Below are 57,671 nucleotides of genomic sequence, written 5' to 3' on the forward strand. Positions count from 1 at the left end.
CCTTGTGGCCCCTTTTGTTCGTTCTCCATGCATCGTTCATTTCCACTCAGGGGTGTACTGTGGGTGTCCTGGCCAAATAGCAATGCAGATGTAATGAACAGTTTTGGCAGGCATCCATCACCATCCCGCTGTCCATATCCTCACAAAAACGAACGCAAGCTGTTCTTAGCTTGAAAAATGAGTCTATCTTTCTAATCTTTCCGGTTGCATGGGAATATACATATTAAAAGGCACCGTCTTTTGAAAAGGGCTTTGATGGATCAATGTGACCGGAATGGATATTAATTGTTTTTTCCATTCGTGAATTTGTCTTAGTGGGCATGGGTTACCATTCGTGTGGCCGATTTTCCTCTCGTCTTTTCACACAGAGGTGAGGGTGTGTATTGCATGTGGCTTGTGTCTGGCTGATCCCCTGAGGTGGATGGTATGATTGGAGCCTACATCCATTTTTTTTGGAGAGGACGGTCATAGCATGGATATTGACATATTTCGCCAAATGGTGGCCAAAAAACCCGATGGGTTTCTAGGACGATATGGGCTTGGAGACAAGCTACTGAAGGAAGGGGAGCATCTTGAAGAAGCCGTGGAGCACTTGCGTGTTGCGGTCACATTAGATCCCATTCATGTCGCCTCCCATTTGGCTTTAGGACGGGCATTGGCTGGACTGAAGCGTCATGAGGAGGCCAAGACTGTGCTGGCGGCGGGTATCGATGCGGCTTTGTCAGGCCGTTCCAGCGGGGGTGGGGATCTCGTTCCGGAGATGCGTGCTCTTATTCAGGAATTGGGATAAGGGGCTCTTTCTATTAACGTGCCTGAAGATTGGTTGTCATATTTACCCAAATTTTTTTTGTGCAATGCCTTCGGTGAATTTTCACGACGATGGTGAGATGAACATGCTGATTTCTACGACCACGGTCGGGATATAGCTCCTAATAGCCTCAATAGTCTCGTCACAGTTATGAGGGCTTCCACACCGATTCTGGAGAGACTTCGAAACATTCGAATGTAACTTGGTCCTTCGATTCCAGGGGATTCTCGGAGGGCCTCGATTCCAATCGGCGTGGATCCATTGGAGAGTCCAAATTCACCTACATAGTCATCTTTACTAGACATCCAACTTTCTATCAGCCTGGAAGCACTTAGTTCAATCCGATTGGCCGCGTTATCAATAATGGTCTGGACGCATGGAGCGACGAGGGGAATGCATTCGCTTGTGCCGAAGAAAAATTCGGCTGGGTAGGTATTTGAATCTGAGATAGTTCAACGGGTTGGGAAGCACAAAAAATTGTTCCGATAGAAATTTTTGAGTTTTCGGAGTATCCTGAGGCTGCCCAATCGTTTCCAATGAGAGATGTGATTGACGATGGGGTGGTCAAAGGAATCTAATAAGAAAAATACGATCGATGAATTGGTCCATTGTTGCCTTATCTGATGAGGGCAAAGGGACACTTTTCTAACCCTTTAACTTGTGAGGTTTCCCATGTTGGTGAGGATTTCCTACCTATTTGGACCTCTTGTTTTTTTAGGATTTGGCCTGATCGGGGTGTCTGGTTCCTGGGGGCAGGGAGTACCTGGTCAATCTGTGGAAGAGTCGGGTGGTTTTGTGATTCCGGAATCGATTAAGGGGTTTGATGAGCAAAAGGTCAAAAATGATCCCATCTGTGATTCCAGCGTCCGTCCTCAAATTGATCATGTAAAACCGGACGAAATGAAAACCGGTGATAGTGTTGTGGTAGAGGGAAAGTATTTCGGAAAGAAAAAAGAGTGTTTGCACGGTGTGACTTTTGGTTCAGTCCCGGCCAAAGTATTTTCGTTTGTGGATGATGAACGCGTGGAAGTCGTCGTGCCAGAGGGATTACGATCCGGCGTCACATTTTTAAATGTTGAGACGGGTGGTGGAACGGCACGAAAGGGAATTTTGATTCGATCAAAAGACTGAGTGCATTTCGCAAGTAATGGAACCCATTTTTGAAGATCTCACTCCTGGTTTTCGGTTTTGAATCATTCATGGATTGTTCCCCTTTTTTTCTGTCCAATATAAAGGTTGTGTCAATCGGCATCTCCTCTCATCAGCAATTGGCTTGATTGGATCGGAAAGGTTTCAAATGGCCTGAGAACGTTTTCACCCGCTTTCCTATCTCGGGTCCGTGTTCTTGTTTCTCCCACTTAGCGAATCCTTAAACGGCTTTGGCAGGGGTGAGTATCGAAGGGTTTCTCGGACCGCCGCGCAGGACATCCCTTTTGTCCTGTCCTGTCCCCATCTTCTTTCTCAACAAGATTGGAAACATTATTGAACTAATTGTTCGCGTTTAAACTTCGCCATGGCTTGTTTCTCACATTCCGGGCAAATGCCATGGGTAAAGGTCATATTGGAGTGAGCGGTAAAATAGGTTTCCAGTTGGTGCCAGGTCTCCCTCTCATCACGAATTTTTTTGCAATCCGCGCAGATAGGTAAAAGGCCTTCGAGCAATTGGATTCGTGTGAGGGTTTCTTCTCTTCGGGCGATGAGCGCATTGCGATGATACAACAGTATGGCAATGATCCACATTGCAAAAAGCGCTAATCCACGATTCGTGAAAACTTTCCAAATTGGGACAACCAAGGGTTCGGGTGAGTAAAAAATCCCGACAATGGTCAAGATAGAACAGGTAAGGACTATTGCGGGCATAGCCCATGCGGGATGCAGAAAAGACCCGATCAAGACGGCTAAGATATACGGGATGGCACAGGCAACTCCCAAGGGTATGTGAAGGTCTACATAGAATGTCGCGACAATTAGGAGAAGGGACAAGGCCCAAATCCTCGATTGTGGATGTTGGAGGCTGCGGTTTCTTTTCTTTCCGTTCTGCAAGGATATTCTCCAAGTGGTCGAACGTGAGAATCGAAGTGCTTTTCCGAAATCCGGCCTTATGCGCCAAACAAATTTTGCGGCATTATAAATGAGTGGAGGACGGTATGATAGTTTCTGTTAGTGGGCAGTCTTAGCGGAGACTTTGGTAATTTTGTCTTGAAAGGGCAACAAGAGATTGAAAATCGTGAGATGGAGTCGGAAGTCGTTCCCTGTGACAAACAATCGCCAACCAGTTATCCCCATTATCCATGATGCCAGATGGTTAACACCGGGTCTGCTGTTCGCGGACTGAGGGAAGCTTGATGAAGATAGTTGCCGACACAGATGAGGCCGACATCTTCCGCGATGCCTCGCGCCACCTCTGCTTCGTCGGTACTATGATTGATCATGACGAAGGTTCCGCCAATGACGAGATTATTGGCAACCTGGGCGAATACAGCGGCCGGATTAAATAAGCTAAGCGGTAATCGCCAGGCCAGTAAGGGTTTGGGAGTGACGAATGGATACCAGGCCGTAATAATATCGGCCTGTCTGGTGAACCGGCGAAAGTCGGCAACCACATACTCGGTTTGCGACAAATCTTGAATGTGCCCCCTGGCATAATCGATGCGGCTTCGCCTGTTACAATACAGACGATGCCCATCTACCTCGACGCCTGTCAGCCGGTTTGGATGGAAGAACGTGTGTAGGGCCGCAGCATAAGCGAAATTGGCACTCCCAAGATCACAGACCCGTTGGTTGAGCGGAACAGGCCAACCAAGAGCATGTCTGGCACGATCCAGTATGTCCAGATAGGAATAATTCAGAAGAGCAGTTTCGGGAGTAAGCGATGTTTCGAAGTGCGAGCGATATGACTTCGCCAGCTCTTCGGTTCTGTGTTGTTGGGTCGGTGTAAGATTGGTCAGTGGCCCCTTGGGATATTCGCGGAATGGTCCACGAGACCATCGCAGAGCTTGCGAGGCTTCATACCAGAATCGATGATAGCTCGATCGGAGCCGGTCGGTCAGGGACATCCCTTTTGGCCGTTGGCCATTGAGCCAACCGGAGTCGTGTCCCGTATTTCTCATTTCTGGAATGACCTGTTCAAGAGGGACTGTTATCTTGATCGCTCTTTTATGTATTTCGGTAGGGGTGAGAGTGGTCTTAAATGATCATGCGAGAATGGTCGGCATGAATCGCCTGAGCGCCTTGTGCTATGGTTATTTTTCTTTTACCAGATAAAGGGATTATGATACGTGACAAGGAGGAAAGCGCATGATTTATGAAGTGGAAGGTGACATTTTATTAAGTGAGGCCGTGGCTGTCGCCCATGGTGTAGCCCCCAATGACAATTTTGCGAATGGATTGGCGCTTGCGTTACGGGAGCGGTGGCCCGCGATGTACAAAGACTTTCGGCATTATTGCCAGGTTTCCACTCCGAAGTCCGGTGAGTTATGGAGTTGGGCCGGTGCCGGGAACGTGCGGATTATCAATCTCTTAACACAGGAAGCTCCACCGAGTCATGGGGCCAATCCGGGAAAAGCATCGGTTGAAAATATCAATCATTGTTTGAAAGCGCTTCGGAAAACTATTGAATCCGAAAAGTTCAGCAGTGTGGCGTTGCCACGGCTTGCGACCGGAGTGGGTGGCTTGGATTGGAAGGATGTGAAACCATTAATTGAAAAGCATCTTGGAGATTTATCCATTCCCGTGTATGTGTATTCCACCTATCATCCAGGAGTAAAAGCCAAAGAACGCTAACGCCGAGCGTAGCCCGTCCTGTTTACCGAATTACGAGAATGGATCGCGTTGCCTGGTGGAGCACGGTATGGGACACGGTGCCCAACACAAACCGAGTGATCGTTGAAGGGTGGTGCATTCCCATCACCAGGAGATCTGGTTCCGTGATTGAGGCCTGTTCCAATATCGTATTCGCCGGGGCTCCTAATCCCACATATCCCTTTACTGAATCGTAACAGCCCTTGAGTTGACTGACGGCCTGCTCAAGAAAGGTTTCGGTGCTCTCTAAAGCCTGTTCGATTTTGTCCTCCGGTGCAGAGACCCCTCCGCGAAAGAGGGAACGTGGAAGTGGAACCACCGACAGGAGCGTGATCTCTGTCTGTGGTTGAAAGGGGTGTTTCGTCAAAAACTGTTGCACCTTTTGAATGTCAGCGGGGCTTTGGATGGCAATCAGAATTTTCTGGATTTCCATTAATGGCCCGTTGATGATCAGGACTGGACAGACTGCGTGGGTCAGAACCCGTTGCGAAACACTCCCCAGAAAAAGCTCCTCTACCTGCCCTCTACCACGAGCGCCCATCACAATGAGCTCGGTGTGTTCTTCCTGGGCCACCGATAGTATGAGCTCGGCCGGTGAGCCTTCTTCCAATCGGGTTTCCAGCGATTTCACCTTGTCTGAAAGGAGAGTCTTGCTGCGTGTTAAAGCCTGCTCACCGTCTTTGCGAAGTGCTTCTTCAGCGACTTTCGACAGGTCATAGGCAATTTCAGGCCCGAGCATAGAAAATGTTAACCGAGGGAGATCAATAACGTGCAGAATGGTCAGGGTGCTGACTGAGGTTAAACTCATAACAGCCTTTGTGGCGTGGGAGGATTGTTCCGATCCATCAGTGCCCAGGAGTACTCGCATTGTTCATTTCTCCTCTTTCATCTTTTCATGGTGATCGTGCATGGTCCTGCCTTTTTAGACGGCCTGTGTCTGGGGCTTGGGTCTTTGGTCAGCGCTGCATGTTTTTTATCTTGAGTCAGGCATTCAAGTCGAGATGTCACCAAAAGGCTCAAAGAATTGTTGAGCTTCCATGTTTTGGGGAAGCCTGTTTCGGGCGGAGCATGGTCTTGAGGGCCCCCGTAATTCGTGATTGGGGATCCTGGCGAAAGATCTGTTTCAACATTGCATAGAGTGCAGGATGTTTCTGTTTCATCTTCATCGGTTCTTCAAAAAAATATTCCGAGACCACCGCGAAAAATTCCGCCTCGTTCGTAAGCCCATAGGGATTGATGTCTGAATGCCCCTTTCGGATTTTGTTCATTTCATTCTGAACCAGGTTGAGCCAGGGTTTAATGGCTCGGCCGGGCAAGGCAATCTCAGGAACCCCGTCTACGGTGCCATCCGATTTATCCAATAAATGGGTAAACTCATGGATACCCACATTATGTCCGTGTGAGGGTTGGAGAAATCCTTGTAATAAATCCGGTTTGGACAAAATCATCATGCGGTTCATCGCCCCTGTTCCAACCATGCCTGATATAGGGTGCTCTTGAGCTGATCCCATTTGATACCCCTCATCGAAGGAGCTCGGGTAAATCAGGATTTCCCTGATATGTTCCCATTCCCAGCCTGGAAATCCAAAAATGGGAATGATGGCACTTGTTGCAACCAATACCCGGTCGGTGTCATCAACCGACGTATTGATGCCGGTGATTCGCTTCTCACGAAGAAAAATATGGACTACTTCTCGAAATCGGTTTTGGTCGCGGAGAGAAAGCGCCTGATAGAATGGGACATGCTGTGCCAGAATTTTTTCCCATTCGGTAGGAAACGGGGCTTGACGAATCATCGCCCGGTGCCGAATATGACGAGTCAGGAAGCGGTACAACCAGGCGCCGCCCAGCGCGATGCCCAGAAATCGTATGACGATGTCGAGTGGAGACGGTTGATTTGGCCAAAGGATGGCGAAGACGAGAAAACACACAATGCTGGTAAAGATGATGGCTAGGACATGTGTGAGATGTTCCTGGGGGTGAGGTTTTTCCCTCTGATGTATTCCAGGCTTATTAGTCAATGGTGCCATGTTGAGTAAACCCTAAATTTTCTTTACGTTACCAATTTTCGTGGCACTCTCGATGTTTACAAAAGGACCTGTGAGGGGCAATGAAATGACCTTGCAAGCTTGGCACAGCATTTCATTTTTCCCCCTGGACCTACCTATTTTAGTACATTGATATGGCCAAGGACTCTTTCAAGATGTCCGGAATTTGCCAGATAAGGGGGACTCTACCATGAAGTCAAAAGGCAAAGGGCGTGGGGTTGTCTGGTGGGGGGCAGGGACCTGCCTAGCGATTGCCGTGTGCGTGGTCGGTGGCGGGATAGCGGGGTCTCAAGAGCCATCTTTTTCCACACCTCGCCAGGTGGTGGAACAGTGGGTTGAAGTCTACCCGGGTAATATGGAACGGGCCGCTGAGCTGACGACAACGGCCTTTAGAGAAGGTGTATCCAAAGAAGAATGGATTGCCATCCGAGGTCCGTATCTTCGGGACCTCCAGTTGAAATATGTGCGTGCCAAGATAGCCCATGAAAAAATGGTGGGAAAAGAAGCCCACGTGATTGTCCATGCTCACATTATCACGCTGATGGGTGATCAGCCGCAGGATGAATTGTATGTCCTGCTGAAGAATCCTGAGGGCAGGTGGGTGATCGATCAAGTTGAAGTATATACGGAATCGTTTAATACGGGTCCTTGAACCGGGAGGAGTCAGGAGCTGAACAAAGGATGATGCAGCCATGTCCTGCCTTGCCTTCTACCCCGCGATTTCCTTAATGACGTCCCAAGCAGAAATAACTCCCACCAGTTGACGATCTCCTTCCACCACGGGCAGTAAATAGACGGTTTTAGGAATTTTCATGATCAAGGCTGCGCAGGCCAGTACGGAGTCATCCGGCCGGGCACATGGAGGATGGGGGTTCATCACCTGCGTGACCGGGTTGGGTTTAAGTTCTCCAAGCCGTTCGTGGAACTGGGCAAGGTCCGGAGCAAAACGAACATCGGGAAGATCCCCTTGAGAAATGTAGGAAGGCATGGCCCGTTCAAGAATCTGCCAGAAATTCAGTGTTCCCAGTAACATCTTTTTCTCATCCACGACCGGTAAGTCTTGGTGGCGCAGATCCGCCATTTGGCGAAGGGCTTCCCCGATCGTACATTGTGGATGGATGGTATGTGGCTGGCGGATCATGATGTCCTGAGCCTTCATAAATACCTCATCCAAATGTAAAGGGTGCTGATCAGTATTTGTAAGATCATGAGCGGAAATGCCATTTTCAAAAAGGGCAGAAATCGAAATGGCACGCCATTGCGTTCCGCAATCCCCGCCACAATCAAATTGGCGGAGGCTCCCACCAGTGTCCCATTTCCTCCTAAGCACGAACCCAACGACAATGCCCACCAGAGGGTTTCGGCCTGTTCAAGTGGAATCCCGGCCTGCTGAAAGACCGGGAGCATGCTTTTGATCATAGGAATCATGGTGGCCACAAAGGGTATATTATCCACAATAGCGGAAAGAATAGCCGAAACCCAAAGAATAGCCAGGGTCGTAACCATGAAATTTCCTGCGGTGAGACTTAAGGTCCAATCGGCAATGGACTGTAAAAGGCCGGTATGTTCCACACCGGTGACGATAATGAACAAGCCGCAGAAAAAGAAAATGGTAATCCACTCCACTTGTCCGAATAATGCATGAACTTTATGCCCTGCCTGTTCGTTGTCTAAGGAAAATGTGACCAGTAACAGGAGCAGGGCGGCGCCACCCAGTGCAATGGTGGCGGGTTCCATGCCTATTGAATGGGCTAAGATAAATCCGAGAATAACCAGGCTAAAGACCAGGAGGCAGTGTTTCAATAGACCGACATCCCGAATGGCTTCATATTCGTTAAAAGCCATAATGCGGGCTCGAGCTTCCGGTGATGCGAACATGGTTTTTCCAAACATAAACCAAAGTGGAATGAGTGTGGCACTAAAGGCCACAATGGCGACGGGAGCCAGGTGAATCACAAAATCATTAAATGTCAAACTGGTGGCAGAGCCGATCATAATGTTGGGGGGATCACCAATCAACGTAGCGGTGCCACCTGTATTGGAGGCATTAATCTCTGCAAAGAGCAGAGGGTACGGATTGATTTTCAGCTCGTCAGCAATAAGCAAGGTAACGGGAGCGACCAACAGCACCGTCGTGACATTATCCAAAAATGCCGAGAGCACAGCGGTCACAATTGAAAGCATAACCAGGATGCCCCACGGACTGCCCTTGGCCGCCTTCGCGGCTTTGATCGCCAGAAATTGAAAGATTCCGCATTCTTTGGTAATTCCGACCAGGATCATCATGCCGGTGAGTAGGCCGATGGTATTGAAATCAATGCCTTGAATCGCTTGGTCCTGTGTGAGGACTCCTGTTCCAATAACGGCAGCGGCTCCAAGAAGCGCTACAATCGCCCGGTTAAACCGTTCAGCGATAATGACGGCATAGGTCAATATTAAAATTGATGTAGCCACCCAAAGTGGGGAGAACCCAAAGATGGTCTGGATAGGTGTCTCGTGCATATTTCTAAAAACCCAATTTTCAGGGTCAAAAAAGCGGGCCTGTTCAGGGAGTCGCAGGAAGATTTTTGTTTGGTGCTGAAGGTTGTGATGGGTCCTGAGAGGGGGCTCCTTCTACCAAGGAGGCTTTCTGCAGAGCATCCAAACGGCTGGCAAAGCGATGGCCAGGCCGAATCTGCACCAGCACTCCCAAGCCATCCAATGCCTTGGTCACGTGAGGCTGCATGCCCACGAAGAAGAGATGTTGGTGGTGGGCCTTGACGATATTCAACATATCTTCCACCGCCAACGCTGCTGTCCCGTCAATGGCCGGGACTTTGGATAAATCCAAAACTACGCTAGAAAACGTATTAAAGCCCGGGACGGTTTCCAAGCGGCGGACCATGGTTTTGGCCGATCCAAAGCTCATGGGGCCATCCACATGAATCAAGAGAATTTTCCCATTGGCTTGTTCCAGAATTGTGGCTTCTTCCGGTAAAAGAGGGGTGCTGGGAGTTGGATTCGTCACGATGTGGAGATTAGCCAGCTCCAAATCCGCCATGCGTTTGACAAAGAACAGACTGGCAAAGACCATTCCCACCGCCACGGCGGTAATGAGATCCACGAGAACGGTGGTCAGTAACACTACTGTCATGATGACGACATCGATACGGGGGGCTTGCAGGATGTGTCGTAAGAACCGCCAATCAATAATATCAAGGCCAACTTTGAAAAGGATGCCGCCGAGAACGGCTAGGGGAATTTTCTCGGCCAAAGGACCAAGTCCCAAAAGAACTGCCAATAAAATTATGGAGTGAAGTACGCCGGAGATCGGTGTCCGTCCTCCGGTTCGGATATTGGCTACCGACCGCATGGTGGCTCCGGCGCCTGGGAGACCTCCAAATACCCCGGCGACCATGTTCCCTATGCCCTGGCCGATAAGCTCACGGTCCGGGTCATGTTGGGTCCGGGTCATGTTATCGCAGACCAGGCTGGTTAATAGGCTGTCGATTGCTCCCAATACAGCCAGGATGGCCGCTGATTCCAGTACGATTTGCAAGGTGTCCCAGGTGAATGTTGGCATGAGAGGGGTGGGGAATCCCCGTGGAACCTCTCCGATGGTAGGAGCATCAGGAAGAAAAGCATAGGCGAGTGGGGTAACCACGAGGAGGGCCAATAAAGAAGGAGGAGTCACCTTTGCAATCCTACCGGGAGTCAAATACATAATGGCCAAAACAAGGACTCCGGAAATGGCGGCATCCCACACCGGATTTCCATAAAATCCCGGAATTGCCTTGAGTGTCATGACTACACCTTCGGGGCTGGCAGCATGGCCAACCAGGGGGCCCAATTGCAAAATGAGAATGATACAGCCGATGCCGCTCATGAACCCGGAGACCACCGGATATGGGACCAACGCGATGTACTGTCCCACCTTGGAAAGTCCCAACAGGATTTGAAAGACACCGCCAAGAATTACGCCCATCAGGGCCAAACCAGGATTGCCTGCGAAGATTGTGACGATTCCAGCCATCACCACAGTCATGGGGCCCGTGGGGCCGGAAACCTGAGCGGGGGTACCTCCGAAAAGTGCAGCAAAAAATCCGACGAATATCGCCCCGTATAAACCGGCAATGGCTCCTAATCCAGAGGCGACGCCAAAAGCGAGCGCCAACGGTAGGGCCACGACAGCGGCAACCATCCCTCCGTAGATATCACCGCGAAGGTTGTTGAAATGTAACCCGTGAACAAGCCCCATAGGGCATATCCTAGGATAAAAGATGAAGACAAACTGGGCGAGGATTTCACTCTATCCCACTGTTCTTCGTCAAGTGGGAAGCGAAAAAGGTTTTCCAAAGGACAACATGGAAAAAATGAATAAGATTTGGGAGAGGGAGGTGACCGAAAAGGGCTGAATTTTTTATACAGTAAAGGTTACTTAAGGGGAATTAAAATTTCCAGTCCTCCCATGACATCATTTAATTTAAAGTCCCGTTTGGGACTTTCCTTGTGCGCATTATGGCAGTTGACGCAGGCTCGGCTCACCGCTCGATCAGGAAAAATAGCTTGATAATAAGACTGGTTGTCTATCTGGATTTCTTGTTCAGTCACTTCTCCATATTCCACAACTTGTTCCAGGGCTTTACGTTCACGGTCATTGTGAGGCGCATTCTCCGGGTTCAATGGCCAAAGACCCATCAATCGGTATCGAAACGGTTTGCCGGCAACCTGTAATCCACGGGAGGCTTCTTTGAAAAATTGTGCGGGCAAAGGCAATGTCCGTTCTTCCCGCCAATTTTCCGTTGCGGTCACAATTAGCATGTCTTCCATCCGTTCCACGACATGTTGGGTGTAAAAGGTCCGGTCTGCTTGAAGAACGGCATGTAAATAGTTTGCAACCACACGAATAGGCATGCCCTCCTGTGGTACAAGTCGCCCTCCGATACCCACACCAATTCCCAAGGAAATGAGAATGGAGAAAAGAAGTATGAAATAGAACTGACGGGTCATAAATTTACCTAACTTGTGGACCTACATACCATTTTTTTGTACAAGTTTACTCTTTGCTTGAGTGGGAGTTATACAAAACTATAGCAGGAGATCAACAAGACCTCATACTTTTTAAAAATTTAAATTGTGTTTAGGGCAATCAGACGTTGGGCCAAGAGCAGACGAAGAGCAGCAACCAACAGAGTTAGGAAAAACCAAAGGGGTACGGAAATTAATCCAATCCCAATCGATTCATCAATGCAATGACTATGATTGTCAAAATTGCGATGAGAGGGACATGTTCCATGTTAAAACCTCGAAAGTACCGCCCAGGTGATAAGTAAAATAAGGGTAAAGCCTTCCATTTTATCGTCCTCCTAATACCTTTTAATCTCGTATGACTGCTAAAAGAAGCAAGGCAAATGCCAAATGTGTTTATTGGGATGATTGATAAATTAATTAATTATTTCAATATGTTATGTGTCAAAAAAAAAGTGCATTCATTCCTACCCATGAAAACGAGCGGATTTATCAAGTAAGGACTGTGCGATATCGCTCTAAATCGGAAGGTAATGGATAGATGAAAAGAACTCCAAACAGGGGTGGGTAGAATTGGAAAGCCGCTGCGGTTAAGAAGATGAAACCTTTGAGAAATCACCGAGTATTTTCAAAATTTACCATGTCTAAGGGTAGCCAGAAATAGGATATGTCAGGTGTGAAGATATGGGGGCTCGGATGTCCTAGGTCTAATTAGGGCTTGCTGAAAAAAGCATGTTCCATGATTCGCTCAAAATCCCGCGAGAAATTGTGGATCCCTTGGCCCTTTGCCCTCGACACCATAGACACGAGAGTCCCGGAAGTTTGCTTGCATCTGGAGCCACCAGGTATCCAGCAGGCCGTTCCACATACTCCTCCAGTCCCGCCACCAAGAACACAGCCAAGAAAAAATAGCTCGGGTGAGGAGATGCTCCAAATTCATCACCAAAAATGACACGTGAATCATCGTTTCGGAGGTCCGCGCCAGCTTGGCCATCAGACGTCCGAGCCCATACCGGCGTTTGCCTTCTCCCAACTTGCCTTCAATGGCCATCCGAGCGGTCGCATCGTTACGAGTCTGTTGGCGATCCTGTTTTACCTGCTCGGCGGTGGCCTCGGTGATCGTTCGTGGGCGGCCCAACGGCGGCCCGGAAAGGCGAATGCCTCGACTGGCACAGACACGACGGTTCTCACGCGTGCGATAGATTTGGTCCACGTGTACCGAAGCGGTATCATGTCCAAACCGTCGACGATACGCATCGATCTGTGGCACGAGATCCACGGATTCGTTGTAGGCGTCCCAGCTGATGCGATCCACAAAGCTGACCCCGTCCACCAGGCTCACCGAGATTTTCGCGCCAAACTCCACGGGAGTGCCCGCTTTGCCACGCACGATGGGACGGACATGAGGCTGACCAAGGCTAACGAGGCGATCCGCAATGCGATGACAGCGGTGTGTGTACATCCAACGCTGTTGCCGATAGAGTTCGTGAATGACCAGCAGCTGCCGGTAGTGTGTCCGGGGTAAGGACATAAGTCGCCCTTCTTGCGCCAGGACGGCAATGGCGCCCAGATTGCGCCGGAGATAGCGGAGTTGCGCTCCAAGGCCTTTCCTGAGTTTCTGCTTCCCTGGGTTCTTCGCTTTGGCGACGCGCAAATAGGCTTGCCGTGCCTTCTGCCGATAGGTGCGCGGCTTCTGCTTCGGAGTGGCTCGACACGCCTGCAGATGATCGATGATGGCTTCCGTTTTCTCTAGCGCGTCGTTCAGCAGCTTGAGGTCTGTCGGATAAGTGATATCCGCGGGCACACAGGTGGCATCAACGAGCAACTGGCCGTTCGGGGAAGCGGGCTCGTCCTTGTCTTTTGCGTCGACCAGGTCCGGGTTGGGCGGGACATCCGGTGTCGGTTGGGCGTCCGCAATCAGCTGGGCAATGGCCTCATTGATGGCTCCTAAGCTGTCATGAGTGAATCGTTTGCGAAAGGTGGTGAGCAAGGAGTGATGGAAGGGGGCCTCATGGAGTACCAACACGAGGCCCAAGAAGTATTGCAGATAGGGGTTTTCGGCAATCTGCTCCACCAGTTCACGATCCGTCACCCCCAGCCGTTCTTTTACGATGAGGGCACCCAGCGCGAGGCGGGACGGCTTCGCCGGCGAGCCCAGGTCCTCTTGGGAAAACTGTTAGGCATAGGCCGTCTCAACGGCGGCCCAGGGAATCTGTTTGGCCAACATCACCTAACGATTATCATGGCGGAGCTTCCCACCAAAGGGCAGAATGAAATCTTCAAAGGCCAACTGATTGACAGCGGGTTGTCGATACATGAAGTCTCCTGGTGCAAGCTTTTAGGGGGTGGGAAGACGATATCTGTGCACGGCACCCCTGGTTGTACAAGCAAAAGCCCGCTCGAATCACCTCATTAGGCTTTTATCAGCAAGCCCTAATTAGTAAAAAAGATTTTAAATTTTTACAGTAATGGATTTCTTTCCCCATCAACGAAAACATAAGAAGTCTCGATCCAAATCCAGTCTTTATGGGTTGGACCGTGAATTTGCACACCGGTAAATACCGCATAGTCCGTTTTGTTGGGATCGACGGTTAGTTGGATCATCCGTTCAAGATCTTCTCTGATGATATGTTGGGTGGCTTTGGTCAAAGTGACCAAACCGGGAATTTCTCCGAATCAAAATTTTCTAAACAGGCGTCGCGTTAGGAGGCTCTGCTCCACGTCGTCTGGATTCAGGTCCAGGCTGGCTTCTCCTCGAGAACGGTCTTGGAGAATCCTAATCAATGCGCCACAAGCTTGGGACAGGGCTTGGCGCCCTGTGCGGCGACAATTTCCGAAAGTGCCATTTTCATCAATGGCGATATGGGGAAAGGCAAAATATACGTATCTTTCTCTGCCATCAGTATTGGGTGCATGATGATGGGCCGCTTGAAATCCCATAACACCCAGATACAACATTCCGACCAGACTTGAAAAGTTAAATGCTCCATTCCAGGCATTATGGAGTCTGTTCATGAATGGGGTAGCAATTTCGTCTCGACACACGCTCACTCAGGCGATTGAGTTTGTCTGATTCATGCCAAAAGGATGTAACCGGAATTGGGAATATTCCACGAAGGCATCGGAGGGGTAGGCACCTGGAAAATTCCCTTCCAAGGTTTTCTTGAAATCGAGGGACCCTGGAGGAGTTTTTGGTGAAGGAGAAACGGGTGCTGACAGAGTCGGCATGGGCGCATTTTCCTTTTTCGATGAGTTTTCGGAATGTAAATATTCTCAATAAAGAATTGGTCGAAGCAAAAGGAGTGCCAGCCCTGGACTCTGCTTTTCCCTGAAAAATACAAGAATTTACTTGGGTTTATTGGTATTTGCTTTTCCTTTGACAACGCAGCGGTAGGGAATGGGTGCGGGATCGCACCATGTGAACAGTGCTAAAAGTTCTTGAATAATAATTGTTCGGGTTCAGGTAAGGACAATAGTTGGTTGCAATGCATAGCTCTATTGAACTGGTAAAAAATCTTTCCCAGGCGGAAAATTCGGCGGCGTTTGGAAAGGAAGGCTCTTTCTTCAGAACCTCTTACGCCCTTTTCAGTGGAGAATTATTGAGGATGATAATATGTGGAAGGAAAGTTCCGGCGAATGTGTTTAAACCAATCGGTGGGCCATAACAACTGCCTGTCAAAGGCTTGAAGTTCTGCCCTTGAGCTCAGTGAGTATAGAGGAATCTTACCCCGTATCAATAGAAGAAGAATGTGTCAAAAGGGAAAGGCGAATGAATGGAGGAACTACCGCCTACTTTCTCAGGATCCCTCTGTCTCGTGGGAGAAGTTTTTCCGTAATTGAATATGTTCATCCAGTGTCCGTGTAGAAATGTGAAGATAGCCAGCCGCCTGTTCTTTGTCCTGCTTGGTGAATCTCAAGACCTCATTAATCACCATGACTTGAATATCTTGTAGACTGTGTTGGCCGATTTCAAAGAGCACCCGACCAGTATTTGGAGGGAGACCTTCTCCGCTGCCAGGATGTTGAGAGTAAAAATCCAGAGAAGTAAGGACAGGTCCTTGCGAGCACAACACCGCTCTGCGAATCATAGCCTCTAATTCTCGAATATTCCCAGGGAATTGGTACGTATCCAATAGCGGAGGTACCGAAGAATCAATGTCGAGTTTTGGACGGCCGATCTCTTCACCATAGGCGTGAATGGTTTTGATCACCAAAGGGATGATATCTTCTTTCCGTTCCCGGAGGGGAGGAATGAAGAGTTGCTGTTTTTCGAGTAGCGAACGTAACTCTGGATGAAATATTTCCTGGTAGCCCGGTTGATCCAGTGGAATCGAACTGGTCACCACAAGTCGATTGTTGATGGGGAGTCGGTCAAATCCTCCCATTCGACAAAATGCACGTGTACGAATGGCCTCGGCCAATGATCCCTGAATGGGAATTGGCAGATGTTCAATCTCATCAACAAATAGGGTACCCCCATCGGAATGTTCAAATGCTCCTGGCATGCTTTGGCTTGCACCACTAAATGCTCCGCGTTCATATCCAAATATTTGAGGTTCAAGGAGTGATCCCCTCTGTTCGTTGCAACTGACGGTGACAAACGGGCCGAGCTGTTTGTGGCTGTTATAATGAAGAATGCGTGCCAAGAATTCTTTTCCCGTCCCAACCTCCCCTTGAAGAAACACTAAGGGGACGTCTTGGGTGTCGAAAAATTTGAGTTGTTCAATGACCTTGGTCATGGCTGGACTCCTGGCGATCACATGTTCCCAGGAATATTGACGTTGTTTCTCAGAAGCAGAAAACTCAATTCGACGCCGTAGCTCCAGGAAGGTGATGGCTCGATGTAAGGCTGGATCAACCGTTGAAAAATCAATGGATTTTATCAAAAAATCATAAGCTCCGAGCCGCATCGCCTCCACCGCATCTTCCACGCTTCCATAAGCAGTCAACATGACAACCAGGGTTTTCGGGATCTTTTGTCGAATTTGGCGTAAGGTTTCGAGTCCATCCATTTCCGGCATTTTAAGATCCAGGAATAGCAAATCAGGCAGTTCATGCTCCAAAGCCTCAATGAGCGTGGGTCCTGAATGGAAACTTCTTACAAGGTGCCCTTTTTTCACCAACCGGCGACTTAACGCAGAACATACGTTTTGATCATCGTCGGTCACATAAATTGTTGCACGCATAGCAGTCCTTGTTTAGGAAATCAATAAAGAAAATTGTACCGCCATCTTATTGTACTTTCCCATCTTTGGTCATCGATATCAACCGCAGAGGAGTTCTGGAAACAGTGATTTTTTCGGTTTGGGTCTTTTGTAATAATTGGAAAGAGAGCCTCAGCCATCGTCCTGAATTCATGGGTAATGGATAACTGTCAGGACTGACTTTCGGAAGATCTGGGCCTCATGAACCATGAATGAGGTAAAGGCAATGTGTTTGGATGTCGCATATCCTTTTTGGTTGCCACACTCACCATGGCTCCCCCGCATAGCGCAGAGGTTCAACCATTTCAAAGTAGTTGTACGTTTCGGCCAGGTAGATGCCGATCGCCAACCCGAGAATAACAATAAACAATCATGCTTTAGTTATTGTGTTCATTATCGCGTCCTCTTTTCAAACGCTATTACGCAAAGTCTATACCCATAGGGCACCTCTGGAATTTTTGTGTTCAACAGTTGAGCCCCACCAATGGTATTCGTTGGTTCCACACAATTATCAGTCATGTCCGTATCAATAAATTTTGCGCCTTATTGCCGAACACGATCAGCCGGCGTGCGATGATGCACAGGGGGTTATGTGTGAAATGGCACCATTTTTCAGATTTTGGTCACTGTGCATGAAGGCAGAAGCCAGGGCAAAATAATAGGAACATAAGGCAAATTTTGCAAATCAATCGCAATCAACTGCACCACCCTTAACCTGACGGTTAAGGCGCAGGAATGCATCCTATATTGTTTGTGCTTCTCCAATGCCGTTCTTAGATTCCTTGATGTCTAGAAATTGGTACTGGTTTTGCGTAGCAAAAGAGGAATAGGAAAATTTTGAAAATGAAAATTATTATGATCGGCTTCTGTCTTGTAGTATGGAGATTCGATGAAAAATATTGGAGTGGTTTGTTTAGGCCTCCTTTTCCTGCTTGGAGGTCTGTTAGAGGAAAATCCTGCACATGGGGCTGAAAATGGAACTCATACCAAAGAATTCTCGAGTGATTTTGATCGCCTGAAAACTGTTTTGCAACAGCCTAATACTCTTTCTGCTCTGACACCGGAATGGCTGGATTTGGGAGTTGAACATCGAACACGCTATGAAACGTTTAATCAAAGTTTTACGAAAGGCACAGCAGGAAGTAATCAGATGGTTGCGCAGCGGACGAGGATTTTGTTGGGAATTAAGGATATTTGGGATCCTATTCGATTCACACTGGAACTCGCAGATTTTCGAGCCCCCGTGGCGGATCGGGGGCAGGATCACGATCCCAATTTTGTGGATCATCTGGATATTTTTCAACTCCATCTTGACTTGGTGTCACAGAATTTTTTGGGAACAGGGACCTCAGGCAAGCTTGAAGTCGGCCGTTTAGTCATGGATTTTGGAAAAGGGCGTCTCATAGCAGGGCATCGTTTTGGAAGCTTTACTCCATCATTTGATGGTGTGCAATTAACCTTTGGGGGAGATATACGCTCTGATTGGGGTCTCCGGGCCTTTGTCACGCAACCGGTCCAACGTCATACGGTTAGCCCGGATTGGACTAGCCCCATTAGCTACTTTTCCGGTGCGGCGATTTCCAGCCGCCATGTCCCCTGGGCTAATGGGGAGTTATATATTTTTCAATTAAATGAGGGGAGTAATCTTCAAAAACGTAATCTTTCCACTATGGGATTTCGAGTATTTTCCAAGCCTGCAAAAGAGCAATTTGATTACGAGATAGAATCAATGTACCAGGTTGGAGAGGTCGATCATACGAATCACTTTGCACATCGACATCATGGTGAGGTGGGCTATAGTTTTGCGACTGAATGGCCCTTGAGATTTGTCTATCTGTTCGACTACTCGTCCGGAGACAAGAACCCGAAAAAGAATTTTGATTTCTTGTTCGCAAAACGCCGGGCAGAATATGGACCAAGCGGAATTTTGGGAATCATCTTTCCATCCAATATTTTTTCACCTCTTGGGTTTCGCTCGACTCTCCAACCGATCTCCACGGTCAGAATGATGGTATCTTATCGCACCTTCTGGCTGGCAGATGGCCGCGGCCCTTTTGTGGGTAGCGGTCTGCAGGATCCGACCGGTCGAGCAGGCACTTTCCTTGGTAATATGTTGGATAGCTCAATAACGTGGGCCCCTCAGGCCGGTTATTTCCGACATACAACTTTTGAGGTGGGATATACGCGATTTTTCAAAGGCTCCTATTTCGATCGAGTGCCACAAAGTCCTGGGACGGCCGATGTCAATTATGTCTATACCATGGCGACATTGACATTTTAATTCCTCGGTTAATCCTGATAGGTTTTCACCTGCCCCTCTCTTCATCCTTCCTACTAAGGGAAATTTCCTCTTTTTTTGTTCATGTCGTATTGGGAGTTATTTCGCACAGTTCACACCGTACGAATTCGCACAGGAGGCCTTAGCGAAAAAATTTTGTCTTTAATTTGGAGGGGATCTGGGCACAGATATTATTGAAAATATAAAGAAAAAATCAAAGGAATTTCTATGAACCCTCATGGTTCGATTATTGGCATGTAAGTTGCGCGTGAAGCTTGTTGTAAATTTTAAAGGAAAATTTTGTCTTTTTGTTTAGGTGATGACGAATTAGGCGAATGAGTCGGAGGAAATTAGGAATGGAGCACCTGATTGCGGGTATTCGTGTATATCTTAAAGATTTTAATTTTAAAGATAATTTTAAAGGGATTGCCAGCAATGTGAGAGGGGATGTGTTGGCGGGGATCACGGTAGCCATGGTGGTGCTCCCCATGGCACTGGCCTTTGGCGTGGCTTCCGGGCTGGGAGCGATTGCGGGCATGTGGTCGGCAGTGGCCGCCGGCCTTATTGCGGGTCCCTTAAGTGGCTCAGCGTGGTCGGTGGGTGGGCCCACGGGGCCGCTAACGATCCAAATCCTTTCCATGACCCAAACCAATCAATTGGCCAATGGGAGTCCCGATCTGGTTTTCGTGTTTACCACCGTTGCCTTAGCTGGCTTTCTTTTAATTGTGATGGGCCTGTTGAAGCTCGGGCAATTTATCAAGTTTACTCCCTATTCAGTTATTTCGGGATTTATGACGGGTTTGGGTGTGTTGTACATGCTGTTGCAACTCAACCCATTTTTGGGACTTCCCGGCGTCAAAAGTATTACTTCAGCCATCACGGAATTACCCTCCAGTTTAGCCCATGCGTCGCCTGTGGCAGTGGGAGTCGGGGTGTTGACCTTACTCATCGTCGTGTATTGGCCGAAAATTTCTCCAGTGACCTGGCTGCCAGGTCCATTAATCGGATTATTGGCCGGCACGGTAACTACGGTTGCCCTCGGGTTAGACATTCCGAAAATAGAAGATATTCCCACGGGCTTACCTGACCTGTACCTTCCCGATCTTACGCTTCTGGAAAAAGCCTTTGTCCCGGCTGCGGCTTTGGCCGGATTATGTGTATTCGATAGTCTCCTGACCTGTCTCATCGTTGATAATATGACCGGCACTCATCACAACAGCGACCGAGAATTGGTGGCCCAAGGATCAGCTAATCTCTTTTCGGGGTTGGTTGGAGGGTTGAGTGGAGCCACCAATACGATGCCGTGTGTCGTGAATATCCAGAGCGGAGCCCGAACCCGGTTGGCTTCGGTAACGATGGGACTGGTCCTGCTTTCCTTCATTCTCGGTCTGGGTTCCCTTGCCGCATCCATTCCTCTTTCCGCTTTGGCGGGGATTCTTCTCAAGGCGGGGTATGACATTCTGGATATGCGGGTGCTGCCGGTGGTTCGGAGATTGCCCAACTCTGATTTGATGGTATTTGGTCTGGTGGTTTTCATGACGGTGTTTTGGAATCTCCTGTCTGCCATGGCGATGGGACTTGCAGTGGCGTTTTTCCGTTTTGTAAAAGACCAGTCTGATCGCTATAAAGCCGATCTCAGTCAGCGGGATGAAGATGTAAAACAGGAAGAAGAAGACCTCATTTTTTCCTTCGCCAGGGATTATGCCAGAAAAATAAGCCAGAATGGGGCCAATATAGGAGAGCTGAGCGGTCGTTTTGAGCATATCGTTCGAGACCGGATTATCATCGTCCGTCCTCACGGTCCATTATTTTTCGGTGCGATCGATTGGCTGAACGAGACGGTGGAACATCTTGACAGCAAAGATGTGCTCATCATTCGTTGCAAATGGTTGGATGAATTGGATTTGTCGGGTGCTTATGCGTTAGGCGATTTAATTGAAGCTGCCAACAGTCGCGGGGTGGCAGTGTTAACTGCCGGCATGTCCCCTCGAACCCGACAAATTCTTGCCGATTTAAATGAGCTTTCCAGACTGAAGAAAGACTATATCTGCACACATTTTAATGAGGCTTTAGATACCGCTATGCAGATCGTGGAAAAGAAGGCCGTGGAGGTTAGGCTACAAACCCACAAAGAACCGGTATTGACGGGAGGGTAGCATGGTCATTTTGCTCGCTTGCGAGTCATGGGAGTGATGGCCTTGAATGGCATTATTGAGGAGCATCATTTGGGGGAAGCGTTTTAAGAGGCTCTCCCGTTTACGGCCCTCCTTATAGTGTTTTTTCGGTTGTGGTGGTGATCCAGGAGCAACAACTTTTTGGAGACTTTATCCAATAAGTTCTGTCTAGGGATGGTGGGCACCAAATCGGCATGTTTATGGCCAAGGGCCTTCTTTCCGCGATCAGCGGCAACATATTTGTCGCCACGATCTATATAGAACAGGTGCTGCGGGCATTTCATCAGGGAGTGATTTCCCGTGATCAATTTGATCTTTTGGCGGTCGCTATTAACACGGGGACACTATTCCTAGTGTGGCCACTCCAAATGGGCAGACGGCCTTTCTTTTTCTGTTGACGTACGCTCTCGCCCCACTTATTCGCCTTTCGTATGGCCGGATGGTGTGGATAGCTCTTCCCTATACGGTCACCATGATCCTCGGGGGACTCCTGGCTGTGTATGGGTTGTTGCAACCAGTAATGGAAACGTACTATGCACAAGGGGTCTTGACGCATCATGTGGCGGCTGTAGCAGCACCCCATTCAGCTCAAGGGATTTCCGCATCTATGGCTGGTTCAATCTTTTAAAAGTAAGTCTTGGGTGCGTCTACCTCTTACCTCTTCCTCATGCGTGCAGGCTCCCCGATTTTCACAATGCAAGATGGCCGGCCATGTATTTCCGCCTGTGATCACAGACTCCCCTAATCTGACCAGGGAATCTTTCTCCGTGAGTTGGGAGCGGACCACCGGGTCAACCTGTTCAAGCAATAGACTTTAAGTAGAGGAATGATCTTAGGTTGGAGACCTCCCATAATGAGATTAGACCAGCTATTGGGGTATAGTGGCCTGAGGATCAGGCTGTGTCAGGCCTGTTAGCCAAAGATTTGATGGGATTGTAAGAGAATTTCGGAGAATTCGCTATGTCTCTCAATAAATTATTTTTAAATCTTCCGATTGCCAGAAAGCTACTTTTAGTCTCCGGAGTCCCGGTTTTGGCCGTCTTGATTTTGAGCCTGGTGACCTATAGAAGCGTTCAGACTTTTTCTCTGGATGAAGATCGCCTGAATGATGTGTATCTGGTACAAAGCGCGTCGGCTGAATATATGCGCTTGGTTGTGGATCTCGAAACCGGATTTCGCGGGTTTATTCTGACTCAAAAGACTCCCTTTTTGCAGCCCTATTTGGCAGCCAGGCAACGAGTGTTGTTACTCGGGAATTCATTGAGACAGATGGTCAAGTCTGTTGAGGATCAGCGACAGGTAATCGAAACTGTTCAAGGAATGGTCGAACAATTGATGAATGACAAAGACCGGCTGATTGAACGGGTCAAGGCGGGTTTTCCGCAGGAGGCCACGGACTATGTCGAGAGTGAAAAAGGGCGTATCCTCATGCTTGCCATTCGTGAAGAAATGGCTCGATTTGATCGGCGAGAAGTCACGCAATTGCAACACGCCCTTGGGAGTAGTGCCGCAGACCGGGCGGCCCTGATGGGGGTGGTCGTGTGGGGAGGGTCGTTGGCGTTGATTTTGTTGCTGGTGCCTCTTCATCTCATTGCGCGGTCCATTACAGGACCATTAACGACCTTGGTCAAGGCAGTGGAAAATGTTTCCGGAGGGAATATTCCGAATATTCCAGTTTTCCAACGAGACGATGAAATTGGCGAATTGACGAAAGTCATGCAGACAATGGGAACCCAAATCCGGAATCATATCCGGCGTATTGAACAATCCGAACAGGAACTCCGAACGCTGAACCAGGATTTAACTTCTTCTGAGGCCAAATATCGAGGGATTGTGGATTATGCGCCCATCGGAATATTCACCGCAAAAAAAGATCATCTGATTTTTAGCAACCGGCAGAATTGGGTCCTGGCTGGGAGGAATCCCGATGAGGTGTTGGATCCTGAACATATGTGGGAAGCGATTCATCCGGACGATCGGGAGGGGGTGCGGGAAACTTTTCAAGATGCCTGCCACCAAAGTGAGCCATTTGAGCGGGTCCTTCGCTTCTTGCATCCAGACGGAGCTGTGCGCAAGGTCTTATGTCGCGCGGTTCCAATTCAAGATCACGGTGGGCAGACCATGGTATACCAGGGGTTCAATGTGGATATCACGGCTTTAGAGTATATGCGTGCACAATTAAACCGGTCTGACCGCTTGGCCACATTGGGACAAATGGCTGCAGGCATTGCCCATGAGATTCGAAACCCGCTGGTGGGTATTGGGTCAACCACGACGTTGCTGATGGAAGATTTTCCTGATGGTGACTCTCGGCATGAAGATCTCGTAACCATTCTCAAGGAAACCCGACGACTGGATCGCATTGTGAATCAAATTGTTGACTTTGCGCGACCAAGAGACTTGCTCCCGGTAACCTTTCAATTGCAAGATCTGATACAGGAGTCTTTGCAGGTCCTCAATGAACCCATCAAACAAAAGGCCATTCAGATCGATTTTCATCCGCCTGCCAAACTGAATTCCATCCAAGCTGATCGAGATCAACTGAAGCAAGTGTTGCTAAATGTGATCCAAAATGCCGTTGAGGCGATGTCGGAGGGCGGATGTCTTCGTCTGTCCGTTGAGGAGGAAACCATTGAACGAATACCGGGACTGCGTATTAAAGTCCAAGATAATGGAAAGGGAATCAGTCCAAGTGCTCTCCCTCGGATTTTCGAGCCGTTTTTTACCACCGGCAAGCATCGTGGAACTGGACTGGGACTGCCGATTTGTCGAAATATTATTGAAGCCCATGGAGGAGAGATCCATGCGGAAAGTCAGTCAGGTATTGGGACCACCATGACATGGTGGCTGCCTTGCGTTTGCCAACCCCAACTTCCCACGGTGTAACCCATGCGCGCGAACATTTTTGTGACGGATGATGATGATGTGGTTCGGCAAGCCATCAGCCGACGGATCGCAAAACGACACCATCATGTGCGAAGCTTTGCTTCGGGAGAGGCCTTATTGGAAGCCCTTGATCATGATGCGCCAGATCTCATTCTATTAGATTTGAAAATGGCCGGGTTAAGCGGACTGGAGACTCTCAAGCATATTCGTGCGAAATCTCAACAGTCCCTGGTCATTCTCCTCACAGCCTATGGCACGGTGGAAGATGCAGTGGAAGCCATCAAACTCGGGGCCTATGATTTTCTGATTAAAAGCGTCGATTTCTCCAGTGTGGAACCTGTGATCGATCGTGCGCTTGACTATCTGTCCCTACGGCGCCGTATCGATTTTGAAACGCAGGATAGGCCTGGTCGATATGCCTTCAACAGTTTGATTGCCAATAGTCCCAGTATGAAGGAATTGGTTGGCCAAATTCAGGAAATGGCGAAGAATTTGAAAACGACGGTTCTCCTGTTTGGAGAAACGGGAACGGGGAAAGAATTTGTCGCTCGAGTCCTTCATCATAACGGGCCTCGGGACAAAGGTCCCTTTGTGGGGGTGAATTGCACAGCCATTCCTCAGGAATTATTTGAAAGTGAATTATTTGGCTATGAGCGTGGGGCCTTCACGGGTGCGAACCAGCGTAAACCCGGTCTATGTGAGCAGGCGGAAGGCGGGACGCTTTTTTTAGATGAGATTGGAGACCTCAATCCCTCCATGCAGGCGAAATTGCTTCGAGTGTTACAGGAGCGTTCGTTTAAACGGTTGGGTGGACAAGAGGATATTGAGGTGGATTTTCGCCTGATTGCGGCCACCAATCGGGATCTGCGCAAAGATGTGGCGCAAGGCAGGTTCCGGGAGGACTTGTTTTTTCGGCTGAATGTGGTGTCATTGAATCTCCCACCATTACGGAATCGGATAGAAGATATTATCCCTCTGGCACTTGCGACGTTGATTCGACAAAGCAGTGACCTTGGCAAAGAGGTTTCGGCTATTGAGCCGGAGGCCCAACGACTGTTGGAGCGCTATCCCTATCCGGGAAATATTCGTGAACTGGAAAATATTATGGAGCGTGCGGCTATTTTTTGTCGTGGAAAAAGTTTGACGGAAGGGGATTTGCCTCGTGAAGTCCATGAAGAGGCCCGTTCCTCAGTAAATGCGGTCACTCGAGGGGATCAAAAGGTGGTGCGCATGGAAATGATTCTCGGAGAGCAATCCCTTGCTGGCATTGAAAGCGATTTGATTGAAGAAGTCATGCGGTTATCTGATTATAATAAAAGTCTCGCTGCCAAATATCTTGGCATTACTCGCTTCGCTTTGGACCGCCGGCTCAAAAAAATCCCGGAGTTTTGATCTTATCTGTTGGTGCCTGAAATAATCCCCCAAATGAAGGTGTTTATATGTTCGTCTCCTCAGAACAAGGGAACAAATTGATGCCTTGAGGTGACCAGGGGGAATTGTCCGGTCCTTATTGGATTTTTTTTCGACTTTTTACAAGAACAACGATACCAATGATTCCAATCAACAGAGCCAAGATTCCCAGTGTTCCCAAGCCTCCCATCTTGCTATCCTCCTCCTCCGATTGTATGGCTTCAGTGGTTATTTCTCTTCCGGTGTGTTGTAGGGGCAAAAGCCTGTGAACCGACCGATTTTTTCCTAACCAGCTGGAAAGGATTCCAGCCGGGCGGTTCAATCTTTCCTGTTTTCATCGAAATCGTCAAGATGCCGTATCAAATGGGAATGCTGAAAGCTTCAGGGATGGAGCATGATAATCTGGTTTTCTTTTACCTCGCATGGTAGGCCGTGATTATGAGGATGAGCACGCAAGTCGGTTGGAAACTCATCGACTCAAGGCTTACCTTCTTGTGGCTCCAAATATATTTGTTGATCTGAGGGCTGAGGTGGAATAGCGTTGTAGGCAGAACAACTCGCTGTTAGAATTGTATGCTCATGAAATCCGTAATCACTCATGCTTGCTGACGTTGTCCTGCCGGCCAGACGGTTCCAGGTTTTTACCTATCAAGTTCCTCCCCATCTGCTTTCCCTGTTGTATGTGGGAAGTCCCGTGGTGGTCCCTTTAGGCTCTACTGTCGTCTCTGGAGTGGTCGTTACGCTCTTTGAAGCACCAAACCCTTATTCCCAGCAGACGAAGCTCCATCAAAAATCGTTACGTGCCATTCTTTCGTTGGAGGCAGATGCCGGGAACCGTCCTTTGGAGCACAACCTTCTTCAGCTGGTAGAAAAAATCTCTGATTATTATCTGGCTCCTCTCGCCGCATGCTTGCGGTTAATTGTCCCCCCACATTCGATACCAGTAGGAAGGCGAATATCCTTAACGGACGACGGCCGCCAGGCCTTACTGGATCGCTCGCTGGCATCTGACGTCCAGTTGATGCTTCGCAAGTTAGAACAGGCTTCCAGGGGATTACTCCGATCGTCTCTTATGCGAACGATAAAAAATGGTTCAGATATATTAACTCGTGCGAAAAAGAAGGGATGGATTATTGAACAGACGACCCTGCCTTCAGGGTCCAAGGCTCAAAGTCCGGTTCGTGGAATCAGAGTTGGACGAAACTCCATGCATTCAGTTTCCCGAGGGCTATTTGATTCTCCTGAAGAATCAGGTGAACTCCCGGAATCTCTTCAACGTTCGGCGTCCAGTTTTAAAGACAACCGGAAATGGAAACAGTTGTTCTCTGCCGTCCAAGCCGGCGGTTTTCAGGAGGTGCCTGTGGTGGGATCGGAATTGGTTCGACAGGATCTGTTGTTCACGATAATTGAGACCATTCTGAATAAAGACCGTCGCGTCCTCATCCTTGCTCCAGAAGTTCAACAAGCCGAAATCCTTGGCGAACAGATACGACGTGTTGGCAATATTCAGGTTGAGGTCTATCATGGCCATCTCTCGAAAATAGTTCGTGCTGCTCGATGGGAAAGAATTCGACAGGGCGACGTGCAGGTCGTGGTGGGGACTCGATCAGCACTATTTCTGCCAGTTCCAAATTTGGGGCTCGTTTGGATCAATCAGGAGGAGGATCCGTCCTACAAAGATGAGCATCTTCCGTATTTTCACGCCCGGGAAGTCGCGCGAATGCGTGGAGAATGTGACCAGGCTCTCGTCGTGTATGGTTCGAGGTCGCCTTCCTTGGAACTCTACGGACGATATACAGAGCAGGTCGGTGAGGCATTGGAACGCTCCTCACAGCAGATTCCCCATGTGAATATGGTTGATTTACGGACCTTACCGTATGAGACCATCATGTCCCCGGCTTTAATCACCAGGATCACGCGGTCCTTAGACGAAGGGGAGCAAGTCATTTTACTTCTCAATCGTAAAGGGTTTTCCGGTGCGCTGGTGTGCCGGGATTGTGGAAAGGCTCCGAGCTGTCCCACCTGTGGAGTGGCCTTGAAACTCTATCAGCGACCTTCCCGTTTGGTGTGCACCTACTGTGAGGGAATTCAACCAACCCCTGAAACCTGCCCCACGTGTCAGGGCAGGGTGTTTCGATTTTCCGGCATGGGAACGCAGCGACTGGAAGAAGAGGTGAGGCGACTTTTTCCGGCGGTTCCGGTTGCTCGGTTCGATCGGGAGAATGTAAAAACCCCCGACGCGGCTGATAGGATGTTACGCCAATTCCGGCAGAGGGATATTGGGGTAATGATCGGGACGGAATTTTTAGTTCATCAATCAGATCCACCTACGGCGCCGGTCATTGGGTTTCCCCAAGCTGATTTTGGGCTCCATATTCCTGAATTCCGGTCAGCCGAACGAACCTTTCAGATGTTGTCGAAGGCTCTCAGTTTGGCCCGGAAGGGACAGGAGCCCGGAGAGGTAATTCTCCAAACCCGGATTCCTGATCATCATGTACTCACAGCCATTACGCACCAGTGTCCTCGAATGTTTTATGACCAGGAGCTGGAGTTGCGTGATCTCTTAGGGTATCCCCCGGCTACCCACCTAATATTATTGGTTGTGACGGGGGAGCAGGCGTCACGCGTGCAAAAAGTCGTGGACTTTCTCCATCAACGATTGAAGGATTTTGAAGGGAAAAGACCTCCAGGTGCAGCGGGAAAAGGGGGCATGGGAACCCCAATGGTTCTGGGTCCGATGGCATCTAAGAAACCAGGACGGATCAAGAAAAATCGTGTAATCTTTTTGATGAAAACGGCTGATTTATTGGAAGCACAGCGAGGCCTTCAAAGCCTTCAGCGGGAGTATGAAGCAGAATTTCCCAAAGATCCTGTCGTCGTTGAATTTAATGTGGACCCTATGGATATTCAATAGGAGGGGTTTGGCCTTATAAGGGATTAGCCTGATCGCCTTCTTGACTGTTTCTTCTGGTTTTTTGTTTTGGGAAGGGTGGTTGAAGGGGAGGTCGAGGTGTTCTTCTCTCGAGTGCGTTTGAAAATGCCATAGGCAAAGGTCATCCAGAACACGCCGGAAAACAGGCCAAACAGCACGGCGGTGAAAATCCGTTCCAATTCTTCTAACGGAGGTTCGGGTCCCAGCTTTTGAAGATCGGCCATTTGCATGATGGGCCACGCCAAACTTTCCACTCCTAAAAGGAGTGTGGAAATTGCCCAGATAGTTCCAATAGAGGGACTTTTCCAGGCCAAAAGGAGGGCTAATCCGATGGCCAGAGCCATCCCCATAGGTACCGATAAGGCTCCCACTAATAACCAGAGTCCCACCGTCACGGTGAGGCTACCCAACACAGCGTTCAGTTGATGCCACACCTGATCATTCATCTTGAATCGTCCTGAAAAGTCCTGTCAACGTTGCCCACCATATCATAGACTCTCGTTGCCCAGCATCCTGTATGGTTTTGGTGACTGACCAACCGTGCGGGAATTCGATCTAGCGACCAATATCACTCAAAGGTTCGGTGGTGAGGGTATAGGCACCGCGAGGGTTACGTGCCAAAAGGTTTGACTGAGGGAGGTCATCAGATTTTGGTGTGGGTTCACAATCCGGCGTGAGGACGATTCCCCAATGTGCATTTTCTTCACAAGTGTTTTCGAGGATAAGGGCCTTGGCGAGGTGAAAGAGAAGAATGCCGCTTAGCATATTTTCCCGACAGATGTTTTTAATCATATCGGGTCGAGTGCCCTCGTCCCGTGCGGCCATTCCAAAATGATGATTTCCAAAACATGTATTTTCGCGGAGATACGGTTGAGCTCCGGCAAACGAAAAAATACCGGACTCCCGATTATGAGAGATCTCGTTGTCGAGCAAGGTCGGGCGGCAATCCGGTCCATAAATAACGACTCCGGATAAAAGCCCTTCTGTAGCCCTACAGTGAGATATGGTGCACACCGAATCTAAAATATTCAGGGCGGAATGTTGGTCGCTACCCACATACCGAAACGTGATGCCACTGATCCGTCCGCCGGAAACTCGTTGAAGATAGCAAGGACCGCTCCGCCGGTTGAATATTGTGACCTGGTCCCGACCGGCGCCGACCAGATGGATGGTTCGCTCAGTCATTACCAACCGATCTTCATAAACCCCCGGTCGAATGAATATTTGATCATCTTGTTGCGCGTGAGCGAGAGCTTCGCTGGGTAGGGTGAAGCAACCCGGGCGCTCCACATCTACAATTAACGTTTTTCCCCCGAAAGGATTGGGTGGCGGTTCGTGAAGAGGTGATTGTTCAGTGGACAAGGCCATCTCCTATTTCAAAATTGTTCCGTCAAACTGGGGCCATGAAATCTACGGTGTAAATGTATTGAACGTCCTCAAACAGACCAATACAAACCGAAGGGTGAACCATACAGAAAACTCTTAGATTGGCATTTCATTATCTAAAATCCAAAGGAAAAATGCCTGTATTTTTGCCATTTCCAATTCTGGTATTGAAATTGCTTTGGTTTTTCACTTGTACAAAAAATAAATTCTAAAGTCTTTTTTGTCCAAAGGTATTTTTAATGTTCGAAGAATTATTCTGCATGAGGAGAGAAGTTTGATTCCCCTCAGTAATTTCAACTGCTTTTGTCAGAAAAGTCTGACTCCCCCTCAGTAATTTCAACTGTTTTCCCCCAGGAAAGCGAGATTTTTTATGCGACGGTATGAGAGGAGTAGTATGTCCACGTTCTTTTTGTTCCTAGTGCTGAGCACGATGTCGTTTATAACAGATTTACCTGGAGCTCAGGCACAGGAAACCGATATCTTTCAACATCCTAATACTGAGCAGGCAGGGATTAAGAAATCATTAGAGCAGCAAATTGGGGCTGGCCGGGGAAATATCAATACTCCCGATTCCTCGCTATACATCATTAACCGGGATCCGTTCCGCTCCATTCGTCGTGGCCGAAATCTCTTTCAACGAAAGTTCACCATATCTCAAGGGATGGGCCCACGCAATGGTGACGGGTTTGGAGATATTAGCGCTGATAACTCGCTGGGTGCAGGTTTAGCCGATAGTTGTGCGGCCTGCCATGGACGTCCTCGTAGCTCGGCGGGGTTTGGTGGAGACGTGTTTACCCGTCCTGATAGCCGGGATGCCCCGCATTTATTCGGATTAGGAATTATCGAAATGCTTGCCGATGAAATTACCCAGGATCTTCGACAAACCAGAGATCAGGCCATTGCCAGAGCCAAGGGTGGACGAAGTTCGGTGGAGGTCTCATTGAAGAGTAAAGGTATTTCCTATGGAAAAATTCGAGTCAATCCTGACGGTTCGGTGGATCCATTACGATTAGAAGGCGTCGATGCGGATCTTCGGGTACGGCCATTTTTTCATCACGGGGGCACGATTTCCATCAGAGAATTCGTTGTGGGGGCATTAAATGGGGAAATGGGTATGGAAGCTTTTGATCCTGATCTAGCAAAGGCTGCTGGCGGTGAGAAAGTGGTGACGCCATCGGGAATGGTATTAAATGGAGAGACCGATACTATCGAAGCTCCTCCGGCTTCCAGTGAAAGTGATGATCCAGATCGAGATGGGGTCGCTAATGAAATTCCTGTGAGTGTGGTGGACCATCTTGAGTTTTATTTGTTGAATTATTTTAAACCCGCCATTGGGCGCCAGACGTATGATACCGAAAAAGGTGAAAAGGTTTTCCAGGACATTCAATGTACCGGCTGTCATATCCAAAATTTGGTCATTGAGAGAGATCGGCGGGTGGCTGATGTGGAAACTTCGTTTAACGAACAGAAAGGGATATTTAATGACCTGTTCGCCGTGGCGACTCCTCTGTTCCAAGAAATCCCGGCATCGGGTTCGCCTTCGGTGAAAAAGGCAAAGGGACAGCGCTTTGTCGTCAAGAATATCTATGCGGATTTCAAACGCCATGACTTGGGCTCAACCTATTGGGAACGCAACTTTGATGGCACGTTGACCAAGGAATTTATGACCGAACCACTCTGGGGAGTGGGTACGACCGCTCCTTACGGGCATGACGGGCGGAGTATCGATCTATGGTCGGTCATCATGCGGCATGGCGGTGAAGCGAAGGAAGCGCGAGATCGGTTTGCCCGGTTACCGGATGTAAAGCAAGGGCAGGTAATCGATTTTCTACAGACCTTGGTCTTGTTTCCGCCGGACGATACGGCTTCCAATTTGAATCCGGGGGATCCCCAGGCCCCGAATTTCCCCCAGTACGGCCATGGGAATATTGCCTTGCCTTCATTATTCAACAATCCCAGGGATTTGGAATAAGCGGTTTTTTTTGCTCTTATCTGGCCAATAGTCTCAAGCCCGTGAGTTAAAAGCTCACGGGCTTGAACCCTCCCTCGCTATTGGGGATTTTCCCCATGGCCCTTTTCATTTTTGTGCGGTGGAACATCAAGCAGGAAGAACAAACCACATGGTTTTCAATTTCCTTGCTTCTCACTCCATTTGCTTTTCGCCTCATCCCTCATTGTTACGCGTTCCAAAGCAATGTTGAAGGTCTATTTTGATTTGTATCGGTCGGCAACAAACACAAGCGGTATGGGGTTGGAATCGGGAGAAGGCTTTGCTTGCCGATAAGAATGTCCTGAGGTATGGCAGGTGAGCGCGTTAATTGTTCTCAAATGCTTGACGGGTTGCGAAGACCTCCCCTGGATGGATCAGGAGCAGGCAATCGCCATCAACCGGATCCTTGTGAAATAGCGCAAAGGTGAGGCAGAGCTGAGGGGTGGGTTCGGGAGGAAATTGTAACAAGATAGGAACATCCACCAGCGAAGTTGGTGTTTTCAGGATGGCCAACCTGAGGCGGACAGCCACCAGTGTATCGCGTAGACGGGTTTGAATAAGTTCTTCGGTATAATCCGATGAAGGAGTGATGTATTGATCCCAGAGCGGGTTGGTCATGCCTACGCAAAAATCCAGCCCCACGCTTTGTGCGATTGGTGTGACATCTTTAAGTATTCCGGATTCAATGGCTTCTTTTCGAGACCGGATCGGGAGTGATTCAAATTCAGCAGGAATATCCCCGGAATTGAGTGAAAGACCTGATTGGGACGGTTCAGAAAAACCTGAAGGCAAAAGATCGGAACTTTCCGGAGACTGGGTGTGTTCTTCTTCTGAAGGATTAAGATCGTTCAAGGGGGTCTTCCCTAATGCTTGAAGAAGACCTTCATAGACGGCTTTGGCAGAATCCGTCCACGAATCATTCATCGGCAATCCCCGAAAGGCCGCCTCAGAAGCTTTTTTCTCATCATGGGTTAAAACACGTTGAACTTTCATATTCTCAAAGATAAGGCAAATCCCCTGGAAGTCAAGACTCAAATTTTTCGGTCAATCCAAAATGCCGGGAAATGGAGAAAAAAGGAAATAGAAAACCGGTACATGAGAATTCCTAGACGGTGTTACCGCCCCGTTTATTTACAGGGAACCTGTGAGGTGGTTGATGTCTCAGATAGAGGCTGTTTACCGGAATGTCGCCTCCAAATCACGATCTAAAGTCAGGACGATGATGCGTTCTTCGATCCGGGTATCGATATCCGTAAATAGGGCAGTTGTTTCCGCACCAGTGATCTCCAGGATTTCACGACACAGTTGCTCTCTTCCTTGGGAGATGAGATTTTGGCGCATCTGTTTGACCATTCCAATGCCTTCTTCACTCTTAGCCAGTTGGCGTTCGGCTGGCGTAAGAACGCCTTTGAGCCGAATGAGGATGGTGTCGCGTAGAAGGCTGGCTCGAACATCGGTGGGTCCGCGGCCCATGAATTCCTGTTCAAATTTAATGATGGCATTTCGGATCGCCGATTCCATTTCACCTCGTGTGAAGAGGGGTTTCATAGAGAAATGCTTTCCGGCAAGACGCACCTTGCCCATTCACTATCGATCGATCACAATCCCGTAGGAAAGAATGTCAGGAGCTTGAGGAACAACCTGTCCCCCTGATATAAGCGTATTGTTCATGTGAGGTCAAGAAGACAATGGACTTCTCCTCGAATGCCTGAGGAGGGTGGTAACTGTGCTGGTTTTGACCTTGATCGTAGAACGGGTTTGTCGGATCGCCTGCATCATTCACCATGTGATTGAGGTACGCGATAGCATAAGCCAACCGAGTGATCTCCTGAAGCTAAAAGGAGGAGACGCCCATCGGTTGGCTTTTTTATTGTAAATAGAGTGTATGCACGCTGCTAAATTAACTTAAATCTAATGAGTTGGGTGCATGGGCTTGTCAGGCTTTCCCCTCTGCCATTTCACCCTGATTCCCGTTATTTTAAACAGGAAGAGCGCAAATGATTCCTTTAAACCTTAATTCGACGCTACAAGATGTCCGTGCTGTTAAAAAGTGGAAATGGGGCAATGAACAGGCTTGAGCAAGATCGTTCAACGGTGACGAATTGGAAATGGCTTCGAGAAATCGTTAATGAGGCCTGTCAGCCCATCGGGCCATATTGGCCGATGAAAACCTTTGCTTATTACAATCCCATTCGGGACCTCGAGCATCTACCATTTGCTCGTGCGATCGAAGAAGCCAATCAGTTGCTGGGGGCAAGGGGATTTCTGCCTGTTGAAGAGTATCGCCAATTCTTTTATCAAGGTCGGATTACTCTGCCGGCTCTTGAACGGGCACTTCGTCGGGTAGGGCCCTCATTACCTTCACGGGATACCATTCGAGTTGGAGCACGCACCATTCATGTCTACGATGTCTGGCGCATTCATGCCGCATATGGGATTGAAATCTTACCTGCTGTGCTAATGACGTGGGCTCTGGAATTAGAGGGCCTGCCCACACGATTTCGATCCAATCTTCCGGAGGATTCTCGATCCTCCATTATTGACCGAACGATTCGGGAGTGCGAAAAGTGCCGCCATGATCCGGAATCCGCCTATCTGCATAACCTCTGGAAAAGTTCGTTGGCAGCGTGCCAGTTGTCTGACCCTGTATCGGGTCTGCCTTCTTTTCATGCATCTGATCCAAGTCGGAGCGCTAATGCGTCAGAACGTGAGATTGCACTTGTTCCGGTTGATTTACCTATAGACAGGACGCTGGGTGATTGGCTGGATAGTGAGACGGGTAGCGTGCTGGTTGAGACCATCAATACCCACATGATCAAATGGATTGGGGCATTTGTCGACGAAGGTGTTGCGGGATGGGGTATGCCTTCAAGAGACAAGGGGTTTTATGCTGCATGGAGAGAATTAGCTGAAGGGGATCTCTCAGGCAGATTCCTCGGGATTCCAGATCTTCGAAAAAAATTCGGCGAACTGTCCGAAGCACCGGAAGAAATGTTGTGCAAACATCTGGAAGATCTCAAAATTCCAAAGGAACGCTGGCAAAACTATCTCTCACGGCATCTGGCTCAATTGCCAGGTTGGGCAGGATTTATCCGATGGCGTAGTGAGCACACTGGGTATCCTCCCCAACAACACTATCCCATTGATCCACTGCAATATCTGGCCGTCCGCCTTTTTTATGAATCTGGAATGGTAGAGGGACTTTGTCAACGGGAATGGGGAATCATGGGGACGTTACCTGCACTCCTCGCTTATTGGAACGAACAACGTAAGCGTGGACAGGCGTTGAGCCTTCCTCCTTCTCATGTCACCGACCCTAATAATCATGCGGTGTGTCATCAAGCATGGCGACTTTTTCACTTGGCTCAGTTTTTGGAATTGACCCCAATTGAGGTCCATGACTTGTCCTACAGCGACATGTCAACATTACTGGAGTGGCTGGACCTCTTCCCCCAATCTGAACATGGACCGGTATGGCTTGAAGCGTATGAGGACGTTTATCGGGAGTATTTGCTGAGAAACATCAGCGGACATCAAGGGGTAACACCCGTTAACCATGAGCGGCCGCGGGCACAAGGGATTTTTTGTATCGATGCTCGCTCGGAGTCGTTTCGGCGTCATCTTGAAGCTCAGGGGGCGTATGAAACATTTGGGTATGCGGGATTTTTTGGCGTGCCCATGAGTCATGTGGCATTTGATAGCCACGACCACTTGGCTTTGTGTCCGATTTTGTTGACACCAAATGCGGAAGTGAACGAAGTGCCGCGAGTCGGGCAGAATGATCGGGTGAAGGACTACCTCTCGGGAACGAGGTGGCATCAACTCAGTCATCATCTCTTCCATGATTTGAAACACAATCCATTTGCTTCTTTTATGTTAATTGATGTGCTAGGGATGTTTTTTAGCGTCGGGTTGGCAGGAAAAACGCTGTTTCGAACATCCTTCGATGCTGTCAAGCAGCGGTTGCAGCAGTGGTTGGGGGGCACCGTTGCCACGCAAATTCCCGTTGAGGCTTCACGTGGAAACGAGCAGGGACATCCACGATTGGGAGCACTGGCACTAGGTTTCACCCCATTGGAGCAAGCGGCCTTTGTGGAGGGGGGATTGCGAGTGATCGGGCTCACGAAAAACTTTGGCCGGTTTGTGATGATCTGCGGTCACGGTAGCCAGTCCGAAAACAACCCTTATTATGCGGCGCTGGATTGTGGCGCATGTGGAGGCAGTCATGGTGACCCGAATGCTCGTGTCTTTGCAGCCATGGCCAATAATCCAGAGGTTCGGAAAATTCTGAACGATCATGGTCTGGTCATCCCAGAGGACACCTGGTTTCTTCCCGCCAAGCACAACACGACCACAGATCGAGTGACAATGTATGACCTGGTCGATGTTCCTGCTACCCATGTAGAGGATTTAGCACTGTTGGTGAGGGACTTGGAGCAGGCTGGCACGTATCAGGCATTGGAACGATGCCAGCGCATTCCAGGGGCTCCCACCGCGGTGTCTCCCCGTGACGCGTTCAAGCATGTCAGGCAGCGGAGCATGGATTGGGCTAATTCGCGTCCTGAATGGGGATTGTCAGGGAATGCCGCATTTTTGATTGGAAGGCGGGCACTTACCAAAGATCTGGATTTGGACGGGAGAGTCTTTTTGCATTCTTACGACCCTGCTCCGGATTTTGATGGGAGTCTTCTTGAAAAAATCATGACCGCACCACTCATCGTGGGCGAATTGATTAACTTAACGTATTACTTTTCGTCGGTGGATCCTTGGGCCTACGGGGGTGGGAGCAAGGTCATTCACAATATGGTTGCCGGAGTCGGTGTGATGTTAGGGAGCCAGAGTGACCTGCAAAAAGGCCTTCCCCTCCAATCGGTAAACGATGGGGCGCGGCATTATCATGAACCCATGCGCTTACTGGCCATCATTGAGGCGCCGCCGGATCGAATACGGTCTATCATTCAGAAGCACGTGTTGCTTCAGCATGTTTTCCATAATCAATGGATGCACGTCGTCGCGTTTGATCCGGACTCCAAAATCTTTTCACGGTATCTCTCTGACTTAACCTGGGAACCGGTCACGATGAACATATGATTTCATGATACGAATGAACGACTTTTTGACTTCCGCCGTGCTTTGAATTCCTGATCGAATCTCCTATCATCTCCCACGTGGGATGAGTATTTCTTAGGGCTTTCGGTTCCATCCACAGGATTAAGGAGCCCTTAGTAGGTTGGTAAACGACTCCAGTTGAACCTATCTCTTTGATTCGGAGTTGTGGATGGAAGAGGGTGCCTGGTATAAGGTCGGAGGCTTGCAGATTGTTCAAAAGGATGAGGCCTCTTTTTTTATTTGGCGCAGGCTGAGTCGGGAGAGTGGGAACATCCGGTTTGCCGAAACATCATTCATCTTGGCAGTAGGGTTCCCAGCATTTGGTTAGTTCCGATAGGCTGGAGACAGTACAAGCCAACCAGGTTTTTTGAACACTTCATTCGAAAAACATTTGGTTGGCTTTTTTTATACTTTATCGGGTTCGTTGATTCGTGACGTTCAGGTTTTGATTTAAAGATAATATAAGATGAAATCTTCCTTCCCCAAACAGTTTATCGCGAACACCTTGGCCTTATTTTGTGGCTGGCTTGTGTTATCAGGGAAGTATGACAATTTTCATCTCGTTCTCGGATTCACGGCCTCGTGTGGAGTCGCCTGGTTAAATACGGGGTTTCCTCATTCTCCCTTTCAGCAATTCCCATGGGGCCGGCTGGTGCTGTACGGCCCGTGGCTTTTTTTACGGATTGTGGAGAGTAGTCTGCATTTGACGAAACTCATTCTAAATCCCTCGTTACCCATTAAGCCCAGACTTATCACCTATCGATCTCAATTAAAACATCGGGGCGCGATCGTTGTGCTTGGGAATTCTGTGACCCTCACGCCAGGCACCATTACCGTGGAAATTAACGACAATACTTTCCTCGTGCATGCCATAGATGAGGCAGCAGGGAATGATCTCACCACCGGCCGGATGGAGCGCAAAATTGCCCGGGTCTTTCAGGAAGACACGAATTTGTGATGATTGATTTTTTTCTATTTTTATTAATAACGTTGTCATTTCTGATCCTCGTGTATTTATACCGGGTGATCCAGGGTCCCACGGTGTTTGATCGGGTATTAGGATTGGCGGGAATATCGACCAAAGCCATCATTCTTGGCGTCGTCATGGGAACAGTCTATGACCGTGTGGAGATGTTTGTGGACATCTCCACGGGGTATGCGCTTCTGAACCTGGTGGGAGCGTTTGCCATTGCCAAGTTTCTTGAGCAACGAGGAGCACCCTAAATGGGCGTTATTGCCATCGGGTTAATTCTGGCGGGGGTATTTTTCCTGGTGGTGGCCGCCATTGGCACAATACGCCTTCCTGATGTGTTTTCGCGATCCCATGCGGTCTCCCTGACTGATTCCTTAGGCGCAATTTGTGTTCTCGCGGGCCTAGCTTTGTACCAGGGTTTCGGCATCAATATGTTGAAGATTCTGGTCGTCCTGGTCTTGCTCATCCTGTTGAATCCGGTCATTGCTCATGCCACGATTCGAGCGGCCTATCGGTCTGGCCTCAAACCTCAGACGGAGGAAGACCAATGATGTATTCCGTGAATATTGCCTTGCTGTTACTTTTGGTCCTGACCGCGGCCAGCGCCACATTTTTGGTTAAGGAATTGATGAGTTCAGTGTTTATCCTCGGGTCGTATAGTTTCTTTTTGTCCCTGGTTTGGGCTTGGTTAGGCGCGGTGGATGTGGCATTTGTCGAAGCCGTTATTGGCGCCGGGTTGGGTACCGTGTTATTCCTTATCACGTTGTTTGATACCGCTCCCAAGGATAGCCGCCTTCGTCGTCCCCCTCCTCCTCTAGCGGGAGTCCTCGGACTGCCCTTGCTGGGCCTGCTGTTGTTATTAGCGGCGAATGATCTTCCTCAGTTTGGCGACCCTACCTCTCCGCCCAACGTGCACATTTCTCCTGTGTACTTACAGAGTAGCTATGCGGACACGCTCACGCCGAATGTGGTCACCTCGGTGCTGATGGACTATCGGGCATTTGATACGTTGATAGAAACCGTGGTGATATTTACGGCCGGCATTGCCTGTGCCTTGTTATTACGGGAGCCAGGCTCATGAAACAGATCCACGACAGCATCATTGTTCAGACCATGAGTCGCTTGCTTATCCCTCTGGCCCAGTTGTTTGCGTTGTACGTCTTGTTCTTCGGCCAGTACGGTCCTGGAGGAGGATTTGTAGCCGGCGTCATTTGGACCACCAGTATGATCCTGACTTTTTTGGTGTTCGGACTGAAATCACCCCAGGGACGTTTGGTGGAAAAGGTCTTGCATGGCGATGGGATCGGACTGATTATTTTTGTGGGAGTAGGTGGCTTATGCCTCATCGGAGGTGGGGAATTTCTGAACTATGCCAATTTGGAGATTCCGGGTTTGGATGCTCCCGCCCGTCGGTATACGGGGATTTTGCTGGCACAAATCGGCGTGGCCGTGGATGTTGCGGTGACAGGGATTTCTATCGTTCTCAGCTTGGCCTATCACGATACCGAGCAGGAATATGATGTTTGAGATGATCGGGGGGTGGCTGCAGCGCCCCAACTACATTGCCTTTGTCCTGCTGTTTCTGTGGGGCATCTATATTATGGTGACCCGATACAATCTGGTGAAAAAACTCATCGGGATGTATCTCATGCAAACGAGTGTGATCTTTTTCCTCGTCACCACCAGTGCCAAAAAAGGCGCGACGGTGCCCATTTTGCTCTCCACGACCGAGATCGTTCAACCGGAAGTCTATGCGAATCCCCTCCCTCATGTGCTGACATTGACGGCGATTGTGGTGGGTGTTGCCACCCTGGGAGTCTCGTTGGCGCTGGCCGATGCCATATATAAAAAATACGGCAGCCTGGATGAAGAAGAAATTCTCAAAAGGCTGGAATGACGCGACACCTTCCTGTAATTCTTTTCCTCTTACCTCTCGGTTTGGCCATTTGTTTACCATTAATCGGGATCAAGCATCGGGAGTGGTGTCGGCTGTTATCGATTGGTGTGCTGGCTGCGATGGTTCCGGTCTCCTTCGCTAATCTGGTAGGAGTTCTTCAAAACGGGACCATTCATTATGACTTTGGGGGATGGGCAGCTCCGGTCGGGATTGAGTGGGTGGCGGACGGTTTGGCCAGCGTCATGACCGTGGCTTTGAGTCTGGTTGGGTTGGTGTGTATCACCTTCCTCAGTTCAGTCTTGTTTCCTTACCTTGGAAGCCGGATTGTCCCGTTTTATACCCTGGTCTTATTATTGATGGCCAGCCTGATCGGTATGGTGTTTGCCGGGGATCTCTTCAATCTTTTCGTGTTCTTAGAAGTATCCGCCCTGTGTGCGTATGCCTTGGTCGGGTTGGCCGGCGGGAAGGCGCTGGTTGCCGGATTCCGGTATTTAATTTTAGGGACCTTCGGAGCCTCTTTGTATCTTCTGGGAGTGGGGTATTTATACGCCGAGACGGGTACGCTCAATATGGCAGATCTGGCTCAGCGGGTGCCCTCTCTGGTGACATCCAAGGCCCTTGCCGTTGGTGTGTTATTCATGTTCATTGGGCTGGGCATCAAGATGGCATTGGTACCGCTCCACGGGTGGTTGCCGGATGCGTATACGTATGCGCCAGATAGAGTGTCACCAATGCTGGCATCTTTAGTGACGAAGGTCGCGCTGTATGGATGGATTCGCATTATGTTTTGGGTCCTTGGAGCCCAGGCGGTGGTCTACCAGATCCCTATCCTGTTTTTAGTGGGAGTATTGGGCGCTCTTGCAGCCCTGGTTGGCGCATTCCTGGCTCTGTCCCAAGTAGAAATCAAACGCATGTTTGCCTATGGAGGGCTTTCGCATATCGGATTGATTCTGGTGGGGATTAGTCTCGGAAATCAAACGGGTTTTGTCGGAGGAGTGTTCTACCTCTTGAATGATGCCGTGATGCAAGCGGGATTGTTTTTTTGGGCGGGGGCAATTATTCATCTGTACGGGGTTCGCACTATTGAGGATCTTGGGCGACTGCAGGGCGGAGCGGGATGGATGTCGGTGGCTCTGGTCGTCATAGCCCTGTCGATGATCGGGATTCCTCCAACCGGGGGATTTTTTGGAAAATGGTATATCATTCTTGGCGCGGTGGAAGCGCAAAATTACCTTGCCATTGTCGCGGTGCTGATTGCGACTCTGTTGACTCTGGCCTATTTCGTGAAATTATTTGAACGGGTATTTCGGGACCGCTCCGCCCAGCAGCCTCCTCTCATGCGTGAGATTCCGTTGGCGGTGAAAATTGGTCTCGGCGCCACGTCCGCGGCAGTCATTGTTTTGGGACTGATGAGCGATCATATTGTCAGCTTTCTCCTCAAGAATGCGGTTCCACCAGGGCTTTAGCAGGATCGGGCATATGGTGACCTCCTGATTATGACATTCCTCATTCTTATTCCCCTCCTTCCTCTGATGGCTGTTCTGGTTCTCGTGCTGGGGAAACCCTGGCTTGGAGAGCAAGGCCATAGGATCGGCATTCCTGCGATGGCTTTCTCATTTGTTTTTTCTGCCGTCGCGTTTGCTCGAGTCGCATCAGACGGGGCTTTCTCCATTCCACTCTACCGACTGTTCAAATCGGGAGACCTGGTTGTAGATTTGGGTCTCTACGTCGACCAGCTCACAGTCTTGCTTCTGCTCTTGGTGACCGGTGTGAGCAGCGTGGTGCATGTGTATGCGTCACGTTATATGATCGGCGATCCCCGGTATAACCGTTTCTTTGCGGTCATCGCGCTGTTTACGTTTTCGATGATCATGCTGGTTATGAGCAATAATCTGCTCATGTTGTTTGTGTTCTGGGAGATCATGGGAATTTGTTCTTACTTGTTAATTTCTCATTGGGGGGAGCGGCAATCATCTGCTCAGGCGGCGACCAAGGCCTTTCTCGTGAATTCGGTCGCGGATGTGGGCTTGGGCTTTGGAGTCATTCTGACCTATTCCACTTTTGGAACACTGGATATTCAGACGATTTTAGGGGAAGCCTCATCCATACAGGGAAACACCGTCAACCTGTTCGGCTGGCTAGGGCTGGACGTGCCCGTTCATATCCTCACGCTCATTACACTTTTTCTTTTCCTGGGAGCCATGGGAAAGTCCGCACAAGTGCCGTTCCATGTCTGGCTCCCCTTTGCCATGGAAGCGCCCACACCCGTTTCTGCGTTGATTCACGCCGCGACCATGGTGAATGCCGGCCCATTTTTGTTGGTTCGCATGAGTCCCCTCGTGATGCTTTCGCCAGAAGCCATGACCGTCATTGCATTGATCGGAGGGGTGACCGCACTTTTTGCAACCCTTGTCTCCCTGACTCAGGTGGATATTAAGCGCATGCTGGCGTTTTCCACCATCGGTCAAATCGGTTTCATGATCATGACCTGCGGAGTCGGAGCCTTTGTCGTCTCTATTTTTCATATGTTGGCCCATGGATGTTTGAAAGGATTTTTATTTCTATCGACGGGAAATGCACTTCGTTCTGTTGGCTCCCATGGACATGTGTCTTCGTCGCATGTTCCTCATGGGTCATCAATGCTTTCTATGGGGCCCTTAGTGTTAGGAGCTTTGCTGTTGGCCTGTCTTCCGCCGTTCCTCATCTTTTTCGGGCCGTATGAGCAATTGTGGATGATTCAATCGGGATCCTCCGCCCAATGGACATTTTGGGTTTTGGGATTTCTGACGGTATTTTTTTCTGCCATGTATGTCATGCGTGGTGTCCTGGTCTTGTTTGGTCAACCGCATTCAATGGGTCATGGAGGTGGAATGGGGAGGCAGGCCATCCAGCCTCGTTTCTTTTCCCCCATCCACTTTCTGGGAATTTTGGCTGTCATTGGAATTATTGGAAGCCTGTTGCTGGTCTTATGGAGTTGGTTTTCGGAATTTCTGTCCCCTGTCGTGGGACATCGGATGGCTCAGATTCCAAAGGAAACTTCGAGTGAGACCGGCTTGCAACTTCTTGTTGCATTTGCTGTGGCTGTTCTCGGTGTCGCGGTTGGGTACTTTTCCTTGACAAAATTTTCGGGTTCCTGGTTCCAACAATCGGAAATGAGCAAGCGATGGTATGTCCACTTTCTGAATAAATTGTATTTCGATGAAATATATGAAGCGTATGTTGTGGTGCCCACTCTCCGGTTGGCCCGCTGGCTATGGCGGGTTGTCGACCGGAATGTGTTTGACGCCCTGATCATGGGAATCGCAAATGTGTCGGTGTTGGCGGCGAAGTGGATGTGGCGGGTGGTGGACCTTCGGGGAATTGACGGGCTGGTCGTAGGTTTGGGACGGAATAGCGTAGGAATAGCCGGTTGGCTCTGGCGGGTGGTGGACCTTCGCGGCGTCGATCGGGTCGTCGTGGGTATCGGCCAACGGAGCCTAGGTATCGCCAATTGGCTATGGAAAAGAATCGAGATCAAGGTTCTCGACAAGAATGTGGTTCGTGCCGGGAATCAAGCCGCGAGTACAGGGAATATGATGCAGGAACTAGAACCTCGCACATTACAGCACCATTTACTGGTCATGATTTTCTGGCTGATTGTGGGGATTGGGTTGTTGTTTTGGTTTGTCATGTGATTCCACCGGTAGCTTGTCAGTGATTATTGGGAAACGAACACGATACGGCAATTCAAAATCGGAGTGTGTGAAAAACGAGAGGGCGTCTTTCATGTCCTGGATGTACCATGACCGGCATGTCATGAAGGGGAGACTATGAATACAATCTTCACTGAACATCTGTTGAGTATCATGATTGCGATGCCGTTTTTGGGCATTGGGATCATTGCCTGTATTCAGGATCAGGAATGGATTCGGCGTGTGGCTCTGGGGTGTACGCTGGGTGACGCTGTTCTTGCACTTGTGCTGCTGAGAGAATTTGATTTTTCCACTCAAAGCATGCAATTCGTGGAGCGGATGGCATGGATGCCGACCTTTAATATTCAATATGCTGTCGGAGTGGATGGAATTAGTCTTCTTCTGGTTTTACTTACGACTTTGCTCTGTCCCTTTTGCGTCCTCTGCTCCTGGCAATCAATTACCACCCGTGTACGCTCCTTTATGGCGATGATTCTGTTGGTCGAAGGGGCCATGATTGTGGTGTTTACCGCTCTGGACCTGTTTTTGTTTTTTATGTTGTGGGAAGTCACGATGATTCCCATGTATTTCATGATCATTCTCTGGGGTGGGCCCCAACGCATAGCGGCCGGCATCAAATTCGTCTTGTACAGTTTGTCAGGAAGCCTGATTTTACTCTTGGCGATACTCGGGTTGTACGTGGAAGGGGGGCGGACATTCGATATTTTAGCGTTGGCGGAGAACACCTATTCCCCCGACGCCCAGTTTTGGATATTTCTGGCATTCTTCCTAGCCTTTGCCATTAAATTACCCATGTTGCCCTTTCACACCTGGCTACCGGATGCCCATTCCGAAGCTCCCACGGCTGGAAGCGTTCTTTTGGCAGGAGTGCTGTTAAAAATGGGTGGATATGGATTTTTACGATTTTGTCTCCCCATGTTTCCTGAAGCCTCAGTGACCTTTGCCCCGTTTATCTTGTGGTTATCAGTGGCGGCTATTGTGTATGGAGGATATATGGCCTTGGCCCAGTCTGACCTGAAAAAGCTTGTGGCCTACTCGTCCATTTCGCATATGGGATTCGTGACACTGGGAATTTTCGTGTTCAATAACCATGGTATTCAAGGAGCCATCTTGCAGATGGTGAACCATGGGATTACTACAGGAGCCCTCTTTTTGGCTGTCGGGCAATTGTATGATCGGACCCATAGCCGGTCGATTCAGGATTATGGAGGATTGCAAAAATCGATGCCCCGGTTTGTGGCACTTTTTTGTCTGTTTTCGGTGGCATCCTTTGGACTGCCTGGCACGTGTAATTTTATTGGAGAATTTTTGGTCTTGGTCGGAACGTCTTTTGAAAGCTATTTCAAGGTGTTGTGGGCCATGGGGGGCATTGTCCTCGCTGCTGCCTATATGCTCTGGATGCTCCAACGGGTGGTGTTGGGTCAACCAAAAAATTCGACCATTGCACAACTATCGGATCTGAATATGCGAGAGTTGGTGACGGTGATCCCTCTTGCGGTTTTAATCTTGGGGATCGGCTTGTACCCGTCACCACTCATGGAAATGATGGATTCGAGCGTCACGCACTTGGCTCAGCATATGGCACAGTACCAGGTGGGGATAATCCACGAGGTGTCCCTTCGGTGAGGGACGAAGCCGGTAATCGTGATAAAGACGATAGTTTCCGATGAACCATGGCTTGGACAGCTCTCGGTTGGTGAGCACGAGAGATAACGATTAAACCTCTCCCATTCCCAATACCCCTCCGCGCCAACATTTTCTCCTTTCATCTTTCCCCATTGATCCCCTGCGAATTGAAACAGTGTCGGTGGTGCTCCTTGGGGATATTAACAGGTCATTCTGACCTCTTTGAGCAGCTTCTTCCTTGTTCCTGCAGGTTTTCTCAAGTGTCCTATCCAGAATGCCGAGAATAATCTTCACTGCTCTCTCTGGTGGCGGAAGCCTTCCCGGTCACTAAGGTTGGCCATGGCACCCAGAAGAGAAGATTGAAGCCATATAGGCCCAAAGTTACCAACCAGTCTTGAATGCTCAGGTGTCATTGATAGTAGAGAACCTGAGGTGAGGAGAGGCGGTAAACGTGAAGGAGCAGGCACTATGAAACTGGGGAACACTTTACTTGTGGCAGTGGCATGTACCGTGGTGGTCGGGTGTGTGAGTCAACAATCACATGAACGTGCCCTCCAAGAATACGAAAAAAATCATGAGTCCACGATAGCGGAACTTGAACGCTTGCAGCAGGCTGTTGAAGAGAAGCAAACTGAAGTCCTGCAGCTTCAAGAAACCAAGACGGCTCTTGAGCATACCGTTGAAGTGCAAGATCAAATGAAGGAAGAAGAATTAGCCGCCGTCCAACAAGAAGTGGAAGCATTGTATACGGAAATTCGAAAACTCGTAAACTCGGAAGGAGCCGGTTCTTTGACCGATCCACTTTTTGGAGGAGAGCCGGTGGATTTTCACGATTTGGCAGCCGCCCTCACAAAGGTCAGGTCGGGTTTAGATGGGCAAATCCGACAGATGTCTCACCTTCGTGAACAGAATGGTCAGTTGGAAAAAGAGCTTTTGGGGTTGGAGGCCCGGCTCAAAGAAGTGGAGCGTTTAAAACATGAATTGGAATTGGTCCGAAAAGCTCGGGAGGCTCAGGAAGCGCAACTGGAGAAGGTCAAATATGAAGTTCTCACAGTCGGAGAGGAGATAGATCGCATTACCAAGGCGCTTGAGGACAAATTTGGCAACAGTCTGGTGGTGACCCAACATCATGATCGATTAGTCCTGACCATGCTGGGACAAGTCCTGTTTGAATCGGGTGAAGCAGATTTGACCCCTCTGGGCCTCAGGATAATGAAGCAGGTGGGCCAGGTGTTAGCGACCGTGCCGGGAAAAAATATTCAAGTGGAAGGTCACACGGACAACCACCGTATCTATGGACAACTACAAAAACAGTACCCCACTAATTGGGAACTTTCAACCGCCCGCGCCACGACAGTGTTACGGTATCTGATTGAACAAACCGGAATGGATCCAAAACAATTTTCAGCGACGGGCTATGCTGATATGCGACCGGTGATGACGAATGAGACCGAAGAGGGAAGAGCTCAAAATCGTCGTGTGGAAATTGTCCTCTATCCGGAACGAGTGATTCAGGGCAATGAAACTGTGGCGACACTCGCCCCGTAATAAGGGGCGAGGGCGACAACAAACAATTTGGCTTCAGAAGTGATTCACCATTTCATTCCTCTCTTGTATCGAGCCATGCGTCAACCTTGCTGCAGAGATGCCGTTTCTTTTCCCTATCCTATTATCTGACTTCTCCAATCATTAATGTGCCGGCGGTTCTGTGGGATTGCCCGGGATACTTAAGCTATGGTGTTGGATGAGTCCGGTCTCGTATAAATATGCTGTCGTCGGATCCAACAAAAAATACACGGAAAACAGGCCGACACTTGCCATGGTCAACGTATAGGGAAGTGCCATCCATACCATTTTTCCATAGGATAAGCGGATAACTGGAGCCAGTGAGGAGGTTAATAAAAATAAAAATGCGGCTTGTCCGTTAGGGGTTGCCACACTGGGGATATTCGTGCCGGTATTAATGGCAACGGCCAAAAGGTCAAATTGGTCGCGGGTAATGGTTCCCGCCTGGAAGGCACGGAGCACTTCCTGAATGTAAACCGTCGCAACAAAGACGTTGTCACTGATAGCCGAAAGAATACCATTGGCCAGATAAAACATGCCGATTTGATGAGATCCTTGCAAACTTAATCCATACCCGATGATGCCGGAAAACAGATTCTGATCCTGGATGACCGCTACAATGGCGAAAAAGACGACGAGGAGAGCCGTGAAAGGAAGCGCTTCCTTAAACGCCTCTCCAAGTTGATGCTCTTCGATAATCCCGTTAAAGGCGGTAATAAATACGATCACCGTGAGTCCAATGATTCCCACCTCCGCCAGGTGAAAGGCTAAAGCAACAATCAGCCAAATGCCGGCAATCGCTTGAATAATAAGCTTGGCCGTGTCCCCGGAATCCCGTCGGTTCTGTTGTTCAGTTTCGAATTCCACCAAAATGAGGCGAACGGGGTCCGGGAGTTGAAAGCCATAATCAAACCATCGTATTTTTTCAACAAACATACAGGTGAACAATCCCGTGGCTAAAACTGGAAGTGTCACAGGGGCCATGCGCAAAAAGAACTCCATAAATTCCCAGCCCGCCTTGTCGGCGATCAATAAATTTTGGGGTTCCCCCACGAGAGTACAGACTCCGCCCAATGCTGTTCCCACCGCTCCATGCATTAATAAATTTCGAAGAAATCCTCGGAAGTTGTCTAAATTTTCCCGGTGAAGCGAGCCGATTTCATGATCGCTTGTCGAATCATGAGAGGTTTGAGACGATTTGCCAGATGCCACCCGGTGGTAAATGTTATAAAAACCTAAGGCGACGGCAATGATGACGGCCGTGACCGTCAAGGCATCGAGAAATGCCGAAAGGAAGGCACCCATGATGGAAAACAAGAGTCCCAACAAAATTTTTGAACGGACGCCTAATAAAATTTTTGTAAACAGAAACAAGAGCAAATCTTTCATGAAGTAAATCCCGGCCACCATGAAAATCAATAACAGGATCACCTGAAAATTATTGAGCGCTTCATGATAGACCGTAGCGGGTGTCGTCATTCCCAATAGGACGGCTTCAAGTGCGAGCAAGCCACCGGGTTGTAGCGGATAACTTTTGAGAGCCAGAGCCAGCGTAAAAATAAACTCCAGGATGAGGACCCATCCGGTGTAAAACGACCCAATGCTCATCAATAAGATGGGATTGAGGATTAAAAATCCAAGAATGGTCAGCTTGTACCAGGTTGGAGTGTGGTTCAGGAAATTCTGTATGAGCGCTTGAGGGACTGTTGTCTTCATTTCAGTTGGGTAACCTTTCGGACCGATGGTTCCAGATAGAGTCTGACTGATTAAACCAATACTACTAGGCCCAATACACTGATTGGTGATCTTTCTCGCATCCAGGCCTTTAAAGGAGTGGGTGCAGGGCCGAGTTTCTCAGCTCCACTATGAATGCTTTTTCAGAAACAGAGAAGGCTATGTATCAAAAAACATACCTCATGAAAGTTCTGGATGTTTGGATTGAATTTCTGTGGGAGCGACATCGTACGGATGAGTGGATCCGCCTATATGAGCGGCGTGGCGTAATGCATCCAACCGAAGAGGGTATCGATGCTCAGGTGGGACCTGATCGAGCACCCCGAGTCCTTTGAGAACTCGAGCGACTCCCGGACGCATACCCACGAAAAAGACATCCTGCTGATGAGTTTTCACCATCACCAGCATGTCTTCGATGGCTAATGCAGCGGTTCCGTCGATGGAAGGTACCGATGTGAGATCGAGAACCACGCTTGAAAAGGTATTGAAACTTTTCACCGATTCTAATCGACGAACCATGTCTTTAGCTGATCCGAAGCTCATCGGCCCATTCACATGAATCATGATAATGCGCTCACGGTTTCGGTCCAGGATGCGTTGCTCCTCTTTCGACAGCGGTGTTTCTTTCGAGGTACCCGTGATCACACTGAGATTTTCAAGTTCCAGATCGGCCATTCGCTTCACGAACATCACGCTGGCCAGTACTACGCCAATGCCCACCGCCGTGATGAGGTCGATCAACACCGTGACCAACAAGACTACGATCATCACCAGAACCTCGGTTCGTGGAGCTTGCGCCATATGTTTCAGAAATCGCCAATCAATAATATCGAATCCGACCTTGATAAGCAGACCGGCGAGGACCGCAAGTGGAATTTTTTCGGCCAGAGGTCCTAAGCCAAGCAGGGTGCCGAGAAGGACAACTGCCATAAACATGCCAGAGAGAGGTGTGCGGCCTCCGGTTCGAATGTTTGCCACGGATCGCATAGTAGCGCCGGCTCCAGGAAGGCCTCCGAAAAACCCCGCAGCCATATTGCCAATGCCCTGGCCGATCAGTTCCCGGTTGGAGTCATGTTGGGTCCGTGTCATGTTGTCACACACGAGAGATGTCAGTAGGCTGTCAATTGTTCCCAATAATGCCAGGACGAGGGCTTCTTCGACCATTACGACGAGAGCATTGGTATGCATGGTCGGCCAAATCGGCGTGGGAAATCCTGTAGGAATATCTCCGATAACCGGAAGAGTTGGAAAGAACATCTCAGCGACCATCGTTCCAACGATGAGAGCCAACAACACCGGGGGAAGGCGTTTGCCGATAGAGGCGGGAGTGAGATAGACAATGGCCAATGTGAGAGACCCCACCAACATGGCGGGGAGAGAAAATGATGCGAGGTACTCAGGCATGGCCATGAGGTTGGCCACGACTTTGGACTTCGCTTCCAAACCGAGAAAGGGGGCAACCTGAAGAATGAGAATAATTCCTCCGATGCCGCTCATGAATCCTGAAATGACCGGATAGGGGACCAAGGTGATATACCGACCAAACCCCATCAGTCCAAATAAGACTTGAAAAACCCCGCCGAGGATGACAGCCGTAAATGCCAATGCCGGTTCATCGGCAAAGTTCAAGATGATGCCGGCCATCACCACGGTCATTGGACCGGTCGGTCCTGAGGCCTGTGCAGGAGTCCCGCCGAAGAGGGCTGCGAAAAACCCCACAAAAATAGCTCCATACAGACCGGCAATGGCCCCGAGTCCGGATGTCACTCCGAAGGCCAAGGCTAACGGTAAGGCCACGACCGCGGCCACTAAACCACCATACAGGTCTCCCCGTATGTTATTGAAATGAAGACCATTAACCCATGAAAGCACTGGAGAAGTAGCAGCCATTTTTCAGGAGGGAGGCGGTAGATTCGAATGATAGGTCACAAAAGCTGCCAGGAAAAGATACCCCACGTGCATGGCGTTGGTTACCAATCAATCAGGCCGAAATTAATTGACGAGACCATCGATTATCCATTGAGGCTTTGCTTGGCGGTCCGCTGGATGAATTGGCCAATTTGAAGACCAATGGAGGCAAACATGGCCAACAATTCTTCGTCGGGCTTTTGAATATCTCTGTGGAAAAATTCGATGACGCCAACAATTTCGGTCCCCGATTTCATGGGGAAGGCGAATCCGGAATGGAGCCCTTCTCGTGCGGCGGCAGCCGCACGCGGGAAATTCGGGTCGGATACCACATCGGTGATCCATGACGGTTTGCCGCTTTTCCAAACCCGACCGGGTAATCCCACTCCTCGTGCAAAGGTTATCGATTGAGATTCCTGCCGAAAGGCATCCAGGTTTAAGTGAGGGGAATGCCAGACATTGAGACAACGCAAGACCTGTTGTGAGGAGTCCAGTGTCCAAATTGCTCCGAGATCCCATCCTAAATTGTCACCAATGGCTTCCAGGATAAGGGAAGCCGCCTGAGTCAATCCAGCAGATTCCGCGAGAACATTGGTTAAACTGTGATGCGTGGCCAGTCGACGTTCCTTATGCTCCCGTTCGATATACTGGCCAATTTGAAAACCGATATTCGAAAGCCGTTGAAGCAACATATCATCCGGTTCCTCGGGGAATGGGGAGAAAAATTCGAGAACCGCTCTCGTATTCTCAGCCAGGCAAATGGGAATAGCGAATCCGGCGTGAAGTCCCATTTCCAGGGCAACCTGGCTTCTAGGATCTTTTGGGTAGTCGGCAAGGTCCTTGATCCAGAGAGGACTTCGAGTGGCCCACACCTGCCCTGCTAGTCCTACAGCAGGCGTGAGCGCCCAACCGGAATGTGCTGATGACATGGCTTGAGCTTGAGGAGAGTCCGAGGGCCAAATGAGGGCCGCTCCCAGGGCCTGTCGCTGATAGTCCATTCGCCAGAGGATGCCCACCTTCCATTCCAGCGTGTGGCAAATGGCTTTGAGGATTTGAGGATATGTTTCTGAAATGCTAGACGCGGTGGTCAGGATATCTGCGATGACATCATGCAAGGCCAGGCGTCGCTCTGCACGCTTACGATCAGTAATGTCAATGCCAAACCCTATGAGCCCCGGTTGGTCGCCTTCCAATTTGCACAGACAATTTAAAAACCACCAGGGCTTCCCCTGCAAAATGCCATTGCTCTCGTAAAACACTGAATTGGAAAGCGTTCCTTCCTTGATCTGGGTTTTTATCTGATCGGGTGGTTCCAGGGGAATACGGCCGATGGCGGTCAGTTCTTTTAGGCCGAAACGAGCCAGGCCGCGACCGAAGGAATCATGCATGACCCCTTCCTGATCGATTCGAAATGCCACGGCCGGCATATTCGACAATATGCCAGTCAGCATGGAACTCTGGTCACGAGTCGCCTCGTCAGCCTCTCTCACCTGCATGGCTAACAGGGCGGTCGACCAAATGGCAAATAAGGCAATCGACCGATTTGTCATGCCAATCCATGGTTCTGCACCAGACGGTGAAAAATAAAACCCGATTATTGTTAAAAAAGTACAGAGTCCTGCTAGACGCAACGGATCATTTTTATCCGGAGACCGGAGGGCAATCAGGACGCTAGCGACATAAGGGACCGCTTCGGCGACTCCCATAGGAAGGAAGAGGTCCACCACGAAGACCACTGTGGCTACAAGCAGGGCTAGAGCTAAGACCTGACCCCTATTTTTTTGAGGGCGTTCAACCGAGTTTTGAAGGGACAGCGGACTTGGCATGGGATCTTATGGGAATACATGAAAAGAGGGATACGACACAAATATTCCCCCAGCATTCAGTGACAAAACTTCGGGAACACGATACGAAAAGCACACCAGTGAGTGCAAGAGGAGTCAGCGGAAAATGGTGGCCTATGATCCCAGCCGAGAGCGCATACTTTTGGACGAAGGCATGTTGTGGGCTGAAGAGAGTCTGTATGGGGACGGGCAAAGACTGGAAGAGCCTCCGAGGGCTCGACGGCATTTTTCCTCTTATGCGAAGATGACAAACGGAGGTATGATAGGCCCTACGCGTATGAGTTCCACATCTCCTCACGTCCATATCTTTCATGTTGCCGGGTTGGATGACCGTGACCGTGGGTTTAATCGGCAAATCCATGTCATTCCCCGTGAGGGAGGATTCCAGGCCAGGCTCCGCTATGAATCGCTTCAGATAGATATCGATCCCGTTCCTACGGAAGACCAGGTCCTACAAGCTCTCATTGCTATGTTGCATGAGAGGGGCTATCGTCAATTACGAACCCAACGCATCTTTATTGGTGAGCAGTATCTTGGGAATCAGGAGTTGTGGGTGGAGTATCCTGATCCCGAGCCTCCCCTTGAAGCGAAGAGTACATGGGTGGCCTGGATCCGTCAGATCGTTGGGCAGCCCTTTCGCTCATAGGTCTCCACCTAACACAAGACAAAAGGTGTGTTCGTGAGAATGGTCTTTCGAGGCGTTCCTTTGCAGGGATTATGTGGATCCGGCCAGAGTGCGCAGACCTCCGACACCGGATTCTGTGGAAGAAGCAGAGGGAAAGTAGCTGATGATTCGACGAGGATTGAGGCATTCCCTGATTTTGGCAGAAAGGTCAGCGGGTCGAATGGCACTGACAATAGAGAGCGACTCATCCTCTTCAGACAGGTTCAAAATAATCGGTTCATCCGAAGAGGTGTGTTCATCATACACGAGGATGACCGGCCTGAGCCGGTTCGCGAGATTCACGCTGGTAACGATTCCAATCTTCTGATTACTCAAGTTAACCAATGAGCCTGGAGGGTAGACACCCAACTGACTGATTAACGAAACGACCACATCATGCCATAGTGTGTGCCGGCATTTGACGTATAAATAGGATAGGGCCTCTGAGGGAATGAGAGATTTGGCTGGATCCGGGTGATGGCACAATTCATCATACTCATCCACCACCATGACGATTTTGGCGAACCTACTGATTTGATCGTCTTTTTTCCCTGTTGGGAATCCTGATCCGTTCAGGCGTTCATGGTGCTGGCGAATCACGTCAATCGCTTCATAGGGGAAATTAGGCAATTTCTCGGCTAGCTCCACACCGTATTTCGGATGCGTACTCAAAAAGTTTTTCCGTTCGGAAGCAGACATCAACCCTTTTCGTAATAAGTGCTCTGCCGGAAACTTGAGTTCACCAATGTCATGAAACAGAGCTCCGAGAGCCAGTTTTTCAGCGTCTTCCCGCGATAATCCTAAATCCTGCCCGACCATGAGGGATAATGAACAGACATTGAGCGCATGCAGGAAAAATTCCTCATTTGGTTCGTTGGAACCGATAAGGTTGAGCAGTGCTCTCGAGTTGTCAGCGATATCGAGAATCTCATAAAGCTCTCCGACAATTTTCTGGGCCGTCCGGAGTCCTCGAGGGCGGCCAGTGATCACGTCCTGCATGACCTGTTTGGCTTCTTGCACCACCTCCTGAAATTGACCACCAACTGCTTGCAAATGTTCCTGGTAGACCTGGAAGGCTTGGTGTTGCGCGATTTTTCGTTGTATAGGATCTTCCGGAGTTGCTTCCTCCTCTGAGGAATCGTGTGGGGTGATGGTCTCAGATTCGTTTGAAAGTTCTTTGTCCGGTTCTACTGTACTTTGAACACCCTTCCGGTCAAACGCCTTGATGTGGTCTGAATGAATCCTTTCGGGCTCTGAACGATCTGGATCGAAATACAGCTTGACCTTCGTGAGTCCACGAAGTGTTTCGAGGTCTTTCACCGATTCGATTTTGAATGAATTGGTTGGGAACGGATGACTGAACCAGGATCCCTCAATCTTGATGTACAATCCCAGTCGCAGAGCGGTTGCATGAAGTCGAACGAAGGACATGTTAACTCACGATTTCAGTCATAAGTCATGATCGGGTTTGTCTGACAATTGAGACCTGGGGTTGTATGTGGTCATGGGGCAAAGAATACGCAGATTATCTGCCCCGTTGTGGGCTGTTTTTCTACAACAGTGTTGCTACTGACTTTGTCGGAAGGAAGGAATGTAAAATTAAGGGGAGGTCCGGGAAAAAAGTAACAAAGAAATGCGGATGGAGTGCCATGGACTATGAGGGAAGTTGAGACAGGTCATTTATCCCGCGATATCCCAAGGGGTCATTACATCCACGCACCAATCAGACTCGTGGGGAATTCGCCTGGAGCCAAAGGATTTTGGGAAGAGGGCCAAATCCTCTTGACCACACGGGTCTATTTAAATACGCAATGAAGGGAACACTCTTCGAAGGTCAAATGGGGATGAGAAAATCAAGCATACTGACAAAAAAGGAGCAAGTGGGTGAATGAGGGGGAGAGGAACGAAACGGATGTATTGAGCCCAAAGGGTGGGAGCGAGTTGCTTAGGCGTGGTTGTGGGTTTTCAGCAGGTCGAATTTGGGAATCTCCATATCCGTGTGGGTTCGCTGAATGTCGGTGATCACAGGCATGAGTTCATAAAACAGGTCTACCAGATGGGGATCGAACTGTTTACCTATTAGGGGATGAATCTCCTTGAGCGTTTTCTCCAGGGGCCAGGGATCTTTGTAGCATCGTTTGGATGAGAGCGCATCAAAAACATCGGCGATGGCGCAAATTCTGCCGACTATCGGAATATCTTCCCCGGCAATGCGATTCGGATAGCCGGAGCCATCCCATTTTTCGTGGTGGGTGAGTGCAATCACCTCACCCATTTGTAGGATGGGTGATTGGCTGCTGGAGAGGAGTTTGGCCCCGATGACGGTATGCTGTTTCATGGTTTCAAATTCTTCGTGATCCAATTTTCCGGGTTTCAAGAGGATCCGGTCCGGAATCCCCAATTTCCCGACGTCGTGCATGGGGGTCGCGTGAAAGAGGACATCACACTCGTCTTCAGACATGCCGGCGGCACGTCCCAAAGCCACGGCAAAGTGAGCCATGCGGATGATATGCGCGCCGGTTTCATTGTCTCGATGTTCGGCTGCACGGGCAAGGCGGTGGACTACTTCCAGTTGAGTGTCCTTGAGCTCTTTGGTACGGATCCGGACGGTTTCTTCCAATATGTCATTTTGTTGGGACACCGTTTTATTGAGTAGGCTGGCTTCCAGTAAATTACGAATTCGCATTAACACTTCCACCCTATCGAATGGTTTAGGCAGGAAGTCTTTGGCCCCTGATTCTAATGCTCGGAGGCGGGTTTCCCGGTCCTCTTCTGACGTCAGGACCAGAATGGGGAGAAACCCGTGCTTGTGAATGATTTGGAGTTGTCCCATTACCTGAAACCCATTAAGTTCAGGCATGCGGATATCAAGGCAAATTAGATCTGGATCGAGTTCTTTAAACAGAGGTATCACTTGAGTGGGATCTTGGGTGGAATGGACTTGAGTGTACCCGCCATTTTTTAGAATGCTCTCCAAGAACATGATGTTGGTCATTTGATCATCCACGATGAGAATCGTGGCATTTTGGCATTGCTGTAGGGAAATCATTGTAGTCCGTATGACATCAAAAGGATCAACGTCATCATCCAGAATGAGTCCTGGTTAACCGGCCACCAACATGGAGATCGGTCAGACGTTTCATCGATTTCTATGTGATTCTTCTCTCCTGGGAATGGTATCGGACATTTATTTTTGTCGGTCAATCCCAATGAAACTTGATGTAACGGTCTACTTGATATCGAAAGAAGTGAGGAGCAGGAAAGAATGGTTCTGGTGGAAAAGTCTTTCAGGAAAAGTGGCGGGGAGCATACAGGTGAGATTTTCCTATATCAATGTGTCCCTTCTTTCGATCTATCAAAAATATCCTCAAGTTCCTTCCGGGTTTGTTGAAAAACGTCTTGAATTTGGGGTTCCCAGCCTGACAGGGCGGCTGGCTCTCCGGCCTTACAGGTGGCTTCAATTTCACCCGCTAATTGTGCTAATGAGTCGGCACCCATGTTTCGGGAAATCCCCTTAAGGCCGTGAGCAGCCTCATTCAATTGGGTGAGGTTTTGTGTGTCCAACGCGTGCTCGATGAGGGTGACGCACTGGAGGGCGTCCTCGACGAATTTCTGAATCATGGACTCCAGAAACGCCCGGCCTCCAATTTCTTCGAGTTCCTTTAAGGTTTTGGTGTTGACTGCAGGCTGTCCGGAGGGAGGTGAATGGGGCAGGAGGTATGGGCCTTCTTCCTGAGTGGGAATCGTGAAATTCTGCTGAGGCAGCCATTTTGTCAATACGCGGATCAGCTCTTCGGGACGAATAGGCTTGCTCAGGTAATCGTCCATTCCCGCTTCCAAGCATCTGAGCCGGTCCCCCTGCATGGCATTGGCGGTGAGGGCAATGATGGGCATGTGTTTGGAAATGGGCAGAGAGGTGTCAGAGGTCAGAAGAAAGGTTTGAGAGTGTATGGGCTCTTTGCCACCTAACTCTTTATGGGTTCCTTCTTTCGTTTCCTGCCCACGAATCGCGCGTGTGGCCTCATATCCATCCATTTCGGGCATATGACAATCCATCAGAATGGCATCATAGGTAATCCGGGACAGGGCTTCGAGGGCCTCTCGGCCATTCGCCACCACATCGGCACGGTGCCCGAGGCGTTCCACCATCATAACCGCTAATTGCTGATTGACGTGATGATCGTCGGCCACCAGAATACGCGCCCGCTTTGGCCGGGGCCATTCCTGCAGCTGGTGGGATGTGATCAACGGGGGCGAGAGGGCGTTGGGGCCCATGGGCTCATAGCCCATGACTGTTTCCAGGCAGACTTGTAACTGGTTTTTTCGAATGGGCTTGGTCATATAGCCGACAAACCCGGCCTCTTGCGCGGCCTTGTGATCGCCCCGCGTCCCCAAGGAGGTGAGTAGCACGAGGCGCACGGCCGCGATGTTCAGGTCAGCTTTAATGGTGCGAGCTAACTGCAGTCCATCCATATCAGGCATTTCCATATCAATGATGGCGAGGTCCACGGGCTTGCCGTGGTGAGCCGCCTGGCGGAGAAGAGCCAGAGCATCCGTGGGAGTGGCGGCCAGAAAGCCGGTCATACAAAAGTCTCGAAAGTATTGCGCCAATAATTGACGATTCGTGGGGTGATCGTCGACTCCGCAGACGGTGGCGCCCACCAGGCAAGTGTTGCCGGGTGTATGGGACCGTGCGGGGACAGGTTGTTTAGTCAAACACGCGGTAAACCAAAA

42 protein-coding genes and 3 pseudogenes (1 of these 45 cut by a window edge) are annotated in these 57,671 nt (G+C 49.4%); 24 read left to right on the plus strand and 21 right to left on the minus strand.

All coding sequences use genetic code 11. From position 1 onward, the window contains the following. The first annotated feature begins 472 nt into the window (after positions 1-472). Both ACTRXD_RS16485 and ACTRXD_RS16490 read left to right on the plus strand, forming a co-directional pair. Positions 473-790 carry a tetratricopeptide repeat protein gene (locus tag ACTRXD_RS16485; RefSeq protein ID WP_442432881.1) on the plus strand — a complete coding sequence of 106 codons (318 nt, stop codon included), beginning with the start codon at positions 473-475 and terminating at the stop codon, positions 788-790. Positions 791-1,480: 690 nt separating this feature from the next. Then, the gene (locus tag ACTRXD_RS16490; protein ID WP_442432882.1) at positions 1,481-1,939 is read left to right on the plus strand and encodes a hypothetical protein; all 459 of its coding nucleotides are present in this window, start codon (positions 1,481-1,483) and stop codon (positions 1,937-1,939) included. 348 nt (positions 1,940-2,287) lie between these two features. Here the strand turns inward: ACTRXD_RS16490 and ACTRXD_RS16495 are convergent, their stop codons facing one another. Together ACTRXD_RS16495 and ACTRXD_RS16500 are read right to left on the minus strand one after the other, a co-directional pair. Beyond that, the gene (locus tag ACTRXD_RS16495) at positions 2,288-2,791 is read right to left on the minus strand and encodes a hypothetical protein (RefSeq protein WP_442432883.1); all 504 of its coding nucleotides are present in this window, start codon (positions 2,789-2,791) and stop codon (positions 2,288-2,290) included. Positions 2,792-3,093: 302 nt separating this feature from the next. Then, on the minus strand, positions 3,094-3,918 hold the full coding sequence (locus ACTRXD_RS16500; protein ID WP_442432884.1) for a hypothetical protein: 825 nt from the start codon (positions 3,916-3,918) through the stop codon (positions 3,094-3,096). Positions 3,919-4,105: 187 nt separating this feature from the next. On the opposite strand from ACTRXD_RS16500, the gene ACTRXD_RS16505 reads away from it, so the two are divergent. Beyond that, on the plus strand, positions 4,106-4,591 hold the full coding sequence (locus ACTRXD_RS16505) for a macro domain-containing protein (protein ID WP_442432885.1): 486 nt from the start codon (positions 4,106-4,108) through the stop codon (positions 4,589-4,591). A gap of 22 nt (positions 4,592-4,613) precedes the next feature. Here ACTRXD_RS16505 and ACTRXD_RS16510 read toward each other — a convergent pair whose 3' ends face one another. Continuing rightward, positions 4,614-5,477 (minus strand): universal stress protein, encoded by an 864-nt coding sequence (locus tag ACTRXD_RS16510; RefSeq protein WP_442432886.1) that lies wholly within the window; start codon positions 5,475-5,477, stop codon positions 4,614-4,616. Positions 5,478-5,625: 148 nt separating this feature from the next. Beyond that, positions 5,626-6,639, minus strand: coding sequence for a zinc-dependent peptidase (locus ACTRXD_RS16515; protein ID WP_442432887.1), 1,014 nt, complete (start codon positions 6,637-6,639; stop codon positions 5,626-5,628). Between the two features lie 208 nt (positions 6,640-6,847). On the opposite strand from ACTRXD_RS16515, the gene ACTRXD_RS16520 reads away from it, so the two are divergent. After that, complete coding sequence (locus ACTRXD_RS16520) at positions 6,848-7,309, plus strand: hypothetical protein (RefSeq protein ID WP_442432888.1); 462 nt, start codon at positions 6,848-6,850, stop codon at positions 7,307-7,309. A 57-nt stretch (positions 7,310-7,366) separates the two neighbouring features. Here ACTRXD_RS16520 and ACTRXD_RS16525 read toward each other — a convergent pair whose 3' ends face one another. From ACTRXD_RS16525 to ACTRXD_RS16555, 7 genes and pseudogenes are all read right to left on the minus strand, one after another. Further along, on the minus strand, positions 7,367-7,816 hold the full coding sequence (locus ACTRXD_RS16525) for a CBS domain-containing protein (protein ID WP_442432889.1): 450 nt from the start codon (positions 7,814-7,816) through the stop codon (positions 7,367-7,369). Then, complete coding sequence (locus ACTRXD_RS16530) at positions 7,813-9,159, minus strand: SLC13 family permease (RefSeq protein WP_442432890.1); 1,347 nt, start codon at positions 9,157-9,159, stop codon at positions 7,813-7,815. The genes ACTRXD_RS16525 and ACTRXD_RS16530 overlap by 4 nt, the downstream gene beginning before the upstream one ends. Before the next feature lie 43 nt (positions 9,160-9,202). After that, positions 9,203-10,894, minus strand: a complete 1,692-nt coding sequence (locus tag ACTRXD_RS16535) for a SulP family inorganic anion transporter (protein ID WP_442432891.1) — start codon at positions 10,892-10,894, stop codon at positions 9,203-9,205. A gap of 176 nt (positions 10,895-11,070) precedes the next feature. Beyond that, a complete protein-coding gene (locus ACTRXD_RS16540) occupies positions 11,071-11,646 on the minus strand; it encodes a Tll0287-like domain-containing protein (protein WP_442432892.1) in 576 nt (191 codons plus the stop codon). Between the two features lie 766 nt (positions 11,647-12,412). After that, positions 12,413-13,981, minus strand: a pseudogene (locus ACTRXD_RS16545) (IS5 family transposase). Positions 13,982-14,124: 143 nt separating this feature from the next. Further along, positions 14,125-14,715: pseudogene (locus ACTRXD_RS16550) on the minus strand (hypothetical protein). A 746-nt stretch (positions 14,716-15,461) separates the two neighbouring features. Beyond that, complete coding sequence (locus ACTRXD_RS16555; protein ID WP_442432893.1) at positions 15,462-16,850, minus strand: sigma-54-dependent transcriptional regulator; 1,389 nt, start codon at positions 16,848-16,850, stop codon at positions 15,462-15,464. A 907-nt stretch (positions 16,851-17,757) separates the two neighbouring features. Between ACTRXD_RS16555 and ACTRXD_RS16560 the strand changes: the two genes are divergently transcribed. From ACTRXD_RS16560 to priA, 6 genes and pseudogenes are all read left to right on the plus strand, one after another. Then, positions 17,758-19,149: an alginate export family protein gene (locus ACTRXD_RS16560; RefSeq protein WP_442432894.1), complete on the plus strand. Its 1,392-nt coding sequence runs from the start codon at positions 17,758-17,760 to the stop codon at positions 19,147-19,149. Between the two features lie 353 nt (positions 19,150-19,502). After that, on the plus strand, positions 19,503-21,302 hold the full coding sequence (locus tag ACTRXD_RS16565; protein ID WP_442432895.1) for a SulP family inorganic anion transporter: 1,800 nt from the start codon (positions 19,503-19,505) through the stop codon (positions 21,300-21,302). A 6-nt stretch (positions 21,303-21,308) separates the two neighbouring features. Continuing rightward, positions 21,309-21,948: pseudogene (locus tag ACTRXD_RS16570) on the plus strand (sodium/proton antiporter); the annotation flags it as partial. 332 nt (positions 21,949-22,280) lie between these two features. After that, the gene (locus ACTRXD_RS16575; RefSeq protein WP_442432896.1) at positions 22,281-24,206 is read left to right on the plus strand and encodes an ATP-binding protein; all 1,926 of its coding nucleotides are present in this window, start codon (positions 22,281-22,283) and stop codon (positions 24,204-24,206) included. A 3-nt stretch (positions 24,207-24,209) separates the two neighbouring features. Then, on the plus strand, positions 24,210-25,598 hold the full coding sequence (locus ACTRXD_RS16580; RefSeq protein WP_442432897.1) for a sigma-54-dependent transcriptional regulator: 1,389 nt from the start codon (positions 24,210-24,212) through the stop codon (positions 25,596-25,598). A gap of 616 nt (positions 25,599-26,214) precedes the next feature. Continuing rightward, positions 26,215-28,530: a replication restart helicase PriA gene (priA, locus tag ACTRXD_RS16585; protein ID WP_442432898.1), complete on the plus strand. Its 2,316-nt coding sequence runs from the start codon at positions 26,215-26,217 to the stop codon at positions 28,528-28,530. A gap of 23 nt (positions 28,531-28,553) precedes the next feature. On the opposite strand, the gene ACTRXD_RS16590 is transcribed toward priA, so the two are convergent. Then, positions 28,554-28,994: a hypothetical protein gene (locus ACTRXD_RS16590; RefSeq protein ID WP_442432899.1), complete on the minus strand. Its 441-nt coding sequence runs from the start codon at positions 28,992-28,994 to the stop codon at positions 28,554-28,556. A gap of 109 nt (positions 28,995-29,103) precedes the next feature. Further along, entirely contained in the window at positions 29,104-29,910 is an 807-nt protein-coding gene (locus ACTRXD_RS16595) for a right-handed parallel beta-helix repeat-containing protein (RefSeq protein ID WP_442432900.1), read from the minus strand. Between the two features lie 418 nt (positions 29,911-30,328). On the opposite strand from ACTRXD_RS16595, the gene ACTRXD_RS16600 reads away from it, so the two are divergent. Further along, on the plus strand, positions 30,329-31,906 hold the full coding sequence (locus ACTRXD_RS16600; RefSeq protein ID WP_442432901.1) for a di-heme oxidoredictase family protein: 1,578 nt from the start codon (positions 30,329-30,331) through the stop codon (positions 31,904-31,906). Positions 31,907-32,248: 342 nt separating this feature from the next. Here ACTRXD_RS16600 and ACTRXD_RS16605 read toward each other — a convergent pair whose 3' ends face one another. Beyond that, complete coding sequence (locus tag ACTRXD_RS16605; RefSeq protein WP_442432902.1) at positions 32,249-32,917, minus strand: hypothetical protein; 669 nt, start codon at positions 32,915-32,917, stop codon at positions 32,249-32,251. 183 nt (positions 32,918-33,100) lie between these two features. Next, positions 33,101-33,472 carry a DUF2294 domain-containing protein gene (locus tag ACTRXD_RS16610; protein WP_442432903.1) on the minus strand — a complete coding sequence of 124 codons (372 nt, stop codon included), beginning with the start codon at positions 33,470-33,472 and terminating at the stop codon, positions 33,101-33,103. Between the two features lie 178 nt (positions 33,473-33,650). Here ACTRXD_RS16610 and ACTRXD_RS16615 point away from each other — a divergent pair, with 178 nt between their 5' ends. The 12 genes from ACTRXD_RS16615 (at position 33,651) to ACTRXD_RS16670 (ending at position 46,769) form a co-directional block, all read left to right on the plus strand. Next, positions 33,651-33,800, plus strand: coding sequence for a hypothetical protein (locus ACTRXD_RS16615; RefSeq protein WP_442432904.1), 150 nt, complete (start codon positions 33,651-33,653; stop codon positions 33,798-33,800). Between the two features lie 188 nt (positions 33,801-33,988). Further along, positions 33,989-37,015 (plus strand): DUF2309 domain-containing protein, encoded by a 3,027-nt coding sequence (locus ACTRXD_RS16620; protein ID WP_442432905.1) that lies wholly within the window; start codon positions 33,989-33,991, stop codon positions 37,013-37,015. A 484-nt stretch (positions 37,016-37,499) separates the two neighbouring features. Next, on the plus strand, positions 37,500-37,991 hold the full coding sequence (locus tag ACTRXD_RS16625; RefSeq protein WP_442432906.1) for a Na+/H+ antiporter subunit E: 492 nt from the start codon (positions 37,500-37,502) through the stop codon (positions 37,989-37,991). After that, positions 37,991-38,257, plus strand: a complete 267-nt coding sequence (locus ACTRXD_RS16630) for a monovalent cation/H+ antiporter complex subunit F (protein ID WP_442432907.1) — start codon at positions 37,991-37,993, stop codon at positions 38,255-38,257. The genes ACTRXD_RS16625 and ACTRXD_RS16630 overlap by 1 nt, the downstream gene beginning before the upstream one ends. After that, positions 38,258-38,557: a monovalent cation/H(+) antiporter subunit G gene (mnhG, locus tag ACTRXD_RS16635; protein ID WP_442432908.1), complete on the plus strand. Its 300-nt coding sequence runs from the start codon at positions 38,258-38,260 to the stop codon at positions 38,555-38,557. After that, positions 38,554-39,087 (plus strand): DUF4040 domain-containing protein, encoded by a 534-nt coding sequence (locus ACTRXD_RS16640; RefSeq protein ID WP_442432909.1) that lies wholly within the window; start codon positions 38,554-38,556, stop codon positions 39,085-39,087. Before mnhG ends, ACTRXD_RS16640 begins: the two co-directional genes overlap by 4 nt. Continuing rightward, positions 39,084-39,533: an MnhB domain-containing protein gene (locus ACTRXD_RS16645; RefSeq protein ID WP_312645979.1), complete on the plus strand. Its 450-nt coding sequence runs from the start codon at positions 39,084-39,086 to the stop codon at positions 39,531-39,533. The genes ACTRXD_RS16640 and ACTRXD_RS16645 overlap by 4 nt, the downstream gene beginning before the upstream one ends. Then, complete coding sequence (locus tag ACTRXD_RS16650) at positions 39,523-39,903, plus strand: cation:proton antiporter subunit C (RefSeq protein ID WP_312743574.1); 381 nt, start codon at positions 39,523-39,525, stop codon at positions 39,901-39,903. The genes ACTRXD_RS16645 and ACTRXD_RS16650 overlap by 11 nt, the downstream gene beginning before the upstream one ends. Continuing rightward, positions 39,900-41,369, plus strand: a complete 1,470-nt coding sequence (locus ACTRXD_RS16655; protein WP_442432910.1) for a complex I subunit 5 family protein — start codon at positions 39,900-39,902, stop codon at positions 41,367-41,369. Before ACTRXD_RS16650 ends, ACTRXD_RS16655 begins: the two co-directional genes overlap by 4 nt. A 30-nt stretch (positions 41,370-41,399) precedes the next feature. After that, the gene (locus ACTRXD_RS16660; RefSeq protein ID WP_442432911.1) at positions 41,400-43,577 is read left to right on the plus strand and encodes an NADH-quinone oxidoreductase subunit 5 family protein; all 2,178 of its coding nucleotides are present in this window, start codon (positions 41,400-41,402) and stop codon (positions 43,575-43,577) included. 135 nt (positions 43,578-43,712) lie between these two features. Next, positions 43,713-45,221 carry a complex I subunit 4 family protein gene (locus ACTRXD_RS16665; protein ID WP_442432912.1) on the plus strand — a complete coding sequence of 503 codons (1,509 nt, stop codon included), beginning with the start codon at positions 43,713-43,715 and terminating at the stop codon, positions 45,219-45,221. Positions 45,222-45,689: 468 nt separating this feature from the next. Further along, on the plus strand, positions 45,690-46,769 hold the full coding sequence (locus ACTRXD_RS16670; RefSeq protein WP_442432913.1) for an OmpA family protein: 1,080 nt from the start codon (positions 45,690-45,692) through the stop codon (positions 46,767-46,769). Between the two features lie 141 nt (positions 46,770-46,910). Here ACTRXD_RS16670 and nhaB read toward each other — a convergent pair whose 3' ends face one another. The 3 genes from nhaB to ACTRXD_RS16685 all read right to left on the minus strand — a co-directional run bounded on the left by nhaB (position 46,911) and on the right by ACTRXD_RS16685 (position 52,255). Continuing rightward, positions 46,911-48,503: a sodium/proton antiporter NhaB gene (gene nhaB / locus ACTRXD_RS16675; protein ID WP_442432914.1), complete on the minus strand. Its 1,593-nt coding sequence runs from the start codon at positions 48,501-48,503 to the stop codon at positions 46,911-46,913. A gap of 198 nt (positions 48,504-48,701) precedes the next feature. Next, positions 48,702-50,411 carry a SulP family inorganic anion transporter gene (locus tag ACTRXD_RS16680; RefSeq protein ID WP_442432915.1) on the minus strand — a complete coding sequence of 570 codons (1,710 nt, stop codon included), beginning with the start codon at positions 50,409-50,411 and terminating at the stop codon, positions 48,702-48,704. Between the two features lie 122 nt (positions 50,412-50,533). After that, entirely contained in the window at positions 50,534-52,255 is a 1,722-nt protein-coding gene (locus ACTRXD_RS16685; protein ID WP_442432916.1) for a GAF domain-containing protein, read from the minus strand. A 124-nt stretch (positions 52,256-52,379) separates the two neighbouring features. Here ACTRXD_RS16685 and ACTRXD_RS16690 point away from each other — a divergent pair, with 124 nt between their 5' ends. Further along, positions 52,380-52,919, plus strand: coding sequence for a hypothetical protein (locus ACTRXD_RS16690; RefSeq protein ID WP_442432917.1), 540 nt, complete (start codon positions 52,380-52,382; stop codon positions 52,917-52,919). A gap of 69 nt (positions 52,920-52,988) precedes the next feature. Here the strand turns inward: ACTRXD_RS16690 and ACTRXD_RS16695 are convergent, their stop codons facing one another. The 3 genes from ACTRXD_RS16695 to ACTRXD_RS16705 form a co-directional block, all read right to left on the minus strand. Further along, positions 52,989-54,368, minus strand: coding sequence for an HD-GYP domain-containing protein (locus ACTRXD_RS16695; RefSeq protein WP_442432918.1), 1,380 nt, complete (start codon positions 54,366-54,368; stop codon positions 52,989-52,991). A 514-nt stretch (positions 54,369-54,882) separates the two neighbouring features. After that, entirely contained in the window at positions 54,883-55,986 is a 1,104-nt protein-coding gene (locus ACTRXD_RS16700; protein ID WP_442432919.1) for an HD domain-containing phosphohydrolase, read from the minus strand. 281 nt (positions 55,987-56,267) lie between these two features. After that, a protein-coding gene (locus ACTRXD_RS16705; RefSeq protein ID WP_442432920.1) for a response regulator crosses the window boundary here: on the minus strand, positions 56,268-57,671 show its end. 1,860 nt of this gene lie beyond the right edge of the window; the window shows 1,404 of its 3,264 coding nt (coding positions 1,861-3,264); its start codon lies off the right edge, out of view; the stop codon is at positions 56,268-56,270.

The sequence above is a fragment of the Nitrospira sp. T9 genome (assembly GCF_052156535.1).
Lineage (GTDB): Bacteria > Nitrospirota > Nitrospiria > Nitrospirales > UBA8639 > Nitrospira_E.

Bases quoted from the DNA above. Each gene is read 5' to 3' on its own strand.
- ACTRXD_RS16485 (WP_442432881.1), top strand. From the start codon at position 473: ATGGATATTGACATATTTCGCCAAATGGTGGCCAAAAAACCCGATGGG.
- ACTRXD_RS16490 (WP_442432882.1), top strand. From the start codon at position 1,481: ATGTTGGTGAGGATTTCCTACCTATTTGGACCTCTTGTTTTTTTAGGA.
- ACTRXD_RS16500 (WP_442432884.1), bottom strand. From the start codon at position 3,918: ATGAGAAATACGGGACACGACTCCGGTTGGCTCAATGGCCAACGGCCA.
- ACTRXD_RS16505 (WP_442432885.1), top strand. From the start codon at position 4,106: ATGATTTATGAAGTGGAAGGTGACATTTTATTAAGTGAGGCCGTGGCT.
- ACTRXD_RS16510 (WP_442432886.1), bottom strand. From the start codon at position 5,477: ATGCGAGTACTCCTGGGCACTGATGGATCGGAACAATCCTCCCACGCC.
- ACTRXD_RS16515 (WP_442432887.1), bottom strand. From the start codon at position 6,639: ATGGCACCATTGACTAATAAGCCTGGAATACATCAGAGGGAAAAACCT.
- ACTRXD_RS16520 (WP_442432888.1), top strand. From the start codon at position 6,848: ATGAAGTCAAAAGGCAAAGGGCGTGGGGTTGTCTGGTGGGGGGCAGGG.
- ACTRXD_RS16525 (WP_442432889.1), bottom strand. From the start codon at position 7,816: ATGAAGGCTCAGGACATCATGATCCGCCAGCCACATACCATCCATCCA.
- ACTRXD_RS16530 (WP_442432890.1), bottom strand. From the start codon at position 9,159: ATGCACGAGACACCTATCCAGACCATCTTTGGGTTCTCCCCACTTTGG.
- ACTRXD_RS16535 (WP_442432891.1), bottom strand. From the start codon at position 10,894: ATGGGGCTTGTTCACGGGTTACATTTCAACAACCTTCGCGGTGATATC.
- ACTRXD_RS16540 (WP_442432892.1), bottom strand. From the start codon at position 11,646: ATGACCCGTCAGTTCTATTTCATACTTCTTTTCTCCATTCTCATTTCC.
- ACTRXD_RS16555 (WP_442432893.1), bottom strand. From the start codon at position 16,850: ATGCGTGCAACAATTTATGTGACCGACGATGATCAAAACGTATGTTCT.
- ACTRXD_RS16560 (WP_442432894.1), top strand. From the start codon at position 17,758: ATGAAAAATATTGGAGTGGTTTGTTTAGGCCTCCTTTTCCTGCTTGGA.
- ACTRXD_RS16565 (WP_442432895.1), top strand. From the start codon at position 19,503: ATGGAGCACCTGATTGCGGGTATTCGTGTATATCTTAAAGATTTTAAT.
- ACTRXD_RS16575 (WP_442432896.1), top strand. From the start codon at position 22,281: ATGTCTCTCAATAAATTATTTTTAAATCTTCCGATTGCCAGAAAGCTA.
- ACTRXD_RS16580 (WP_442432897.1), top strand. From the start codon at position 24,210: ATGCGCGCGAACATTTTTGTGACGGATGATGATGATGTGGTTCGGCAA.
- priA (WP_442432898.1), top strand. From the start codon at position 26,215: ATGCTTGCTGACGTTGTCCTGCCGGCCAGACGGTTCCAGGTTTTTACC.
- ACTRXD_RS16590 (WP_442432899.1), bottom strand. From the start codon at position 28,994: ATGAATGATCAGGTGTGGCATCAACTGAACGCTGTGTTGGGTAGCCTC.
- ACTRXD_RS16600 (WP_442432901.1), top strand. From the start codon at position 30,329: ATGTCCACGTTCTTTTTGTTCCTAGTGCTGAGCACGATGTCGTTTATA.
- ACTRXD_RS16605 (WP_442432902.1), bottom strand. From the start codon at position 32,917: ATGAAAGTTCAACGTGTTTTAACCCATGATGAGAAAAAAGCTTCTGAG.
- ACTRXD_RS16610 (WP_442432903.1), bottom strand. From the start codon at position 33,472: ATGAAACCCCTCTTCACACGAGGTGAAATGGAATCGGCGATCCGAAAT.
- ACTRXD_RS16620 (WP_442432905.1), top strand. From the start codon at position 33,989: ATGAACAGGCTTGAGCAAGATCGTTCAACGGTGACGAATTGGAAATGG.
- ACTRXD_RS16625 (WP_442432906.1), top strand. From the start codon at position 37,500: ATGAAATCTTCCTTCCCCAAACAGTTTATCGCGAACACCTTGGCCTTA.
- ACTRXD_RS16630 (WP_442432907.1), top strand. From the start codon at position 37,991: ATGATTGATTTTTTTCTATTTTTATTAATAACGTTGTCATTTCTGATC.
- mnhG (WP_442432908.1), top strand. From the start codon at position 38,258: ATGGGCGTTATTGCCATCGGGTTAATTCTGGCGGGGGTATTTTTCCTG.
- ACTRXD_RS16640 (WP_442432909.1), top strand. From the start codon at position 38,554: ATGATGTATTCCGTGAATATTGCCTTGCTGTTACTTTTGGTCCTGACC.
- ACTRXD_RS16645 (WP_312645979.1), top strand. From the start codon at position 39,084: ATGAAACAGATCCACGACAGCATCATTGTTCAGACCATGAGTCGCTTG.
- ACTRXD_RS16650 (WP_312743574.1), top strand. From the start codon at position 39,523: ATGATGTTTGAGATGATCGGGGGGTGGCTGCAGCGCCCCAACTACATT.
- ACTRXD_RS16655 (WP_442432910.1), top strand. From the start codon at position 39,900: ATGACGCGACACCTTCCTGTAATTCTTTTCCTCTTACCTCTCGGTTTG.
- ACTRXD_RS16660 (WP_442432911.1), top strand. From the start codon at position 41,400: ATGACATTCCTCATTCTTATTCCCCTCCTTCCTCTGATGGCTGTTCTG.
- ACTRXD_RS16665 (WP_442432912.1), top strand. From the start codon at position 43,713: ATGAATACAATCTTCACTGAACATCTGTTGAGTATCATGATTGCGATG.
- ACTRXD_RS16670 (WP_442432913.1), top strand. From the start codon at position 45,690: ATGAAACTGGGGAACACTTTACTTGTGGCAGTGGCATGTACCGTGGTG.
- nhaB (WP_442432914.1), bottom strand. From the start codon at position 48,503: ATGAAGACAACAGTCCCTCAAGCGCTCATACAGAATTTCCTGAACCAC.
- ACTRXD_RS16680 (WP_442432915.1), bottom strand. From the start codon at position 50,411: ATGGCTGCTACTTCTCCAGTGCTTTCATGGGTTAATGGTCTTCATTTC.
- ACTRXD_RS16685 (WP_442432916.1), bottom strand. From the start codon at position 52,255: ATGCCAAGTCCGCTGTCCCTTCAAAACTCGGTTGAACGCCCTCAAAAA.
- ACTRXD_RS16690 (WP_442432917.1), top strand. From the start codon at position 52,380: ATGGTGGCCTATGATCCCAGCCGAGAGCGCATACTTTTGGACGAAGGC.
- ACTRXD_RS16695 (WP_442432918.1), bottom strand. From the start codon at position 54,368: ATGTCCTTCGTTCGACTTCATGCAACCGCTCTGCGACTGGGATTGTAC.
- ACTRXD_RS16700 (WP_442432919.1), bottom strand. From the start codon at position 55,986: ATGATTTCCCTACAGCAATGCCAAAATGCCACGATTCTCATCGTGGAT.